The organism is Variovorax boronicumulans, assembly GCF_030812215.1.
In the GTDB taxonomy this organism is placed as follows: domain Bacteria; phylum Pseudomonadota; class Gammaproteobacteria; order Burkholderiales; family Burkholderiaceae_C; genus Variovorax; species Variovorax boronicumulans_C.
On sequence record NZ_JAUSSG010000013.1, the window covers coordinates 54744 to 111689 of the forward strand.

The 56946-nt window shown below is 68.8% G+C and carries 52 protein-coding genes (2 of these 52 running past the window's edge); 27 read left to right on the top strand and 25 right to left on the bottom strand.

Annotated elements, in window-relative coordinates; genetic code table 11:
• The 6 genes from J2W23_RS28085 to J2W23_RS28110 all read left to right on the top strand — a co-directional run.
• Positions 1-532 carry the 3' portion of an ATP-binding cassette domain-containing protein gene (locus J2W23_RS28085; protein ID WP_176661826.1) on the top strand. 410 nt of this gene lie to the left of the window's left edge, so only the last 532 of its 942 coding nucleotides appear in the window; the start codon falls outside the window, past its left edge; it ends in the stop codon at positions 530-532.
• A gap of 3 nt (positions 533-535) precedes the next feature.
• Complete coding sequence (locus J2W23_RS28090; protein WP_176661825.1) at positions 536-1369, top strand: ABC transporter permease; 834 nt, start codon at positions 536-538, stop codon at positions 1367-1369.
• An 82-nt stretch (positions 1370-1451) separates the two neighbouring features.
• Positions 1452-1907, top strand: a complete 456-nt coding sequence (locus J2W23_RS28095) for a MarR family winged helix-turn-helix transcriptional regulator (protein ID WP_176661824.1) — start codon at positions 1452-1454, stop codon at positions 1905-1907.
• Between the two features lie 86 nt (positions 1908-1993).
• A complete protein-coding gene (locus tag J2W23_RS28100) occupies positions 1994-2419 on the top strand; it encodes an organic hydroperoxide resistance protein (RefSeq protein ID WP_176661823.1) in 426 nt (141 codons plus the stop codon).
• Positions 2420-2687: 268 nt separating this feature from the next.
• Positions 2688-3803: a DUF2855 family protein gene (locus J2W23_RS28105; RefSeq protein ID WP_307651087.1), complete on the top strand. Its 1116-nt coding sequence runs from the start codon at positions 2688-2690 to the stop codon at positions 3801-3803.
• Positions 3804-3837: 34 nt separating this feature from the next.
• Entirely contained in the window at positions 3838-4872 is a 1035-nt protein-coding gene (locus J2W23_RS28110; RefSeq protein WP_307651088.1) for a serine/threonine protein kinase, read from the top strand.
• 5 nt (positions 4873-4877) lie between these two features.
• Here the strand turns inward: J2W23_RS28110 and J2W23_RS28115 are convergent, their stop codons facing one another.
• Positions 4878-5849, bottom strand: a complete 972-nt coding sequence (locus J2W23_RS28115) for a LysR family transcriptional regulator (RefSeq protein WP_307651089.1) — start codon at positions 5847-5849, stop codon at positions 4878-4880.
• Positions 5850-5940: 91 nt separating this feature from the next.
• Here J2W23_RS28115 and J2W23_RS28120 point away from each other — a divergent pair, with 91 nt between their 5' ends.
• Genes J2W23_RS28120 through J2W23_RS28130 form a run of 3 tightly spaced genes read left to right on the top strand, consistent with a single transcriptional unit; the run spans position 5941 to position 9839 of the window.
• Positions 5941-7662 (top strand): acyl-CoA dehydrogenase family protein, encoded by a 1722-nt coding sequence (locus tag J2W23_RS28120; RefSeq protein ID WP_307651090.1) that lies wholly within the window; start codon positions 5941-5943, stop codon positions 7660-7662.
• 25 nt (positions 7663-7687) lie between these two features.
• Complete coding sequence (locus J2W23_RS28125) at positions 7688-8674, top strand: Bug family tripartite tricarboxylate transporter substrate binding protein (RefSeq protein WP_307651091.1); 987 nt, start codon at positions 7688-7690, stop codon at positions 8672-8674.
• A 22-nt stretch (positions 8675-8696) separates the two neighbouring features.
• Positions 8697-9839, top strand: coding sequence for a CaiB/BaiF CoA transferase family protein (locus J2W23_RS28130; RefSeq protein ID WP_307651092.1), 1143 nt, complete (start codon positions 8697-8699; stop codon positions 9837-9839).
• Here the strand turns inward: J2W23_RS28130 and J2W23_RS28135 are convergent.
• On the bottom strand, positions 9825-11165 hold the full coding sequence (locus J2W23_RS28135) for a UDP-glucose dehydrogenase family protein (protein WP_307651093.1): 1341 nt from the start codon (positions 11163-11165) through the stop codon (positions 9825-9827). The two genes, J2W23_RS28130 and J2W23_RS28135, sit on opposite strands and share 15 nt — an antisense overlap.
• 96 nt (positions 11166-11261) lie before the next feature.
• On the opposite strand from J2W23_RS28135, the gene J2W23_RS28140 reads away from it, so the two are divergent.
• The 4 genes from J2W23_RS28140 to J2W23_RS28155 are packed head-to-tail and all read left to right on the top strand — an operon-like array spanning position 11262 to position 15187.
• Positions 11262-12293: a glycosyltransferase gene (locus tag J2W23_RS28140; protein ID WP_307651094.1), complete on the top strand. Its 1032-nt coding sequence runs from the start codon at positions 11262-11264 to the stop codon at positions 12291-12293.
• Complete coding sequence (locus J2W23_RS28145; protein ID WP_176661815.1) at positions 12290-13294, top strand: hypothetical protein; 1005 nt, start codon at positions 12290-12292, stop codon at positions 13292-13294. The genes J2W23_RS28140 and J2W23_RS28145 overlap by 4 nt, the downstream gene beginning before the upstream one ends.
• Positions 13284-14045: a hypothetical protein gene (locus J2W23_RS28150; RefSeq protein ID WP_307651095.1), complete on the top strand. Its 762-nt coding sequence runs from the start codon at positions 13284-13286 to the stop codon at positions 14043-14045. The genes J2W23_RS28145 and J2W23_RS28150 overlap by 11 nt, the downstream gene beginning before the upstream one ends.
• Before the next feature lie 8 nt (positions 14046-14053).
• The gene (locus tag J2W23_RS28155) at positions 14054-15187 is read left to right on the top strand and encodes a hypothetical protein (RefSeq protein ID WP_307651096.1); all 1134 of its coding nucleotides are present in this window, start codon (positions 14054-14056) and stop codon (positions 15185-15187) included.
• Here the strand turns inward: J2W23_RS28155 and J2W23_RS28160 are convergent.
• The 9 genes from J2W23_RS28160 to htpG all read right to left on the bottom strand — a co-directional run bounded on the left by J2W23_RS28160 (position 15177) and on the right by htpG (position 28328).
• Positions 15177-16844: a hypothetical protein gene (locus J2W23_RS28160; protein ID WP_307651097.1), complete on the bottom strand. Its 1668-nt coding sequence runs from the start codon at positions 16842-16844 to the stop codon at positions 15177-15179. The genes J2W23_RS28155 and J2W23_RS28160 overlap by 11 nt on opposite strands.
• Positions 16845-17014: 170 nt before the next feature.
• Positions 17015-17992: a Bug family tripartite tricarboxylate transporter substrate binding protein gene (locus J2W23_RS28165; RefSeq protein ID WP_307651098.1), complete on the bottom strand. Its 978-nt coding sequence runs from the start codon at positions 17990-17992 to the stop codon at positions 17015-17017.
• 7 nt (positions 17993-17999) lie between these two features.
• Positions 18000-19217, bottom strand: coding sequence for a VWA domain-containing protein (locus tag J2W23_RS28170; protein ID WP_307651099.1), 1218 nt, complete (start codon positions 19215-19217; stop codon positions 18000-18002).
• Positions 19218-19278: 61 nt separating this feature from the next.
• Positions 19279-21621, bottom strand: a complete 2343-nt coding sequence (locus J2W23_RS28175; RefSeq protein WP_307651100.1) for a DUF5682 family protein — start codon at positions 21619-21621, stop codon at positions 19279-19281.
• A 25-nt stretch (positions 21622-21646) separates the two neighbouring features.
• Complete coding sequence (locus J2W23_RS28180) at positions 21647-22726, bottom strand: ATP-binding protein (RefSeq protein ID WP_176661808.1); 1080 nt, start codon at positions 22724-22726, stop codon at positions 21647-21649.
• Positions 22723-24279 carry a DUF5691 domain-containing protein gene (locus tag J2W23_RS28185; protein ID WP_307651101.1) on the bottom strand — a complete coding sequence of 519 codons (1557 nt, stop codon included), beginning with the start codon at positions 24277-24279 and terminating at the stop codon, positions 22723-22725. The genes J2W23_RS28180 and J2W23_RS28185 overlap by 4 nt, the downstream gene beginning before the upstream one ends.
• On the bottom strand, positions 24276-25625 hold the full coding sequence (locus J2W23_RS28190) for an SWIM zinc finger family protein (protein WP_307651102.1): 1350 nt from the start codon (positions 25623-25625) through the stop codon (positions 24276-24278). The genes J2W23_RS28185 and J2W23_RS28190 overlap by 4 nt, the downstream gene beginning before the upstream one ends.
• 52 nt (positions 25626-25677) lie before the next feature.
• Positions 25678-26295, bottom strand: coding sequence for a hypothetical protein (locus J2W23_RS28195; protein WP_307651103.1), 618 nt, complete (start codon positions 26293-26295; stop codon positions 25678-25680).
• A complete protein-coding gene (gene htpG / locus J2W23_RS28200; protein ID WP_307651104.1) occupies positions 26292-28328 on the bottom strand; it encodes a molecular chaperone HtpG in 2037 nt (678 codons plus the stop codon). The genes J2W23_RS28195 and htpG overlap by 4 nt, the downstream gene beginning before the upstream one ends.
• A gap of 283 nt (positions 28329-28611) precedes the next feature.
• On the opposite strand from htpG, the gene J2W23_RS28205 reads away from it, so the two are divergent.
• From J2W23_RS28205 to J2W23_RS28230, 6 genes are all read left to right on the top strand, one after another.
• Entirely contained in the window at positions 28612-30891 is a 2280-nt protein-coding gene (locus J2W23_RS28205; protein WP_307651105.1) for an SdrD B-like domain-containing protein, read from the top strand.
• Positions 30892-30956: 65 nt separating this feature from the next.
• Positions 30957-31568, top strand: a complete 612-nt coding sequence (locus J2W23_RS28210) for a hypothetical protein (protein WP_176661802.1) — start codon at positions 30957-30959, stop codon at positions 31566-31568.
• Entirely contained in the window at positions 31568-32227 is a 660-nt protein-coding gene (locus tag J2W23_RS28215; RefSeq protein ID WP_307651106.1) for a hypothetical protein, read from the top strand. The genes J2W23_RS28210 and J2W23_RS28215 overlap by 1 nt, the downstream gene beginning before the upstream one ends.
• Before the next feature lie 7 nt (positions 32228-32234).
• Positions 32235-32720, top strand: a complete 486-nt coding sequence (locus J2W23_RS28220) for a hypothetical protein (RefSeq protein WP_307651107.1) — start codon at positions 32235-32237, stop codon at positions 32718-32720.
• Positions 32717-33556 (top strand): hypothetical protein, encoded by an 840-nt coding sequence (locus J2W23_RS28225; protein ID WP_307651108.1) that lies wholly within the window; start codon positions 32717-32719, stop codon positions 33554-33556. Before J2W23_RS28220 ends, J2W23_RS28225 begins: the two co-directional genes overlap by 4 nt.
• On the top strand, positions 33553-34236 hold the full coding sequence (locus J2W23_RS28230; protein WP_307651109.1) for a hypothetical protein: 684 nt from the start codon (positions 33553-33555) through the stop codon (positions 34234-34236). The genes J2W23_RS28225 and J2W23_RS28230 overlap by 4 nt, the downstream gene beginning before the upstream one ends.
• 125 nt (positions 34237-34361) lie before the next feature.
• Here J2W23_RS28230 and J2W23_RS28235 read toward each other — a convergent pair whose 3' ends face one another.
• Positions 34362-35399 (bottom strand): ABC transporter substrate-binding protein, encoded by a 1038-nt coding sequence (locus J2W23_RS28235; RefSeq protein ID WP_176661800.1) that lies wholly within the window; start codon positions 35397-35399, stop codon positions 34362-34364.
• A 68-nt stretch (positions 35400-35467) separates the two neighbouring features.
• On the bottom strand, positions 35468-36388 hold the full coding sequence (locus J2W23_RS28240; RefSeq protein ID WP_176661799.1) for a LysR family transcriptional regulator: 921 nt from the start codon (positions 36386-36388) through the stop codon (positions 35468-35470).
• A gap of 101 nt (positions 36389-36489) precedes the next feature.
• Here J2W23_RS28240 and J2W23_RS28245 point away from each other — a divergent pair, with 101 nt between their 5' ends.
• The gene (locus J2W23_RS28245; protein ID WP_307651110.1) at positions 36490-37500 is read left to right on the top strand and encodes a zinc-dependent alcohol dehydrogenase family protein; all 1011 of its coding nucleotides are present in this window, start codon (positions 36490-36492) and stop codon (positions 37498-37500) included.
• Between the two features lie 180 nt (positions 37501-37680).
• Positions 37681-38388, top strand: coding sequence for an aquaporin Z (gene aqpZ / locus J2W23_RS28250; protein WP_176661797.1), 708 nt, complete (start codon positions 37681-37683; stop codon positions 38386-38388).
• Between the two features lie 31 nt (positions 38389-38419).
• Here aqpZ and J2W23_RS28255 read toward each other — a convergent pair whose 3' ends face one another.
• The 5 genes from J2W23_RS28255 to J2W23_RS28275 all read right to left on the bottom strand — a co-directional run bounded on the left by J2W23_RS28255 (position 38420) and on the right by J2W23_RS28275 (position 43087).
• Positions 38420-38758 carry a hypothetical protein gene (locus tag J2W23_RS28255; RefSeq protein WP_176661796.1) on the bottom strand — a complete coding sequence of 113 codons (339 nt, stop codon included), beginning with the start codon at positions 38756-38758 and terminating at the stop codon, positions 38420-38422.
• Positions 38759-38899: 141 nt separating this feature from the next.
• On the bottom strand, positions 38900-40306 hold the full coding sequence (locus J2W23_RS28260; RefSeq protein WP_307651111.1) for a sensor histidine kinase: 1407 nt from the start codon (positions 40304-40306) through the stop codon (positions 38900-38902).
• A gap of 52 nt (positions 40307-40358) precedes the next feature.
• The gene (locus J2W23_RS28265; protein ID WP_176661794.1) at positions 40359-41015 is read right to left on the bottom strand and encodes a response regulator; all 657 of its coding nucleotides are present in this window, start codon (positions 41013-41015) and stop codon (positions 40359-40361) included.
• A gap of 121 nt (positions 41016-41136) precedes the next feature.
• Entirely contained in the window at positions 41137-42240 is a 1104-nt protein-coding gene (locus J2W23_RS28270) for a winged helix DNA-binding domain-containing protein (RefSeq protein ID WP_307651112.1), read from the bottom strand.
• A gap of 13 nt (positions 42241-42253) precedes the next feature.
• Positions 42254-43087, bottom strand: coding sequence for a pseudouridine synthase (locus J2W23_RS28275; protein ID WP_307651113.1), 834 nt, complete (start codon positions 43085-43087; stop codon positions 42254-42256).
• An 82-nt stretch (positions 43088-43169) separates the two neighbouring features.
• Here J2W23_RS28275 and J2W23_RS28280 point away from each other — a divergent pair, with 82 nt between their 5' ends.
• From J2W23_RS28280 to J2W23_RS28305, 6 genes are all read left to right on the top strand, one after another.
• Positions 43170-44240 (top strand): bifunctional nicotinamide-nucleotide adenylyltransferase/Nudix hydroxylase, encoded by a 1071-nt coding sequence (locus J2W23_RS28280; RefSeq protein WP_307651114.1) that lies wholly within the window; start codon positions 43170-43172, stop codon positions 44238-44240.
• A 65-nt stretch (positions 44241-44305) separates the two neighbouring features.
• Positions 44306-45760 carry a nicotinate phosphoribosyltransferase gene (locus J2W23_RS28285; protein WP_307651115.1) on the top strand — a complete coding sequence of 485 codons (1455 nt, stop codon included), beginning with the start codon at positions 44306-44308 and terminating at the stop codon, positions 45758-45760.
• A 213-nt stretch (positions 45761-45973) separates the two neighbouring features.
• Positions 45974-47128 carry an MGDG synthase family glycosyltransferase gene (locus J2W23_RS28290; protein WP_307651116.1) on the top strand — a complete coding sequence of 385 codons (1155 nt, stop codon included), beginning with the start codon at positions 45974-45976 and terminating at the stop codon, positions 47126-47128.
• Positions 47125-47619, top strand: a complete 495-nt coding sequence (locus J2W23_RS28295) for a hypothetical protein (RefSeq protein ID WP_307651117.1) — start codon at positions 47125-47127, stop codon at positions 47617-47619. The genes J2W23_RS28290 and J2W23_RS28295 overlap by 4 nt, the downstream gene beginning before the upstream one ends.
• On the top strand, positions 47616-48158 hold the full coding sequence (locus J2W23_RS28300) for a dual specificity protein phosphatase family protein (RefSeq protein WP_307651118.1): 543 nt from the start codon (positions 47616-47618) through the stop codon (positions 48156-48158). Before J2W23_RS28295 ends, J2W23_RS28300 begins: the two co-directional genes overlap by 4 nt.
• Before the next feature lie 90 nt (positions 48159-48248).
• Positions 48249-49379: a zinc-binding dehydrogenase gene (locus tag J2W23_RS28305; RefSeq protein WP_307651119.1), complete on the top strand. Its 1131-nt coding sequence runs from the start codon at positions 48249-48251 to the stop codon at positions 49377-49379.
• Positions 49380-49403: 24 nt separating this feature from the next.
• Here the strand turns inward: J2W23_RS28305 and kdpE are convergent, their stop codons facing one another.
• The 7 genes from kdpE to kdpA form a co-directional block, all read right to left on the bottom strand.
• Entirely contained in the window at positions 49404-50102 is a 699-nt protein-coding gene (kdpE, locus tag J2W23_RS28310; protein WP_307651120.1) for a two-component system response regulator KdpE, read from the bottom strand.
• A 4-nt stretch (positions 50103-50106) separates the two neighbouring features.
• Complete coding sequence (locus tag J2W23_RS28315) at positions 50107-52851, bottom strand: DUF4118 domain-containing protein (protein WP_307651121.1); 2745 nt, start codon at positions 52849-52851, stop codon at positions 50107-50109.
• Between the two features lie 15 nt (positions 52852-52866).
• Complete coding sequence (locus J2W23_RS28320; RefSeq protein ID WP_307651122.1) at positions 52867-53001, bottom strand: hypothetical protein; 135 nt, start codon at positions 52999-53001, stop codon at positions 52867-52869.
• Positions 52991-53293, bottom strand: a complete 303-nt coding sequence (locus tag J2W23_RS28325; protein WP_307651123.1) for a hypothetical protein — start codon at positions 53291-53293, stop codon at positions 52991-52993. The genes J2W23_RS28320 and J2W23_RS28325 overlap by 11 nt, the downstream gene beginning before the upstream one ends.
• A 154-nt stretch (positions 53294-53447) precedes the next feature.
• The gene (kdpC, locus tag J2W23_RS28330; RefSeq protein WP_307651124.1) at positions 53448-54044 is read right to left on the bottom strand and encodes a potassium-transporting ATPase subunit KdpC; all 597 of its coding nucleotides are present in this window, start codon (positions 54042-54044) and stop codon (positions 53448-53450) included.
• 12 nt (positions 54045-54056) lie between these two features.
• A complete protein-coding gene (kdpB, locus tag J2W23_RS28335) occupies positions 54057-56156 on the bottom strand; it encodes a potassium-transporting ATPase subunit KdpB (protein ID WP_307651125.1) in 2100 nt (699 codons plus the stop codon).
• Positions 56157-56169: 13 nt separating this feature from the next.
• Positions 56170-56946 carry the end of a potassium-transporting ATPase subunit KdpA gene (kdpA, locus tag J2W23_RS28340; protein ID WP_307651126.1) on the bottom strand. The gene runs 1032 nt beyond the window's last position, so only the last 777 of its 1809 coding nucleotides appear in the window; the start codon falls outside the window, past its right edge; it ends in the stop codon at positions 56170-56172.

Sequence of the window (56946 nt, forward strand, 5' to 3'; positions counted from 1 at the left end):
GAAACCGGGCGAACTCTCGGGCGGCATGCGCCGGCGGCTCTCGCTGGCACGCGCGCTGGTGAACGACCCGAAGCTGTTGCTGCTCGACGAGCCGACCACCGGGCTCGACCCACAGGCGCGCCACCTGATGTGGGAGCGGCTGCAGGTTCTGTTGCAACAGGGCAAGTCGATCCTGCTGACAACGCACTTCATGGACGAGGCCGAGCGGCTGTGCTCGCGCCTTCTGGTGCTCGACCACGGCCGCAAGATCGCCGAAGGAAAGCCGCGCGACCTGATCGCCGAGCACCTGGAGCCCGACGTGGTCGAGGTGTACGGCAACGGGGCGCTGTCTTTGGCCGAGTCGCCCGAACTCAAGGCAATGGCGGCGCGCGTCGAAGTGAGCGGCGAGACGGTGTTCTTCTACACGCAGGACGCGCGGCGGCTGCTCGATGCGCTGACGCGGCATGGCGGCCTGCGCACCTTCCATCGGCCCGCGAACCTCGAGGACCTTTTTCTCAAGCTCACCGGACGGCAGATCCGCGAGGACGGCTAGACCATGAACACGACGACTGCAACGACCAACCCCGCGCCGCCCGCACCCTCTCCGTGGCGCGCACCCGAGATCTCGCTGCGCTGGTGGCCCGTGTTCCTGCGCAACCTGCTGGTGTGGCGCAAGCTCGCGATCCCGAGCCTCATCGGCAACATCGCCGAGCCGCTGATCTGGCTCGTGGCCTTCGGGTACGGCATGGGCGCGCTGGTGGGGCAGGTGGCGGTGGACGGCGTGAAGGTGCCCTACATCCTGTTCCTCGCCAGCGGCTCGATCTGCATGAGCGCGATGAATGCGGCGAGCTTCGAGGCGCTGTATTCGGCCTTCTCGCGCATGCATGTGCAGAAGACCTGGGACGGCATCATGAATGCGCCGGTCGGGCTCGATGACATCGTGCTCGCCGAGATGCTGTGGGCCGCGTTCAAGTCGATCTTCACCGTGACCGCGATCCTGTTCGTGATGCTGGGTCTCGGCATCAGCCACAGCCCCAAGTTGATCGTCGCGTGGCTGGTGCTGATCGGCGCGGGCATCACCTTCTCGTCGATTGCGCTGATCTTCAATGCGCTCGCCAAGGGCTACGACTTCTTCACCTACTACTTCACGCTGTTCATGACGCCGATGATGTTCCTGAGCGGCGTGTTCTTTCCGCTCGAACAACTGCCTTCGGCGGTGAAGGCCGTAGCGGCATGGCTTCCACTGACCAACGCGGTCGCGCTGGTGCGGCCGCTCTTCATGGACCAGTGGCCGGCCGACTGGTGGCTGCATGCGGGCGTGCTGGCGGTGTATGCGGTCGTGGCGTTCTGGATCGCGCTGGCGTTGACGCGCAAGCGCTTCAAGGCCTGAAGACCTGCGGCCGAGGACATCCGGAAACGGGTGCTTTCAAATTACATTGCGCACAATTTAATTGTTCGCTAGAATTCGACCCATGCGCTCCACCACCGTCTCCGCCGACGAAATGCTCAAGCTGGACAACCAGCTGTGCTTCGCCGTGTATTCCGCCTCGCTGGCGATGACCCGGCTCTACAAGCCGGTGCTGGAAAAGCTGCAACTCACCTACCCCCAATACCTCGTCATGCTGGCCCTCTGGGAGCAAGACGGATTGATGGTCTCCGAACTCGGCGAACGCCTCTCGCTCGACTCCGGCACGCTCACCCCGCTGCTCAAGCGTCTCGAAGCCAACGGCTACGTGGCACGGGTGCGCGACGTGGCCGACGAGCGCCGCGTGCACATCACGCTCACCGCCGCCGGCCGCAAGTTGAAGGCGCGCGCCGCCAGCGTTCCCGGTTGCCTCATGGCTGCCACCGAATGCTCGGTGCCCGAACTCATTGCGCTCACCCAGCAAATCCAGACACTGCGCGACCGCATCAAGAAGGCGGCCTGACCGACAACGTTTTTCTCCCTGCTTCGATCGAAAAACGAGAGAAGCTTTTTTCACCCACCCCTCCCTTCATCATCAAAGGAATCACCATGACCACCAAGCTCGACAAAGTGCTCTACACCGCAGAAGCCCACACCGTCGGCGGCCGTGACGGCGCAGGCAAGTCCAGCGACGGCGCGATCGACGTCAAGCTCAGCTCGCCCGGTTCGGGCAAGCCCGGCACCAACCCCGAGCAGCTGTTCGCGGTCGGCTATGCAGCCTGCTTCATCGGTGCGATGAAGGCCGTCGGCCCGAAGATCAGCGTGAAGGTGCCCGACGACGTGGCCATCGACTCGAAGGTTTCCCTCGGCCCGACGAACGGCGGCGCTGCCTACGGCATCTCGGTGCAACTGGCGATCACGCTGCCTGGCCTCGATGCCGAACAGAAGCAGAAGCTGGTCGACACCGCTCACCAGGTTTGCCCGTACTCGAACGCAACGCGCGGCAACATCGACGTCGAACTGACGATTGTTTGAGCTCGCCCCCAGGCTGCGCGCACTTCGTGTCGCTTCGCCAACCCCCTACCGGGGGCAACACCTGAGGCCCGGCAAAGCCGGTTCCTCGGTGTTCCCTTGAAGGGATCCGACAGCTTCAAAGAAAGCGCCTCAGCCACAAGCCGGGGCGCTTTTTTCATGGCCGGCGTTGTCTCACGGGTGACGCGGAAAGGGACAACGCGATAGCGCCTTTCATCAAGCTTGGCTAATGTGGCCGCACGCCCTTCAACGCACCGTGGAGATCGACACCATGAGCACCACCAGCCTCCTCGTCCGCAAGGACAGCCTTCCCACCACGCGCCTGCACACCGCCACCGACCAGCCATTGGCCGACGGCCAGGTGCGGGTGCGCATCGACAGCTTTGCGCTCACCTCCAACAACATCACCTACGCCGCCTTCGGCGACGCGATGAGCTATTGGCAGTTCTTCCCTTCCGAGGAAGAAGGCTGGGGCAGCATCCCCGTGTGGGGTTTCGCGAGCGTGACGCAATCGCTGCACCCGGGTGTGGCGGTGGGCGAGCGGCTCTACGGCTACTGGCCGATGGCGTCGAGCGCGGTGTTGAGCCCCGACCGGCTCTCGCCCGGGCGCTTCACCGACGCGGCCCCGCACCGCGCCGAGTTGCCCGCGGTCTACAACCAGTATTTCCGCTGCAACGCCGATCCGCTCTACACCACCGACACCGAAGACCTGCAGGCGCTGCTGCGCCCGCTGTTCATCACCTCGTGGCTGATCGACGACTTCATGGCCGACAACGACTTCTTCGGCGCCACGACCATGCTGCTCTCGAGCGCATCGAGCAAGACGGCCTACGGCACCGCCTTCCAGCTGCATCAACGCAAGGGCATCGAGGTGATCGGCCTCACCTCGCCTGGCAACGTGGCCTTCTGCGAAAGCCTGGGCTGCTACCACCGCGTGGTGACCTACGACGCGCTGGACACGATCGCGGCCGACACGCCCAGCGTGTACATCGACTTCGCCGGCAACGGCGGGCTGCGCAACGCCATCCACGAGCGCTTCGCGAACCTCAAGTACAGCTGCTCGATCGGGGGCACGCATGTGGAGCAGCTCGCGTCCAAGGGCGCGGGCAAGAGCCTGTCGGGTCCGCGCGCCACGCTGTTCTTCGCGCCCGCGCAGATCAAGAAGCGCACCGCCGAATGGGGTGCGGAAGAATTCGGCCGGCGCATGGTGGCCGCCTGGCGCAACTTCCTCGCCACGGTGACCGACGTGAGTAACCCCTGGCTGCACGCCGAGCAGCACCGCGGCGGCGAGGCGGTGCAGGCCGCCTATGCGCAGGTGCTGGCCGGCAAGGGCGACCCGCGCACCGGCCATATCCTTTCGCTTTACAAACAACCCGGCGGGCTGTGACGGCGAAGGCGGCGGGGGTGGCGACAATCGCTGCATGACCCCTTCCCCCGCGGCGCCCGCCAACACCCATCCCTATGAGAGCCTCACGCCCGACGTGGTGCTCGACGCGCTCGCGACGCTAGGCCTGCACGGCGACGGCCGGCTCACCGGCCTGAACTCCTATGAAAACCGGGTCTACCAGGTGTTCCTGGAGGACCGCAGTGCGGTGGTGGTCAAGTTTTACCGCCCCGAGCGTTGGAGCGAAGCCGAGATCCTCGAAGAGCATGGCTTCTCGCTCGAGCTGGCCGCGGCCGAAGTGCCGGCCGTGCCGCCCCTGGTCTTCGGCGGCAAGACCCTGCACCACCACGCCGGCTTCGCTTTCAGCGTGAGTCCATACCGCGGCGGCCGCGCGCCCGAACTCGACAACTTCGAGGTGCTCGAATGGGTCGGCCGGTTCCTGGCGCGCATCCACACCGTGGGCAGCGCCAAGTCCTTCGAGGCCCGTCCCGCGCTCGACCTGCAGACCTTCGGCCTCGATTCGCGCGACTGGCTGCTGGAAAACGACAAGATCCCGCTCGACATGCAGCGCGACTGGGAAAAGACCTGCAACGAGGCACTGGACATGGTCCGCGCGACCGCCCTCGCGCTGCAGCCGCCGGCCTCCGACTTCCAGCCGCGCAAGCTCCGCCTGCACGGCGACGTGCACCCCGGCAACATCCTGTGGACGCCCACCGACCGCCCCGGCGGCGGCCCGCACTTCGTCGACCTGGACGACGCGCGCACCGGCTTTGCCGTTCAAGACCTGTGGATGCTGCTCTCGGGCGACCGCGCGCAGCGCACCTCGCAGCTGTCGGGCCTGCTCGACGGCTACGAGCAGTTCCGCGAATTCGATCGCCGCGAACTCGCGCTGATCGAGCCGCTGCGCACGCTGCGGCTCATCCACTACAGCGCGTGGCTCGCGCGCCGCTGGGAAGACCCGATCTTCCCGATCAACTTCCCGTGGTTCGGCTCGAGCGACTACTGGAAGGGGCAGATCCTCGTACTGGAAGACCAGTGCGAGCAGATGGCCGAAGACCCCCTCTACGCCTAGAAATGTCAGCCCCCCGGCTTTTCACTTCGCTTCGCTGCGTGTAATTCGCCACCCCCCATGGGGGAGGCCCGGCCACCTTGGGGCGGCCCGGCGGTGGCCGGCTGCGTGTTGGCGACGCCCTGCAGCAGCCGCTCGACCAGCACATTGGGCGGGCCTGCGCGCCACACGCCATAGGCCTCCGACTGCGCCACCGGCCGATCGAGCGGCCGGAACACAGCGCCGCGCAGGGCCGAGTTGCGCATTGCCTGCGGCACCAGCGCAACGCCCATGCCCTGCGACACCAGCGAAACGACGGCGAGCCAATGGCGCACTTCATGCCGCACCTCGGGCAGGAAGCCCGCGTCGGCGCAGATCGACAGGATGCGTTCGTGATAGTCCGGTGAGGCCTCGCGCGAAAACAGCACGAAAGGCTGGTTGCGCAAGTCGGCCGGGGCCAGCACCTTCTTGCGGGCGAGCGAATGTCCCGCGGGCAGGCAGCACACGAAAGGCTCCGACAGCAGCAGGCGGTGATGCAGCTCGGGCGGCATGCGGCTCGTGTGAACGAAGCCGAGGTCGAGCCGGTCGTGCAGCAGTTCGGCGATCTGCACGCCCGAGTTGAGTTCGTTCAGCGTGATACGCACCGCCGGGTGCTTTGCCTGGAATGCGCGCAGCGCGGGCGGCAATCCGCGATAGAGCATCGCGCCGACAAAGCCGATGCGAAGGCGCCCCGCCGAGCCGGTCGCCACATCGCGCGCCTCCGTCGCGGCCTCTTCCGCTTGCTGCAGCAAGCGACGCGCCGAGATGCGCAGCGCCTCGCCCGCATGCGTGAGCCGCACCTCCTTGCTGTTGCGCTCGAACAGCCGCGCGCCCACCGACTCTTCGAGCTGGCGGATCGCGACCGACAGCGGCGGCTGCGAAATCGACAGGCGCCGCGCTGCGCGCCCGAAGTGCAGCTCTTCGGCCAGCACCGAGAAGTAGCGCAGGTGTCGCAGTTCCATGAATAGGCAGATCGAATCGAACAAGACCAATTCGATATTAGACACGGATCGTCGCAGCTTCAACAATGCAGCGAACCCAGGAGACAAACGCATGCCTGAAAACGCCGCACATGCCGCGCTGCCCACTGCGCACGCCCATCCGATTCCCGACCGCCACGGCCAGAACCTGTTCACCGCCGACACCGAGCTGCACGACCTGCTCGCGCTCTACCTGCCCGAGGACCTGCGCACCCACATGCGGCCGCACTTCGAGCGCCTGGGCGGCCTCGCGGGCGGCCTGCTCGACGAACTGGCCGGCACCGCCGACCGCAATCCGCCCACACTGAAGCAACGCACCCGCACGGGCCTGGACGAGCAGAAGGTCCTCAAGCATCCGGCCTACGTGGAGATGGAACGCCTTGCGCTCAGCGAGTTCGGCCTGGCAGCGATCTCGCACCGCGACGAGACGCTGGGCTGGAGGGGCAAGATGCCGCCGCTGGTCAAGTACGTGCTGACCTATCTCTTCGTGCAGGCCGAGTTCGGGCTGTGCTGCCCGGTCTCGATGACCGATTCGCTCACGCGCACGCTCAAGAAGTTCGGCAATCCCGAACTGGTCGCGCGCTTCCTGCCGCGCCTGACCTCGCTCGACTTCGACGAGCTCGCGCAGGGCGCGATGTTCATGACCGAGCAGGCCGCGGGCTCCGACATCGCGGCCACCGCGACGATGGCACGCCGCGAGGCCGACGGCAGCTGGCGCATCACCGGCGACAAGTGGTTCTGCTCCAACCCCGATGCCGATTTTGCGATGGTGCTCGCGCGCGCCGAGGATGGCGAAGCGGGCATGAAGGGTGTGTCGCTGTTCCTGCTGCCGCGCCGGCTCGAGGACGGCAGCCTCAACCACTACCGGATCATTCGCCTGAAGGACAAGCTGGGCACGCGCTCGATGGCGAGCGGCGAGATCAGGCTCGAAGGCGCGGTCGCCTGGCTCGTCGGCGAAGAAGGCCGCGGCTTCGTACAGATGGCCGACATGGTGAACAACTCGCGCTTGTCGAACGGCGTGCGCGCTGCGGGCCTCATGCGCCGCGCGGTGGCCGAGGCCGAATACATCGCCTCCGAACGCCGCGCCTTCGGCCGCACGCTCGACCAGATGCCGCTGATGCAGCGCCAGCTCGACAAGCTGCGCCTGCCGGCCGAGCAGGCGCGCACGATGGTGTGCCAGACCGCGCTGGCCCTCGCGCGCTCCGATGCGGGCGAGCCCGATGCGTACGCGCTGCTGCGCATCCTCACGCCGCTCATCAAGTTCCGTGCGTGCCGCGACGCGCGCAAGGTGACAGGCGATGCGATGGAGGTGCGCGGCGGCTGCGGCTACATCGAGGAGTGGAGCGATCCGCGCCTCGTGCGCGATGCGCACCTGGGCTCGATCTGGGAAGGCACGAGCAACATCGTGGCGCTGGACGTCATTCGCGCGGTGAAGCGCGAAGGCTCGCTGCCGGTGCTGCGCGCGCATTGCGAGACGCTGCTCGACGATGCGACGCTCGCGCCTGCCTTCGCCAAAGCCTTGCACGACTCGCTGGCACGCGCCGCAGCGCTGGCCGAGACCGCGGCACGCGAAGGCGGCGATGTGCTCGCGCGCCAGGCCGCATCGGCGCTCTACCACTGCACGAGCAGCATCGCGATGGCCTGGGAGGCCAGCCGCAGCGGCTCTGCCGCGCGCCTACGCTGGGCGCAACTGGTGCTGCTGCACCGCGTGTTGCCGCGCGACCCGCTCGCCCCCGACGCGATGCCCGCGGACTGGAACAACACCGCGATGCGCACCGCCAAAGCCATCGCCTGATTCACAAAAAAACGGAGACATTCCCTTGCGACACTTCACCCATCTTCTCGCCGCGGTCACCGCGTGCGCCGCGTTGCTGAGTGCGGCACCCACCGCACAAGCCCAAGGCCCTTTCCCTTCCAAGCCCCTGACGCTGGTCGTTCCCTTCCCTCCGGGTGGCCCCACCGATGCGATGGCGCGCACGCTCGCCGCCGAGATGAAGGACCGCCTGGGCCAACCCATGATCGTGGAGAACCGCGCGGGCGCGGGCGGCAACATCGGCGCCGAGTACGTGGCGCGCACCGAGGCCGACGGCCACACGCTGCTGTTCGGCACCTCGGGCCCGCTCGCCATCAACGCGAGCCTCTACCGCAAGATCAACTACGACCCGGTCAAGAGCTACGCGCCGGTGATCCAGGTCGGCTACCTGCCCAACATCCTGGTGGTGAACCCGGCGCTGCCGGTGAAGACCGTGCCCGAGCTCGTCGCCTACGCCAAGGCCAACCCCGGCAAGCTCAGCTATGCCTCGTCGGGCAACGGCGCGTCGTCGCACCTGGCGGGCGTGCTGTTCAACTCGGTGGCCGGCACCGACCTGCAGCACATCCCCTACAAGGGCACGGGCCCGGCGCTCAACGACCTTTTGGGCAACCAGGTCAGCATGACCTTCACCGACATCCTCACCGCGCTGCCCTACGTGAAGGCCGGCAAGCTGCGCGCACTGGGCGTGGCAACGCTCGCGCGCTCGCAGGCGCTTCCTGACGTGCCGACGATCTCGGAGCAGGGCTACAAGGGCTACGACGTGAGCGTGTTCTTCGGCATCGTCGCGCCGGCCGGCACGCCCGCGGACCGCGTGACCAAGCTCAACCACGCGTTTGCCGAAGTGCTGAACTCGCCCAAGGTGAAGCAGATGTTCGCGGCGCAAGGGCTCGAAGCCTCGGCCGATACGTCACCGCAGAAGCTCGGCCAGTTCATCGTGAGCGAATCGGCCAAGTGGAAGGACGTCGTGAAGAAGTCCGGCGCGCAGCTCGACTGACGGCGACGCACGGAACACCGACATGACATCTCCTCCCCAAGGCGCCCTCGCGGGCATCCGCGTCCTCGACATCTCGCGCATCCTCGGCGGCCCGTACTGCGGCCAGATCCTCGGCGACCACGGCGCCGACGTGCTCAAGGTGGAGCCGCCGCAGGGCGACGACACGCGCACCTGGGGGCCACCCTTCAAGGAAGGCGTGGCCTCGTACTACCACGGCCTGAACCGCAACAAGCGCGTGCAGCACCTGGACTTCTCGACCGAAGAGGGCCGCGAGGCACTGCTCGCGCTGGTGGCCGAGGCCGACGTGCTGATCGAGAACTTCAAGACCGGCACGATGGAGCGCTGGGGCATCGGCTACGAGACGCTCTCGCAGCGCTTTCCGCGCCTCGTGTGGTGCCGCGTGTCGGGCTTCGGCGCCGATGGGCCGCTGGGCGCGCTGCCCGGCTACGACGCGGCGGTGCAGGCGATGACCGGCATCATGAGCATCAACGGCGAAGCCGACGGCGGCCCGCTGCGCGTGGGTCTGCCGGTGGTCGATATGGTGACGGGTCTCAACGCGGTGATCGGCGTGCTGCTCGCGCTGCAGGAGCGCAACCGCAGCGGCCGTGGGCAGTTCGTGGAAGCGGCCCTATACGACAGCGGGCTCTCGCTGCTGCATCCGCACGCGGCCAACTGGTTCATGGACGGCACGGCGCCGCGCCGCACGGGCAATGCGCATCCCAACATCTACCCCTACGACGCGCTGGCCACGGGCACCGATCCGGTGTTCGTCGCGGTGGGCAACGACCGCCAATTCGCGAGCCTGTGTCGCTGCATCGGCCTGCCCGACCTCGCGGATGATCCGCTCTACCGCACGGCCGGTGCACGCTCGGTGCACCGCGACGGACTCAAGCAGCGGCTCGAGGCGGTGATGGCGGCATTCGACGGACGTGCGCTGGTCGACCAACTGATGGCTGCCGGCGTGCCCGCCGCGCCGGTGTTGCCGGTGGCCGATGCGCTGCAGCATCCGCACACGCTGCACCGCGAGATGGTGGTCGAGATGCCCGGCGGCTACCGCGGCATCGGCGCGCCGGTGAAGCTGAGCCGCACGCCCGCGAGCTACCGGCATGCACCGCTGACGCCGGGCAGCACCTTCCTGCCCACGGACGATTCAGCGCAGCACTGAACGGCCGCGGCCGATGCCGTAGTACGCGATGCCGGCGGCTTCGACTTCGGCGGCGTCGTAGATGTTGCGGCCGTCGAAGATCGCGGGCGTCTTCAATGCGCTGGCGATGTGCGCGAGATCGGGGCGGCGAAACACGGGCCATTCGGTCACGAGTGCCAGCACGTCGGCGCCCTGCAACGCATCCTCGGGCGTATCGCACCAGCGCACGTCGCCGCGCTCGCCGACGATGGCGTGCGCATTCGGCATCGCTGCCGGGTCGTGCGCCTGCACGCGCGCGCCCGCCGCCCACAGGCGCTCCAGCAGCACGAGGCTCGGCGCATCGCGCATGTCGTCGGTGTCGGGCTTGAAGGCCAGGCCCCAGAGCGCGATGGTCTTGTTCGCGATGTTGCCTTCGAAGTGATGTGTCATCAGGTCGAAGAGGCGGCCCTTCTGCTCATGGTTCACAGCTTCCACCGCCGCGAGGATGCGCAGCGGCTGTCCCTCGCGGTCGGCCAGATGCCGAAGCGCCCGCACATCCTTCGCCAGGCACGAGCCACCATAGCCCGCGCCGGCCTGCAGGAAGTCGGGGCCGATGCGCCGGTCCGAGCCGATGCCGCGGCGCACCATCTCGATGTCGGCGCCCGCATGCTCGGCCACGCGCGCCATCTCGTTCATGAAGCTGATGCGGGCCGCGAGCATCGCGTTGGCGGCGTACTTGGTGAGTTCGGCCGAGCGCCGGTCCATCACCAGCAGTTGTTTCGCCGGATCGCGCACGAAGGGTTCGTAGAGCCGCATCAGCAGGTCGATGGCGGCGGGGTCGGTCGCACCAATCACTACGCGGTCGGGCTCGCGGCAATCTCGCACGGCCGAGCCTTCGCGAAGGAACTCGGGGTTCACGGCCACCGCGATGCGATGCGCCGCACCGCGTTGAGAAAGCGCCGCGTGCAACACGGCCTCGACCTGCTCCGCGGTGCCGACCGGCGCGGTGGACTTGCAGACGACCACCGCGTCGCGATCGCGATGCTGCCCGATGCTGCGGGCCACGGCCATCACATGCCGCAGGTCGACATCGCCTTCTGCATCGGCCGGCGTGTTGACCACGATGAAGAGCACGTCTCCATGCAGGCTCGCGGCGCGCTCGTCGGCGGTGAACCGCAATCGCCCCGCAGCAAGCCCCTTTGCGACCAGCGCCTCCAACCCCGGCTCGTGCAACGGCATGCGCCCCTGCTGCAACCCTTCGATGCGGCCTGTATCGGCGTCCGCACACAGCACGTCGTGCCCGGCTTCGGCCAGGCAGGCGGCGAATGCAAGGCCCACATAACCCGCGCCGAAGATGGCCGCCTTCATGCGCAGCCCCCTTCCTTAAGGCACTGGCAGCAGCGGCGGTTGTGAGATAAAAGCAGGGTGCAAGCCTTCAAAACAATGTCCGGACAGGAAAATTCGATGATGCCCGATCAAGTTGCCGCGCGTTGCGCGCTGGTCCTGGAGACCAACAACCTGCGCGGCGGAGCGGATGCCGAAGCCGCCGCAAGCACCAGTCTGCAGCGCCTCGTCGCCCTGCTGGCGAAGCAGCAGTTGCCGCTCACGGCCCTGGCCCAGGTGGTCATCACGCACGACGGCCTGAGCGCCGCATCGTGCGAGGCCGTCACCGCGCTGGCGGGCCGTCCCATCGATTTCGTGCGCATCGACGCCGCCACCGGCTACTACGACGCCAAGAACGTCGGCTTCGCGGCCACCGATGCGGCGCGCTGCGACCACGTGGTGTTCGCCGATGCCGACTGCCTGCCCGACGACGACTGGCTGCTGCAGATGCTCACGCCCTTCACACGTGGCGCCGATGCGCCCGCCGTGGTGGCCGGCCGCACGAGCTACGCGGCCAACATCGTGGGCACCGCGCTCACGACGATCGACTTCATGTACTTCCCCAACGCCGACCATGCGGGCGCCACGAGCAACTTCTACGCGAACAACGTGGCCTTCCGCCGCGACGTGTTCGAGCGGCACAGCTACCAGGCGCTCGACGGCGTGTACCGCGCGCACTGCCAGGTGCTGGGCATGCGCCTGAAGGCAGCCAATGTCCCCATCTACTACGCGGCTGCGGCCCACACCGAACACCGCCTGCCCGACACGCGCGCCGAGGCGCTCAAGCTGCGCTGGATGCGCGGGCAGGACACGTACTCGCTCACGCCGCACCTCTTGCGCAGCTACGTATCGGCGCGCTGGCAGTGGCTCGCGAAGAGCGGACCGATCGGGCCGCTGTGCGTGCTGTTCACGCGGCTGGGCTTCAGCGTGCGCGCACTCAACCATCAAGACCTGCCTCCGCTGCGGGGCCTCCGCTGGCTCGCGGGCGTGGCGCTGATCGTGGGCTTCTCGGCCATCGACATGCTGGGCGCCTTCGCGCGCGGCATCGGACTGCACACGACCGGCCGCACCAACGCGGGTGCCCAGGCGCTTTCCTACCATCGCCCGACATGAACAAGAAAAACATCCTCACCAGCCTTCTCGTGCTGGCCGGCGCATGCGCCACGGCGAGCGCCGCCGACTTCACCGGCCGCGGCGTCTTCAACTTCAAGTCCGACAGCGGCTGCCCCTTCTCCGCGCTCGCGGGCCCCGCGAACGAGTGCAACCGCCTCGCGCTGGACGATGCCGACACGCGCGCCGCACTCGACAGCGCCGCGCACACCATCCGCTTCGCCAACCCGCGCGTCTACGGCGAGAAGACCATCGTGGGCGATGTGCTGCTGCAAGGCTCCGGCCAGTCGCGCAGCAGCGGCCAGCGCGTGCCGCTGACCTTCCACGCGCTCGTGAGCCGATCGGGCAACGAGTGGTCGGTGAGCAGCCATGCGCACTCGCCCGTCGGCGGCGAGTTCAGCGACATCCGGATCGATCCGTACCAGGTCGTGGTGATCGAAGGCAGCGCCGAGCGCGTGGTGTTCACGCCGGCGCAGATCAGCGAGACGCTTTCCAAGCCCTCGATCGCCGCGCGGCTCGCCAACGAGATCGTGCAGGTGCAGGACAACCGCGCGGGCGGCGCCACCGATGCGGACATCACCGTCGGCCTGGGCTTGAGCCGTGCCTCCAAGTCGGTGGCGCGCGCGCGTTTCCGTGCGCCTTCGGCCAAGGGCAGCGAGCTTTCCGAGGCGATGCGGCAGGGCAACTGGTCGCTCGAGCTGCAGGCGCTGAGCGGGCAGATTCCGCGCCAGGTGGTGCAGCGCGACCTGTTCCTCTATGGGCTCGAATCGCAATCGCTGCTGCAGCCGTTGATGCAGCGCGGCTTCAAGAAGAACGAGAAGCTCGTGCTCGGCGCCGCGGGTGGCAAGGGCTATGTGCGCTACGACGGCCAACAGCGCGAGTTCGCCGGCGCCGATGCATCGGCACGCGCGTTCCTGCAGGACAGCTTCATCGGCCTCGTGCTCGGCTGGCAGCAGCAACAGCAACCACAGCGGCCCCCGGTGGCCAAGGCCGATGGACGCTGACGCCGCCTCGCCGCCCCTCTCATTCGACTGCCTCGCGCCGCCGCGCTTGCGCGGCTGGCCGGCGCTGCAGGCGCGGCTGGTGCATCACATCAAGCGCGCGGCCCTGCGCCAGATGCATGCAAGCCGCGCCGGTGAAGTGATGTTGTTGCGCCTGTATCTCGTCGGCGAGGAATCGTCCGAGCAGGCGCTGCAGCGCGAGCTGCGCGCGAGCGCGCCCGCGTGGCTCACGCGCCAGCTCGACCAACACCTGGCCGACGAGCAACTGCATGCGCGCCTCTTCGCCGATGCCATCGCCGAGCGCGGCGGCACCGCGCAGGCGGCCGCATCGCCCGAAGAGGCGCCGCAGCCCGACTGGCTGAGCCAGCGCAAGCTCGCACGCTGGCAGCGCCTCATCCGGCGCCATGCGCCGCACTTCGCGCACGGCGGCCTCGTGCCGGCCTATGCCATCGGCCTTGCCGCCGAGCAGATGGCCTCGCGCATCCTTCAGCGCCACTGCGCGCTGATCGGGCCCCTGCATGCGCTGCACCCGTTGCTCACGCGGGTGCTCGCCGACGAAGACCGCCACATCCGCCTGTGCAGCCACACGCTGCAGCGCTGCGTGGCGCCGCACGAAGAAGCCAGGCTCGCGCAACTGATGCACGAGGTGCGCGACACCGAACGCGGCTTCGGCATCACCGGCGCGCTGGGCATGTACGTCGCGGGCCTGGCCTTGCGCCTGCGCCCCGGCCGTGCGCGGCCGGTCGCCGCCTGAGTCCATCGATGCCGCCGCGCATCGTCTACCTCGCGACCGCGGACGCGCGCGGCCACCTGATGCGCGCGCAACTGCTCGCGCATTCGCTGCGCGCCACGGGCGCGAGCGTGCAGGTGCTCACCACCTCCGACGAAGGCGCGCGCTTTCTCGCAGGCTTCGGCATCGAGGCGCCGGTGCTCTCGCGCCACTACGCGGTGCAGTTCGACCGCGAGCAGAACATGCTGCGCCGCGAGACCGACCGCAACGTGGCGCACTACGTGTTCCGCCCGGGGCGCATGCTGCGCGACATCCTGCGGCTGCGCGCGTGGTTCCGCGATGCGGACCTGGTGGTGAACGATTCCTTCCACCCCGCGCTGCTGTTCATGGGCTGGATGCCGGGCTGGCGGCGCAAGGTGGTGCATGTGTACGGCGCGAGCCTGCGGCATGCACTCGAAACCAATTTCAGCGGGCGCATGCCGGCGTGGATGGCGAGCATCTTCGGCCGCATCGTGGCGTGGCAGATCGACCGCAGCCGCGCGCGCATCGCGCACGACTTCGCCTACGGCGAGCCGCAGGACGACGGACGCGGTGGCCACCGGCTCGCCACGCCGGTGGCGGTGATGGGCGCCGACACGGAAGCGCACGACGACCTCGCGCCGCAGGCCGCGGTCTACCTCAATCCGCATTTCAAGGAAGCCGCGCTGGCCGAAGGCCTGGAGCGCGGACTGGCCGAGGCGCGCGTGCCGGCGCACCTCGTCGGCGAAGGCTACGCACAACGCACGGGCTGGCATGCACAGGACGAGCACTGGATCGAGATGGCCGCGCGCAGCGCCTTCATCGTCTCGGCGCCCGGCATGGCGGCGCTGTCGATCGCGGCGGTGTACCGCAAGCCGATCCTGCTGCTCCTGACCGACCAGCCCGAGCAGGCGATCAACGCGCAGCGCGCAGCGCACCTGGGCCTGCACCATCGCATCGTGGTGTGGCAGGGCCGCACCGGGGATTTCGCGCGCGCCGTGACGATTGCCGCGAGCGAACTGCTCGCGCTCGCCGACAGCGGCGATGCCCACCAGGCGGCGCAAGAAGGGCGCGAGGCCGCCATCGCGCGCCTGCAGCACTGGACGGCGCTGCTCCACGGTCTCGCCGCCGCGCCGCCTACCCGGTAACCCCGCGCGCCGAGTCGCGCAGCGCGCGCAACACGCGGGCGAGCGCACGCACCGGCCGCATCTCGGACCACTGCGCCGACGACACCGCCGGCGGCATCGAGACCACGCCCCGCGCCGTGCGCAGCGACACCTGCATCTTCCTGAGCGTGAAGACCGGCTGCGCGGCGGTGCGGCGTCCTTTGCCCACGTCGGCTGCATCGGCCACAACGAACTGCAGCACCAGGCACTTCCTGCCGGCCGTGGGCTGCACCTCGAACACGAGGCTGCGCCGCCTGGCGCCGGTGGTGCAGGAACCGGGCAGCACCGTGCCGTCGAACATCGCGTGGACACTCGTGGTCCTGGCGTTGCTGCGGTAATCGATCCGCACTTCGAGGCGATGCGGCTGCTGGTGCGAGAGCGTTTCCGCCAGCGACGGCAGCGGGATCACCAGGCACGCCAACTCGCCGGCGCTCTTCGCACCCTCGGCATCGGGCGGCGACCAGCCGTGGCTCAGCCAGCCCGCGGCCGGGCTGCCTGGGTGGAACAGGTACGGGCGGCTCAGCTGCAGTTCGGCCACATCGTGCAGGCCACGGCTCTGGTCGTCGAAGCCCCAGCGGGTCATGAAGGCGCGGTCGATGGCGGCGGCAGGCCATGCGGCGACATGGCGTGGCGCCGCATCAGCCGTGACAGCGATGCCGCAGATGGCGCTCATGAAATCCATGGCGCCGAGCTCGGGGCCTACAGGTATCCACGGCGAGCACGCCACCGGCAGTTGCCCCGCCGCATTGCGATCGGCGCGGATCAGCGCATGCGCTGGCTTGCGAAAGTAGCGCGCCTCGGTGAGCACGCTCGACGACAGGCTGGCCGCGAAATGCACATTGGCCGCCGACAGCAGCGCATAGGTGTTCTCCCCGGTCCACGCCACATTGGGAATGGCCCGCGCGATGGGCGCGAGGTCGTGCAGCGCGGGCTCGTAGGGATGCGGCTTGATCACCAGCAGGTCGACGCTGCGCGCCAGTTCACGCAGCGGCGCGACCACGCTCGCCGGGTGCATCGTGCGCCCGCCGCTCACCAGCGACAGGTCGACCAGGCTCTGGCCGAAGAAGAGCCCGACGCGAAGCCGCGGATCGAACAGCGCCGGCGCGCCGTGCCGCGCGAAGTGCCCCTTGAGCGCGGCCGCGTGGTTCCAGAACACCTCTTCATCGATACGGCGCGCCTGCAGCGCCGCAGCGATGACCGGATCGTTCGTGCGCGCGCAGAAATGCAGGTGCTCGGTGAAGCGGCGCGGATCGATCTCGATGTCCAGGTAGCTCGCGCCGCTGCGGGCAACGCAGTGCTGCAGCGCCGGCGTGAGGCCCCAGCCGATCACCAGGCAACCGGGGTCGAAGGCCGGCATGCCCTCGCGGCCGTGCACCGGCAGCAGGTCGGCGATGCAGGCGCGGGCCCAGCCGGCGGGCGTCGCGGGCAGGTCGAGCCGGGCCATGAGGCGCGCCACGTCGATGCGGCCGCCGCCTTCCAGCGGCGCCATCTCGCGCACCGGCAGGCCCAGGCGGCCGAGCGTGGAGTCGAAGAAGCCCCGCAGGAATCGCCGGTTCGCGGCGTAGTACGGAAGACCGTTGGCGGCGGAGCGAAAGAAATCGTCCGCGAAGATGACGTGATTGAACCGGCGGGTTGTCATTGACTGGGTGCGAGCCGGCCCTGCCTCGTGCAGCCCGTCCGCGCGACCTTCCATGTGCGATGCGCCAATCTAGGCAGCCACTCTTAGTTCAGAGTGAGAACGGCGGCGCGTTCGCGCAAAGTTCGTGCAAAGGCCCCGTAAAGGGGACTGAAACATTGCCCACTTCGCGATCAGTCGAGCGACAGGTTGAGGCTCTTGATCAGCGGATGCCAGCGCGCCGTCTCGTCGCCGATGAGCGTCTCGAACTGGGCCGGCGTGCTGCCCACCGGCTCGACGCCGGACTCGGCGAGCTTGCGCAGCACCGCCGGGTTGTGGATCGCGCTGGCCACAGACTGCTGCAGCCGCGCCACCAGCTCGGGCGGCGTGCCCACGGGCACCACCAGCCCCATGAGCGCGGCCGCCTCGACCCGCGGCATGCCCAGTTCCGCGAAGGTGGGCACCGCGGGCAGTTGCGGCAGGCGGGTGGCATTGGCGACCGCGAGGGCACGCGCCTTGCCGCCCTGGATGAAGCGGTTGGCCGCGGCCAGGTCGCTCATCATCGCGGGCAGCTGGCCGCCCGCCAGGTCGGCCAGCGCGGGCGCGGCGCCGCGGTAGGGCACATGCACCATGCGAAGGCCCGCCTGCCGCTGGAGCAGTTCCATCGCCAGGTGCTGCGGCGTGCCGGTGCCGGCGGAAGCGAAGCTGACCTTGCCGGGAAAGGCCCGCGCATCCGCGATGAAGGCGCGCGCGTCCTTCACGCCGCTGGCGGGCCCGACCAGCAGCACCATCGGCAGCCGGCCCAGCAGCGTGACCGGCGCAAAGTCGCGCGCCGGGTTGTAGCTCAGGTTGCGGTAGAGCGCCGGGTTGAACACCAGCGTGCCGTTGTCGGCCGAGAGCACGGTGTAGCCATCGGCCGGTCCGCGGGCGGCCTCGATGGCGCCGAGCGCGGTGTTGCCGCCGGCGCGGTTCTCGATCTGCACCGACTGGCCGGTGTCGATGGCCAACTGGGTGCCGATGCTGCGCGCGACGATGTCGGCGATGGCGCCCGCGGGGTACGGCACGATCCAGCGGATCGGCCGGGCCGGGAAATCGCGTTGCGCGTGCGCAGCCCTGACCGACACCGCCGCGAGGGCCAGTGCCGCAAGCTTGCGTCGGGTCAGGCCAGGCATCGCTCCATCATGCCGCGCGGCTCGTCTTCAAGCCCTGCCCTGCGGCCCACGTCGCGACGTCTTCGCGCTTGATCGCAGCGGCCATGAGGCCCGGGAACGCATCGGGCGTGCACGCGAACGACGGCACGCCGAGCGCCGCCAGCTTGGAAGCCAGGTCGCGGTCGTAGGCGGGCGCGCCTTCGTCGCTGAGCGCCAGCAATGCGATGAACTGCACGCCGGCCTCGACCAGCTCGTTGGCGCGGCGCAGCAGGTTGTCTTCCACGCCGCCTTCGTACAGGTCGGAGATCAGGATCAGGATGGTGTTGCGCGGCTCGCGCACCAGGCTCTGGCAGTAGCCGACGGCGCCGTTGATGTCGGTGCCGCCGCCCAGCTGCACGCCGAACAGCAGGTCCACCGGGTCCTGCAGCTGCTCGGTCATGTCGACCACGGCGGTGTCGAACACCACCAGCTTGGTCGCCACCGCGGGCAGGCTCGCCATCACCGCGCCGAAGATGCTCGAGTAGACGACCGAGGCCGCCATCGAGCCGCTCTGGTCGATGCACAGGATCACCTCGCGCTGCGGCTGGCGCGCCTTGCGGCCATAGCCGACCAGCGTCTGCGGCACCACGGTGCGGTATTCGGGCTGCCAGTGGCGCAGGTTGGCGCGGATGGTGCGGTTCCAGTCGATCTCCGAATGGCGCGGGCGGCGGTTGCGCTGGCTGCGGTTGAGCGCACCGCTCACGGCGCTGCGCATCGGCTCCTCGAGCTTCTTCATCAGTTCGTCGACCACCTTGCGCACCACGGCGCGCGCGGTGTCCTTGGTGCCGGCCGGGATCACGCTGGAGAGCGCCACGAGGTTCGCGACCAGGTGCACGTCGGGCTGCGCGTTCTCCAGCATCTCGGGCTGCAGCAGCATCTGGCGCAGGTTCAGGCGCTCCATCGCGTCGCGCTGCATCACCTGCACCACCTGGCTCGGAAAGTAATTGCGGATGTCGCCGAGCCAGCGCGCCACGCTGGGCGCCGAATCGCCGCGGCCGCCGCGCTGCCCGCCCTGGCCGAGGCCGCGACGGCCGTCGGCTTCGTAGAGCGCGGCGAGCGCCTGGTCGATCTCGCGCACGCGGCCTTCGACGGCGCCGCAGCTCGCGTTGGCTTCGCTGCCGAGCACCAGGCGCCAGCGCTGCAGGCGATCGGTGGGCGGCAGTGCCTTGTCTTCGGTATCGGCAGGGTCCTGAAGATTCACGCTCATTGAAATACCTCCGTGCTTCGCACTGCGGAGCGAGCTTGCCTGGGGCGGCCCGGCGCGGCGCTCATGCGTTCACTCCCAGCAGTTCCCGCAGCAACGGCAGCGCGAGCACCGCGCGTGTTTCGTCCCAATCGGTGGCGGCCACGGCGGACGGCAAGGTGCCGCCGACCGCGCCGCGTTTCGCACGTTCGCCGAGCCCGCGCCGGTCTGAACCCGAAAAGTCCGCGAAGCTGCGCCGCACCAGCGGCAGCACCTGCACGAAGTGCTCTTCGCCGAGCCCAGAGAGCCAACGGTCGACCAGCGACCAGACGGCTTCGTCGTGCAGCAGCACCATCGCGTTGCGGTTGAGAAAGCCTTCGAGCCACGCAGCGGCCTCGGTCGGCGGTGCGCCGGCCGAGAGGTTGCGCGCGAGTTGCTGCGAGGCCCCGTCGCTGTCGATCTGCGCATCGTCCAGCAGCAGCCGGCAACTCACACCGCGCAGCAGCGGCGCGCCGGCTTCACCGAAGGCGATGGACTTCAACGCCGCGTGCCATGCGGCGGTGGTTTCTTCGCCGTCGCGCAGGCGCACCGCGTCGTGCGCGGCGATGAGCCGGGTGCGCAGCGCCTCGGCGGCTTCGGCATCGAGCGCGCCGCAGGCGATCGGCAGGCCGATGGCGCCGCGCACGATCAGGCTGTCGAGCACGTGCGAGAGCAATGCGCTGTCGGTTTGGCGCACGCTGCCGTAGCGGAACACGTTGGCCAGCGGCGGCACCGCGCCGATGAGCTGCACCGCATCGCCGGTGAGCGCGGCACGGTCTTCGAGCGCGCGGGTCACGGCCTGCACGGCGACCGGCAGGTCGGCGAGCAGCACGGTGTCGACCTGCTCGGCAAGGACGGTGAGCGAGGTTTCAGCCGCCAGGTCTTCCATCACACGCGCGCTCGCGGCATGCGCCACGGTCGCACCGAAGCGGCTCGCTTCGATGATGCGCAGCGCGAACTCGGGCTGCCATTGCAGTTGCCACACCTCGTGGAAAGTGCCGCGGCTCGCGCGCTGGCCGGCGGTGATCTCGCCCCACGGCAGATCGAGCAGCCGCAGGCGATGCAGCAAATGGCTGCGCGCCAGGTCGTTGGGCTGGCGCAGGTCGAGGTCGAGCGTCTTGGCCGTCGCCTCGGGTTTGAGGCGCAGGCTTTTCTGTGCCTGTTCGATGTCGCGCTGCAGCGGCACGGTCGGCACTTCGGCCGGCACCTGGCCCATGCGGTCGCCGACGGTGAGGCGTTCGCGGATCAGCGTGAGCGGCGCCTGCTCGCCCATGCAGATCACGCTGCGCACCGCCTCGTCGAGCTCGGGCAGGCCGGGCGCGGGGCGCTCGCGCAGCGCGGCGAGCGTTTCGGCGAGGCGCGTGGCTTCGATGAGATGAGCGGAGGAGCAATCGAGGTCGTGCTCGCGCAGCAGCCGCGCCACGCGCGCGAGCCAGCCGGTCGTGCGGCCTGCCACTTGCTCGCCTTGCTGCCACAGGTGCTCGTACCAGCCGGGCGAATCGATGCCCGCGCCATAGCCGCTCGCACTGGTGAGGTGGCGATAGGTCCACGGCACCCAGGTCGCGAGCACCTTGAGCTTGGGCAGGCCCTTGAGCAGCGCGGCATCGGCCTTGGCCGTCACCGTGCCCTGCAGCGCCGGCACGTGCCATGCGCCGCAGACGACGGCGATGCGCTGGTGGCCGGCCTTGACGGCCTCGCGAATCGATTGCCGCATGAAGGCCTCGCGCAACTGCTCGCGCTCCATCGCACGCTGGCCGCGGCGGTCTTCGGGCGTCTCGGCGCGCACGGCGGTCATGGCTTCGGCGATGGCGCCGAACAGGTCCTCGCCGTCACCACGCTCCTCGACCATGTGGTTCCACCAGCTCTCACCGTCGGCATAGCCGGCGGCGTGGGCGAGCCAGTCGAAGGGGTCGTCGGGCAGTGCGTGGGCCGCCTGTTCCTGTTCGGGCGCTTCGACCGTTTCGATGACCGGCACCTTGTCGGTCTCGTCGTCGTCGAGCGGCGTTTCGGCGGGCACTTCCGCCTCCGTGGCCTTGGCCTCGTCGGCCGCGCGTGCCGCCTGCTCGATGGCCATGCGATGCGCCTGCGGCAGGTCGATGAAGCGCGTGGGCAGCGCGTGCTTCACGCCCCATTGCAGCGCCTGCCATTCGGGCGAGAACTCGGCGAAGGGGTAGAACGCGGCCAGGCGCGTGTCGTCGTTCGCATGCACCAGCATCGCGACCGGCGGGCGCAGGTCGGCATGCGCCATGAACGAAAGCAGGCCCTCGGCCTCGGGCGGACCCTCGACCAGGATGCAGTCGGGCTGCAGCGACTCGAAGGCGCGCAGCAGGCTGCGCGCGCAGCCGGGGCCGTGGTGGCGGATGCCGAAGTAGTGCAGCGGTGATGCCATGTGCAATCGCGGTGGCGTGCGAGGCTCAGAGCTGTTCGCGGCAGGCGCGATAGAGATCCTTCCAGTCGGTGCGTTCCTTCACAACCGTCTCCAGGTACTCCTTCCACACCACCTGGTCCTGCACCGGGTCCTTGATGACGGCGCCGATCAGCCCCGAGGCCACGTCGGCCGAGCGCAGCACGCCGTCGCCGAAGTGGCCAGCCAGCGCCATGCCGCTGTTGATGACGGAGATGGCCTCGGCTGTCGAGAGCGTGGAGGTCGGCGACTTGATGCGCGTCTTGCCGTCCTCGGTCTGGCCGTTGCGTAGCTCGCGGAAGATCTGCACCACGCGGCGCACTTCCTGCAGCGCTGGCGGCTCGGCCGGGAGCGCGAGCGCGCGGCCGAGTTCGGACACGCGCTTGACGACGATCTGAACTTCTTCCGCTTCGCTCGCCGGCACCGGCAGCACCACCGTGTTAAAGCGGCGCTTGAGCGCGCTGGAGAGTTCGTTCACGCCCTTGTCGCGGTTGTTCGCGGTGGCGATCACCGAGAAGCCGCGCACCGCCTGCACCTCGCTGCCGAGTTCGGGGATGGGCAGCGTCTTCTCGGACAGCACGGTGATCAGCGTGTCCTGCACGTCGGCCGGGATGCGGGTGAGTTCTTCGACGCGCGCGATCTTGCCAAGGCGCATCGCGTGCACCAGCGGACTCGGCACCAGCGCCTTTTCCGAGGGGCCGTGGGCCAGCAGCTCGGCGTAGTTCCAGCCATAGCGCAGTTGCTCTTCGCTGGTGCCGGCGGTGCCCTGGATGAGCATCGTCGAGTCGCCGCTCACGGCGGCGGCCAGGTGCTCGGACACCCACGACTTGGCGGTGCCCGGCACGCCGTAGAGCAGCAGCGCGCGGTCGGTCGCGAGCGTGGAGACGGCGATCTCCATCAAGCGCGAATTGCCGATGTACTTGGGGCTGACCTCGAAGCCGTTGGCCAGCTTGCCGCCCATCAGGTAGGTGAGCACGGCCCAGGGCGAGAGTTTCCAGTTGGCCGGGCGCTGGCGGTCGTCGACCTTCTGGAGCGCATCGAGTTCTTCGGCGAATTGCTGTTCGGCATGCTGGCGCAGGACATTGCTCATGGACGGCCTTGGGATGAGGAAGAAGAAGTGGACGAAAGACGAAGCGTTGAAAACAGCTGGCGCGAGCGCACGATGCGCGCGGTGTCGCTCAATGCGCTGGCGGTGCCGGGGCTTTCCTCGGCCGCGCGCGGCAGGTCGGCCAGGAGGTGCAGCGCATCGGCATGCAGCAACGCGGCGGCATTGCCGAGCACCTGGCGCAGCACGTAGTCGTTGACGAGGTCGCCGCGCTCGACACGGGTGCGCAGCGCGGCCGCGAGCTGGAGCGAGAGTTCGGCCGACGGCGTTTCGCCGGGCGCGCAGGCCTGGTCGGCGAAAGCGATCACGTTCTGCACGCCGCGGCCCTCCAGGCCGAGTTCGATCACCCAGTGGCGCTCGCGCCGTTCGCGGGGCAGCAGCGCCAGCAACTGGCCGACCCAGGCACGCTGGCTGTATTGGGTGTGATGGTGGTCGAGCATGGCGTCGCACCAGTCGACATCGGCCACGACGAGGATGGCTTCGTTCCAGCCGCGAAAGAGCGCATCTTTCCAGTCGCTCTTCTCGCCCCAGGCGAGCAGCGCGGCGGGTGTCATGCCGGTGCGCGCGGTCCACCACGAGAGCGGCGTCTGCCGCACAAGCTGGTAGAGCCACCAGGCGCGCTCGCCGAGGTTGTCGTGGGTGGGGCGCACGGGGTCGATGGCGTCGTCCTTCCAGCGCGGGTCGGCGGCCTCGGGGGCGTTCATCTGCCAGGCGCCGCCCGCCTGCGAGAGCAGCGGTGCAAGAAAAGCCTCGATGCGCTGCACGTGCGCGCTGGCGGGCAGGCGCTGCAGCAGTTCGACCGCGGCCTGGCGCACATCGCGGGCGCGGTCCTTGAGCAGCGCGTCGACAAGAGCTTCGTCGTCGGGGCCGATGTTCTCGGCCAGCGCACCGAGCAGCACGGCGCGCTCCTTGGCGGGCAATTGCGGCAGCTCCGCGGCGAGGCGTTCGCGTGCGGCGGCGGGGTCGCTGCGGCGTTGCTCGGCCAGCACCACGCGGCGCTGCTCGAGGCTGCCTTCGTCCCAGCGCGTCTCCGCATCGGCCTGCTCGCTCGCGCCGACGGCGTAGCGCCAGTCGTCGTTGCGCGCGGCGAGCCAGAGGCCGCGCTCGCCGAGCGCGGGGATCACGGCCGGTCGCAGGTCGATCGCGCGGCGGCCGGCATCGAGCGCGGTGGGCAAGAGGTTGTGGGGCAGGCGCAGGCCCGCGGCAGTCAGCGCGGCGAGGCCTTCGTGCTGCAGGCGCAGCGGGCCGCTCGCCAGCGCGTCGGCGATGGCCGCCTGCAGCGCAGGATCGTTCAGCACAGGGCGCTCGTCCGCAGCGGCGATCGGCTCATCGGAAGACGGGAGGCCAGGCGCCACGAAGCCCGCCCGGCGGCCGATGGCCACGGCGCCTGCAACGCGCAGAAGCTGGCCCTGTGCTTCACCGGCCTGGATCGCCTGCAGCAATCCACCGAATTCACCCGCCATTCCTTCGGCGGCCGGCACGGGTTGGCGGGCGGTGCCGACCAGCGCGCTCTGCAGCAAGGTATTCCAGTGACTCATGTGCGCACTCCGGCCAGGGTCCAGACCGGCGCGCTGCCGATTGCGGCACCCGAGCCCCAGGCGGTGAGCGGCGCGAACTGCTCGCCGTCCCATTCGCCGAAGACGCGAAGCGGCGCACCGCCCGAGTGCGCGAGCAACTGCCAGGCTTCCTGCGTCGCCAGTTGCATCGGCAGGGCCTGCGGCGCGGCATCGAGCCGCAGCCACCATTGGTCGCCATGCCGCGCGGGAATGGCCTCGGCCCACACCATCGGCAGCAGCGGCTGCCAGGGGTTGGCGGCGATCTGTTGCGCCATGCGATGCCATTCGTCGGTCGCATCGGCGGCGGGCAGCGTCGATGCGGGCGCATCCGCCAGCAACTCGGCCACCAGCGCACGCTGCGATGCGTGGCCCGGATAGAAGCACAGCACCGCGGCACGTTCGCTGCCGCTGACCCATCCGGTGTCGAAACCGCGCCCGCCATGCGAGTAGTCGAGCAGCAGCGCGCGCCGCCCGCTCGCGCGGCCTTGCAGCCACACATGGCGCTCGACCAGCTTCGCGTCGCGCTCGTCGGTGCACTGGCCCAGCACAAGCCAGTGGTCGCTGATGCGTTCGCCATCCGCAAGCAGGCCTTCGCGGTCCTGCGGCCAGCCGAGCGCGATGCGCAGGTCGGCCAGCGTGGCGGGCGAGAGCGACTCGCGCCGCGGCACCGCATCGACGATCAGTTGAAGACGGCCCAACCGGTCGAGCAAGCGCGCCGGCCAGCCTTCGCCCGCCCCGATGAGTTCGGCCGCCTGCGTGATGCGCTGGCCGAGCCCCGGCGCCTGTGCATCGACCATGCGCGCGGCCATTGCGCCCCAGGCCTGCTGCTGCTCGCTCCCGAGCGCGGCGAGGCCACGCTGGGTCTGGTCGTCGAGCCAACGCGCGAGCTCCTGCACGCCGGCCTCGATGCGCTTCCAGCGCTGCGCGTCGCGCTTGGCGGCCGCGGCAGGGTCAGGCGCAGCGGCGGGTTCGGCGGCGCGCGCTTCTTTCTTCTCGGCCTTGTCGCGGCGCGAGGCGATCCACTCGGCCACCCACGGCGGCGGCGCGGCGGCGGTGAAGCTGGCGTCGCCCTGTGCGCGCAGCAGCATCAGCGCGAGGCCGTGCTTGCAGGGGAATTTGCGGCTCGGGCAGGAGCAGCGGAACACCGGGCCCGAGAGGTCGACCTGCGTCTGGTACGGCTTGCTGCCGCTGCCCTGGCATTCGCCCCAGACGGCGTCGTCGGAATACCCGAGCGTGGGCCACTTGGCCGGTGCGAGCAGGCCCTTGGCAGCCTTGGCCGATGCATCGTCGGGCGCGAGCGCCAGGACGGCTTCTGTTGTGAGAGTCATCGGGGCACCCTCGCGCCGGTCCGCGGCGCGGATGAATGGAAAGACGCGGCCATCAAGGCGCGACGGGATTGCCCGGCGTGCCGAGGCTGCCGGCCGGAGCGGCGGCAGCAGGGGCCGGTGTGCTGTAGGAAACGCGCACCGCAGGCAGTTGCTGCTGCTGTTGCGGTGCCGGGGCGGCAACCGGCCGGGTCACGCCGCCCTTGGTGACGGTGACCGGTGCAGCCGGCGGAACCAGCGCCACGGGCGTGGCACCGGTGACGCCGGAGGTGCCGGAAATCGGCACCGTGGCCCCGACCGCCGCCGTGGTGACCGGTGCGGCGCCGCCCACGGGCGCGTACCCGGCCTTCCCCGCGTTGGGATCGTGCAGCACCACGCTCTTGCCCACGCCGACGCCGGTGCCGATCGGCCCGATGCCGACGCCGACACCCACGCCCGCGGTGCCGGCCACCACGCCGGTGTTGTTGACCGAGACGCCCGCACCGAGCGGGCCCCAGCCGGTGTTGAGCCCGACGGAGAAATTGCCGTCCTTGGTGGCGCCCAGCCCGAGCGAGAGCCCGGGGACCAGCGGAATGCCGATGTGATAGTGCGAACAGCCGCTCACCAGGAGCATCGTCAGCAGCGCCGCCGGAACGACGGCTGCTGCACGAAGGGTGCGCGGCCGGGCCGTCACACCAGCAGCGCGTTGACGCGCCTCACGTAGGCGGCTGGGTCGGCGGGCAAGCCGCCTTCGGCGAGCAGCGCCTGGTCGAAGAGGATGTTGGCGAGGTCGTCGAAGTGCTCGGAGCTTTCCAGCTTCTTCACGAGCGCGTGCTCGGCGTTGACTTCGAGCACCGGCTTCAGGTCGGGCGCGGGCTGGCCGGCCTGCTTCAACATGCGCGCGAGCTGGGTGCTCATGCCGCCGTCCTGCACCACGAGGCAGGCGGGCGAGTCGACCAGGCGGGTGGTCACGCGCACGTCGTCGGCCTTGTCCTTGAGCGCTGCCTTCAGGCGCTCGAGCAGCGGCTTGAAGGATTCGGCGGCTTCCTCGGCGGCCTTCTTCTCGGCCTCGTCCTGCAGCTTGCCCAGGTCGACCGCGCCCTTGGCCACGCTCTGCAGCGGCGTGCCGTCGAACTCGGTGAGGTAGTTGAGCGCCCACTCGTCCACGCGGTCGGTCATGAGCAGCACCTCGATGCCCTTCTTCTTGAAGACCTCGAGCTGCGGGCTGTTCTTCGCACCGGCGAGGGTGTCGGCCGTGATGTAGTAGATCGCGTCCTGGCCTTCCTTCATGCGCGCCTTGTAGTCGGCGAAGCTCACGGTCACGGCATCGCTGGTGCTGGACGCGAAGCGCAGCAGCTTGGCGATGCGGTCGCGGTTGCCCATGTCCTCGCCCAGGCCCTCTTTGAGCACCGCGCCGAACTCGGCGTAGAACTTGGCGTACTTGCCCGATTCATCCGCCGCAGCGGCGGCGGCTTCGGCGGCGGTGGGCGCGTTCTTGTCGACCACATCCGTCACCGCTTCGGTCGGCTCGGGGGCCGGCACCGATTCGCCCGAACCCACGTCGATCTTGCCTTCGCCGCTCTCGGGCGAGGTCTTCTGCTTCTTGGCCAGGTCTTCCAGCATGGAGAGCACGCGCTTGGTGCTGCCCTCGCGGATGGCCTTCACGTCGCGGCTTTCCTGCAGCAGCTCGCGGCTCACGTTCAGCGGCAGGTCGGCCGAGTCGATCACGCCCTTCACGAAGCGCAGGTAGCTCGGCAGCAGCGCCTCGGCGTCGTCCATGATGAAGACCCGCTTGACGTAGAGCTTCACGCCCGCGCTCTTGTCGCGGTTCCAGAGGTCGAACGGGGCCTTGGCCGGGATGTAGAGCAGCTGCGTGTACTCGGTGCTGCCCTCCACGCGGTTGTGGCTCCAGGCGAGCGGCGCCTCGTAGTCGTGGCTGATGCTCTTGTAGAACTCTTCGTACTGCTCGGGCGTGATGTCCTTCTTGGGACGGCTCCAGAGGGCATTGGCCTTGTTGACCGTTTCCCACTCGCCGGTCTTCACCATGTCGCCGGGCTGGTCGTTCTCGCCTTCCTTCCACTCTTCCTTTTCCATGAGGATCGGGAGCGAGATATGGTCGGAATACTTGCCGACGATCTGCTTGAGCTTCCAGGCGTTGAGGTATTCGTCGGCGTCGTCGCGCAGGTGCAGCGTGATGCTCGTGCCGCGCTCGGCGCGGGTGATGTCGGCCACCTCGAAGTCGCCGGCGCCGCCGCTGACCCAGCGCACGCCCTGCTCGGCCGGCAAACCGGCACGGCGCGATTCGACCGAGATCTTGTCGGCCACGATGAAACCCGAATAGAAGCCCACGCCGAACTGGCCGATGAGTTGGGCGTCGGCCTTCTGGTCGCCGCTCAGCTTGCTCATGAAGTCCTTGGTGCCGCTCTTGGCGATCGTGCCGAGGTTGTCGATGGCTTCCTGGCGCGACAGGCCGATGCCCTTGTCGGTGATGGTGATGGTGCGTGCGGCCTTGTCGAACGAGAGGCGCACGTCCAGGTCGGGCTGGTCTTCGTACAGCTCGGGGTGGTCGAGCGCCTCGAAACGCAGCTTGTCGCACGCGTCGGACGCGTTCGAGATCAGCTCGCGCAGGAAGATTTCCTTGTTGGAGTAGAGCGCATGCGTGACGAGGTGCAGCAGTTGCGCGACTTCGGCCTGGAACGGGAGTTTGGTGTTGGAGGAGTCAGCCATGAGAGAGAAATGTCGAGATCAAAAAAATTCTAAGTCGGCGCGGCGACCGAAAGACGACGCAGCACGAACTTCTTCAGCTGGGGGTGCAGTGTTCCCAAAACAACACTTGCGCTGGCGACGGGGCGCAGCTTTTCACGGTCGGCTCGAAGCAATTTGGCACAAGCCTCCAAAGTGTGAACTTTTGCCTCATACAAGTTACCAGAATTAACATTTGTGCACTACTCTCCGCACCCTGTGATTGCAACCGGGGCCGCACTGCCCAAAGGAACGGAGATGTTGTTCGATGACGAGCGTGGCACTGTCGATTGCCGCCGGCCCGGCCGGAATGCCGTGGCGCCTTGTCGTCGCGCGGCTGGGTGCCGGCTGCGCAGCAATGCTCGCCTGTCTTGCGCAGGCGCAGACCGCCCCGGAGAAGGCGGCGGCCGTACCAGCCGCCGTGGCTGATGCCCGCATCCAGCCGATGGACCGCGCCCAGGCCGAGCAGGCACGCCTGAAGGCGCTCATCGAGGCCGCTCCCAAGGCCTACCAGGACAACTTCATGAGCGCATCGGAAGCCGGCACCGCATCCGCCGACGACGCCACCGGGGAGGCCGAGCAGCCGCAGGGCTTTCGCGCCTGGCTGGTCGAGAGCCGCATCGGCTTCGGCGATTCGAAGGCGTCGGGCTACGGCCGGCAGCGCGCGACCGAGTTCGGCCAGCGCCTCGAATACCGCCGCGAGACGCTCAACTACGGGGAGTTCGTGCTGCAGGCCGACGGCCGCCACCTGAGCGGCAACAGCCTGGCGAGCGGCAGCAGCATCGGATCGCTCGGCTATGCGCGGGATGCGACCAGCGGCCGCATCACGCTGCGCAACCTCGGCTTTCCGATCACCCCGGAGACCTTCGCCGACAGCGCGGTGGGCGATATCTACAGCGAACTGACCGAGGGCCTGGGCCGCAACTACCGCCTTTCGCTCGGCAGCACCACGGTGCGCGGCGCATCGACGCGCATCTTCAACAACAGCACCGACCTGCGCGCCGGCTTCGGCGAACGCGGCGCCCTGACCGGCGGCCCGTATCCCGGCTTCGAGAAGAACCAGGGCACGCTCGGCTGGCTCGGCCTCACGCAGCGCCTGGGCGACAAGTGGTTCGCCGCCGCGCAGCTGGACCAGGCGCGCGACATTCCGGCTTACTACATCGACCCGCTCACCGGCCAGGGCTTCGGCGCGAAGAGCGTCACGAGCTGGGCCACGTCGCTGGGCTACGGCCGCGAGGTGGCGCAGAGCGGCGACTTCAAGGCCCGCGCCACGCTGCTCGGCAGCCGCACCCGCTCGCAGGCGCCGGGCGTCGCCACCGGCGATTCGCAGGGTCTCTTCGTCGAGGCGAGCGCGCGCACCGGCCTCTATCGCCACGAGTTCGGCGCCTACACGGCAAAGCCGAACCTGTACTTCGGCGACTACGCCGTGGCCGCCGGCACGCGCGGCGCCTACTGGCGCGTGGACCGCAACACGAGCCGCATGAGCTGGGGCGTCGGCCTCGACCACGAGCGCGCGCAGCCCGACGCCAACTTCAATCTCTCGGGCTACAGCCGCACCGGTGCGAACGGCAATTTCCAGTACCTGTTCGATCGCAACACGTCGGCCGGCGGCAGCGTGAGCGTCTACCAGACGCGCTATGAAAAGGCCGATCGCGCATCGGCCAGCGGCAGCAGTGCCGACTCGCGCAGCCTCTATGGCAACGCCTTCTATCAGACGCGTTTCTTCGGCCTGCCGCGCAGCCGCCTGAGCCTCACGGTACGCCGCAACGAGCTGATCGTGCTCGGCGACCAGGCGGCCACCGGCCAGGAAGTGAAGTGGGAGCAGGACTGGGTCGGCGGACGCTACGAAAACATGCGCCCCGAGCTCACCACCACCCTGGGCTACGCGCACGACAAGAGCGGCGGCGTGGCGCGCAACTACCCCACGGCGGGCGTGCAGTTCCGCTACTGGCTCGCCAGCAGCTTCAACATCGCCGGCAACCTGCGCTACACCTCGCAAAGCGGCGGCCTCTACACGAGCCGCGGCCTCTCGGGCTCGCTCACGGCCGAGAAGGAACTCGCCAAGGGCTGGCGCATCGGCTTCGCGGCCAGCTTCAACCAGGCGCGCGCCGCCGTGGTGCCGACGTCGATCTCCGGCCCGCAGCTCTACCGCAGTAACGACAAGACCGCCTATATCTACCTGCGCTGGGAGGGCAGCGCGGGCGCCGCCTTCCAGACCGCCGGCATGCGCGGCAGCGGTACCGGCGCGGGCGGCGGCAGCGTCGCGGGGCGCGTGTTCTTCGATGCCAACCGCGATGGCATGCAGCAGTCCGGCGAAGGCGGCGTCGCCAACGTCGAGGTGCAGCTGGACGGCCGCTACCGCACCACGACCGACCGCGACGGCCGTTTCGAATTCCCGCTGGTGACGACCGGTCGCCATCAACTGACGCTCACCCTCGACAGCGTGCCGCTCCCCTGGGGTGCGGCCGGCGACAGCGGCGTGAGCGTCAATGTTCCCTTGCGTGGCCAGGCCACCGCCGAGATCCCCGTGGTCAAGGTGGGCGAGTGAGCGACGTGTTTCCCCGGTCTTTTTTTCGTGTCTCCCTTCATCATTTTTTCAACCAAGGCAATTTCATGATCCGCAGTTCCATCGCCCATCGCATGCTCGCCATTTCCGTGGCAGCCCTCTCCCTCTTCGCCGGCGGCGCCGCCGTGGCCGAAAGCCAATACGGCACGGGCACCGGCACCATCACCGCGCAGGCCAACGTCAAGCTGAGCGTGGTCGTGCCCAAGCTCATCCTGCTGCGCGTGGGCGCAACCAACACCACGCAAGACACGGTGAGCTGGACGTCGGCCCTGAGCATCCCCGGCGCGACGCCGACCACTCCCCTGGCCACGGCCGCCAACACCAACGTGGACTGGAGCGGCGCTGCCCCGACGGTGACCACCACCACCGCCGCCGGCGCGCTCACCGTGTACGCCTGGACCAACGCCGGCGCCGGCACCATCAACTGCGCAGTGGCCGCATGGAACGCCACGGGCGGCCCGACGAACGCCAACTTCACGGTGGCGACGACCGGTACGCTGCCGCACCCGGGCGCCAACCTCGGTGCCTGCGCCTCGACGTCGTTCCCCTCCAACCAGGTGGCCACGGGCACATGGACGTACGCTCTGGGTGGCACACCGGCCAGCTGGGCCGCGAACACGTACACCACCACCATCACCTACACCGCACAGGGCATCTGATGCATTTGCGAGCAGCGCACGTCGACGGAGCCGTCCGCAAGGCACGGCGCCGGTGGCGCGGCCTGCTCGGGGCTGCGGTGCTGGCGGCGGGTGCCGCCATGCCCGCCGGCGCGGTCATCACGACGGTGTCGGACTCCGGCGGCGTCTATGCCATTTCGCTGCGGGTCGGCTCCCTGAGCGGCGTCGATACCGTGGCCTTCAACGTGACCGGCACCAACGTGGGCCAGACGCCCACGGCTGTGACCGGCTCGCAGACCATCGACGTCTCGGTCACGCCGATCCGGCCTGCGACGTCGTCGGGCACGGCACGGCCGGTGACGCTCAAGGTCGATTCGGTGGCGGGTCTCTCCTGCCAGTCGGGCGGCTGCGGCAGCACCATCATTCCCTTCAGCCAGATCAGCTGGGTTGCCAGCAACAACGGCAACGCCGCCTCGGGCGACATCCAGAACGGCCGCTTCAACGACACCAGCAACCAGCAGATCGCGAGCTTCAACGCCAATGCGACCTTCTGCTCGTTCTGGATCATCTTCTGCCTGGGCTACACCTACCAGTCGAACGCGATGAACGCGACGCGGCTGCAGTTCAGCTACGACAACGACGTCGTCTACCCGGCCGGCAACTACAAGGGCACCGTGCGCTTCACGGCGTCCATGGAGTGACGCACGCATGCACGCCCTCCTGAGAACCGCCGCATGCGCCGGCCTCCTGCTGTGCCTGGCGCTTCCCGCCGGCGCGCTGGTCGCCCGGCTGGACGACTCCACCTCGCCCCGCGCCCAGGTCAACACCGACTTTCGCAACGCGCAATCCATCGACGGCACCAGCTTCAACCTGCCGTTCGGGCGCATCGAATACCGGCTCGCCACCGCACCCTACATCGGCCGGCGCGCGCGCATCTTCTACGTGATTCCCCCGGGCATTCCCGGCCTGCGCTCGCCTTCGGGCCTGCAGGTGCAATGGCGCGGCAACGGCGCCTTCGCAAGCGGCACCGCCCGCCCGGGCGAGCGCGTGCCGGTCTGGAGCGGCACCGTCGCCACGGCGTGGATGATCGAAACCTTCGACCTCACGCTGCGCATCGATCCGCGCGAACTCCGCCTGCCATCGGGCGCCTCCCTGAGCTTTGAATCGATCTTCGAAATCGAGACCCTGCCATGAACAAGTTTCTGCTTCACACCCGCACGCTGCCGCAATGGCTGCGCGCTTCCTCTTTCTTCTTGCTGCTGGCCTGCGTCGGCGCCGCGACGGCCGCGCCGTTCGAGATCGCCGTCTCCCCCTCGCGCTTCGAGGTGTCGGGCAAGAGCGGCGTGCGCCTGGGCCAGTCGCTGGACATCCACAACCTCGCGTCGGCTCCCACCGAGGTGTCGGTGCGCACCATCGACTGGAGCTATTCGGCCGACGGCAACATCACCTACCACGACGAGCTGCAGCCCGGCAGCTGCCGGCCCTGGGTGGCGCTGGAGCGGCGCAGCGTGACGGTGCCGGCGCGCGGCAAGAAATCGTTCCGCTTCCAGATCGACCCGCCGGCGGGCTCCCCGCGCGGCGAGTGCCGCTTCATGATCGCCATCGAGGGCACCGAGCCTGCCCAGCAGACCCTCATCCAGGGCGGCGGCGCCAGCCTGAGCCTGCCGGTGACGGGGCGCATCGCCGTGGCGGTGTACCTCATGCTCGATGGCGCCGAGCCCAAGCTCGAGATGAAGCAGATCGCCAGCAGCGTGGCCGGCGGCAAGCGCCGCACCGTCGTGACCGTGACCAACACCGGCGACGCGCACGGCCGCCTCGAAGGCAGCCTGGACGCCACCGACAGCAAGGGCCGCGCCTTCGAGCTGGTGCCCGAGGGCACGCCGATCCTGCCGGGCCAGACCCGCACGCTCGCGCTGATGCCCAAGGCCGAGAGCGGCCAGCCCGCGCCGGAGCCCGTCTATCCGGTGAAGACCAGCGGCGCGCTGGACTGGGACAAGGGCAGCTTCAAGGTGGAGGCGGAGCTCAAGTGACACTGCGCGCGGACATGCGGCGCACCCGCCCCGCCCGCGCCGCAGTTCGCGGCATGGCGACGATCGCCTGCACGGCGGGCATCGCCGCGACGATGCCCGTCGCGCAAGCCGACTCCAGCACGTCGGCCACCAGCGCCAACGTTCCGCGCAGCACACAGGCAAGCCTGGACTTCACGATCGGCATCCAGAAGTTCATCTTCTTTCGCATCGGCAACGGCGACCTCCCCACGCCCGGCGGCTCACCCAGCACCGTGACCTTCACGCTCACGCCCTCGATTCCCGGCGTTCCCACCACGCCCGCCGCCGGCAACAACATGGCGGTGAACTGGAGCGGCGCGGCGCCGAGCTTCACGGTCACGCCCAACGGCAACATGCTGCCCGTGGAGGTGCGCAGCAATGCCGGGCAGGTCACCCTGCGTGCCACCGCGACGGCGCCGCTCGCCAATGGCGCGAACACCATTCCGCTGTCGGAAATCACGATCGCCTCCAGTGACGCCAACCTGCCCGCGCCGGCGATCCCCAATAGCGGCACGGGCAGCCCTGTGAACGTTGTCGGCACCAGCTTCAGCAACCTGGTGACGCAGCGCAACGCGAACTGGACCTTCTCGTACCTGAACTCGGCCAGCCGCACCGCCGGGACCTACAGCGGCACGGTCACGTTCACGGCCAGCACGCCCTGATCCGCGAGGCACGCATCCCTTCGCGAAACACTGCGGAACCGGCTTCGCCGAGCCGCTGGTGCAGCCCCCCCCGCGAGGGGGAAGGAGAAGCGAGACGAAGTGCGCGAAGCCTGGGGGGAAGCCTTTTACCGCGGCTGCGATTCGACTTCGCGCGTCCAGCGATCGATCAGCCGCTTGCGCTCGGACGCCTGCCCGTACTTCTGGAAGTCGTACTTGATGAGCTTCACGTCGGCCATCGACGGAATGCGCGCATCGGGCTTGAAGGTCTTGTTGGCCGGCGACTGCAGGCTGCCCACCGTGCCGCCGATGGCCTGGCCCTTCGGGCTCATGAGCCAGTCGTAGTAGCGCTTCGCGTTCTCCTTGTTGCGCGCGCCCTTCACGAGCGCGATGCCGCCGATCTCGTAGCCCGTGCCTTCGCAGGGCGCGGCGGTCTTCACCGGAAATTTGTCGTACCGCCAGCGCTCGAAGCCGAAGATGAAGCTCACCCCGATGGCCACCTCGCCCTTGGCCACGTTGGGCGCCTGCGCCTGGCCACTGCGGGTGTAGCTGGTCACGTTCCTGTGCAGCTTCTTCAGGTAGTCGAAGGCCGCGTCCTCACCCATCTGCTGCACGAGGCCCGCGATGATGGTGTAGGCCGTGCCGCTCGATGCAGGGTGCGAAATCTCGATCTCGCCCTTGTATTCGGGCTTGACCAGATCGGCCCAGCACTTCGGTTCATGCAGCTTCTTCTTTCTGAGCACGTCGGTGTTGAAGCCGAAGCCGATCGCGCTCGTATAGAAACCGCCCACCATGTTCTGCGACAGCGCGTACTGCCGAACCGCCCAGTCGTGCAGGTCGTTGATGTAGGCGGGCCTGTAGGGCTCGAGCAGGCCCTGCTCGGCCGCCTGCAGGAACGGGTCGCCAGTGCCGCCCCACCAGATGTCGGTCTTGGGGTTCGCGGCCTCGGCGCGCAGCTGCGCGCCGATCTCGCCGGTGCCCTTGTGCGCCTGCTGCACCTTGATGCCGGTCTCGCGCGTGAAGGCTGCGGCGGCGGCTTCGCACCAGCCGGCGTCGGTGCTGCACAGCGCGTTGACCGTGCCCTGCGCGGCGGCGTTCTGCGACGACAGGAGAAGCGCCGCGAAGGCAGCGGCGGCCGCGATGTTCCAGGTGGCAAAGGGGCGCATGCGCTTCTCCTCGGAAGGGTTTGTGGTTCGAAGACGCAGGATAGCGCCCAGCTTGCAGATCGCAGCGATCACGGCACGACCAGCAGCGGCGGCAGGTGCTCGGCCAGCCAGTCGATCACCACGCGCGTCTTGAACGGCAGGTAGCGGCTGCGCGAGCGGATCACATTCAGCTCGAAGCCAAAAGGCCTCGGCTCCTCGAACACGCGCACCAGCGTGCCGGCGCCCAGCGCCTCCGCAGCGAGCCACGCAGGCAGGCGCGCCAGGCCCATGCCGCCGATGGCTGCTTCGAGCAGCACCTCGGCGCTGTCGCAGCGCAGGCGCGAAGGCAGCGTCACATCGACGAGCCGGCCATCGGCACCGTGAAAGTGCCATGTCGAAACCTGTCCGTCGCGTGCATAGAGCACGGCCTCGTGCGGCGTCTGCGGCGCGGTGAGCGCCTCGATGCCGCGCGGATGCCCGCGCTCGGCCAGGTACGCAGGCGCAGCGCACAGCACCATCCACTGCACGCCGACCGGGCGCGCGACGAGTTCCGACGTGTCGGCCAGCTCGCCGCTGCGGATCGCGAGATCGAGCCCCTCTTCGACCAGGTCCACGCGCCGGTCGCTGAACGCAAGTTCCAGCGACAGCGCCGGATGCCGACGCGCCAGTGCCAGCAGCAGCGGCCCGACCTTGAGCCGGCCGAGCATGGCCGGCATGCTGATGCGCACGAGCCCCGCGGCCGTGCTACGCGCCACGTCGGTCACGGCTTCGGCCGCGTCCAGCTCGGCCAGCGCGCGGCGGCAGCGCTCGTAGTAGCCATGGCCTTCCTCGGTGAGGCTCTGGCTGCGCGTGGTGCGAAGGAACAGGCGCGTGTCCAGCCGCGCCTCGAGCCGCGCAATGCTCTTGGCAACCGCCGAACGGGTGACATGCAATCGCTGCGCCGCAAGCGCGAAGCTGCCCGCTTCCACTGCCGCGACGAACTCCTCGATGCCCTGAAGGCGTTGGCTCATTGGATACTTTCAGGCGCCATATTGAAGAAAATTATCCACCACCGGATAGTTTTCATCGTCAATAGCATCAAGGCTTCGCTGTTTTTCGTGGAGCCTTTTCAATGCAAGAACCTCAGACGCTGCGCCGCTGGCAGCTTCCCCAATTCGGCCGCGCCCATCTCGAACAGGTCGAAGCACCGCTACCCACACCAGGACCAGGCCAGATCCTCGTGCGGGTGGGCGCCGTGTCGCTCAACTACCGCGACCTGCTGATGATTCGCGACGGCATGGGCATGAAGCTCGAACTGCCTTTCACGCCCGGCTCCGACATGGCGGGCACGGTGGTCGCCACCGGCACGGACGTCAAGCGCTTCGCAGTGGGCGACCGCATCGTCAACACCTTCTGGGGCGGATGGATCGACAGCCACTGGCACAGCGACGCCGTGCTCGCCGGCGGACCCGGGCCGGGCATGCTCGCCTCGCATGTGCTGATCGACGCAGCCTGGGCCGTCGCGGCGCCCGTCACGCTGAACCTGGCCGAAGCCAGCACGCTGCCCTGCGCGGGACTCACCGCATGGTTCGCCCTCGCCGAGACCGGCGCGCTGCGCGCGGGCGAGACCGTGCTGATCCACGGCACCGGCGGCGTCGCGCTGTTCGGCTTGCAGCTCGCGCGGCTGCATGGCGCGCAAGCCATCGTGGTGACGGGGAGCGAGGACAAGCGCGAACAGGCGCTCGCGCTCGGCGCATCGCACGTGCTGATGCGAAACGGCGACTGGCCTGCGGAAGTGCGCAGGCTCACGCACGGACGCGGCGCGGACCACGTGCTCGAACTGTCGAGCGGCCCGAACCTCGATCGCTCGCTGCAGGCCGCAAGGCAGGGCGGGCGCGTGTCGATCATCGGCATGCTCGGCGGCGAGACCTTGAGCGCATCGTTCTATGCGATGGTGCTCGGCCGGGTGATGGTGCAAGGCATCGGCGTCGGGCATCGGCGCGCGCTCGAAGACCTGGTGCGCGCCATCGACCTCAACGCGCTCAAGCCGGCGATCGCGGCGCAGTACGAATTCGATGCGCTGCCCGCTGCACTCGACCACCTGGAACGCGGCGCATTCGGAAAGATCGTCATCACACTTTGAAGTATTGAATCCTTCCGTTCACATGCAACGCAGTTGCGGCAGCGCAGAAAACTTGCGCGATCCGTGAAGAGATTCCGTTCGCTGCAACGCGGTACTCGACGCTCTTCATTTCTCGTTTCAGAATGCGCCCGCGCCCGGTTCTGGACCGTGCGCGCTTTCTCAACTTCAGGATGGAGCGTTATGGAACACAGTACCTACAAAAAATGGTCGGCCGAGTTCATTGGTACTTTCTGGCTCACGCTCGGAGGCTGCGGAAGCGCGGTCCTGGCCGCGGCCTTTCCGGGTGTGGGCATCGGCCTGCTCGGGGTCTCGCTGGCTTTCGGTCTCACGGTGGTGACGGGGGCCTATGCGCTGGGGCCGATCTCGGGTGGCCACTTCAATCCGGCGGTGTCGATCGGCCTCGCAGCCGCGGGCCGATTCAAGGCATCGCAGCTCGCGGGCTACATCGTGTCGCAGGTGCTCGGCGCGATTGCGGCGGCCGGCATTCTCTATCTCATCGCCACCGGCAAACCGGGCGCCGACATCGGCGGCTTCGCCACCAACGGCTATGGCGAGCATTCGCCCGGCAAGTACGGTCTGTATGCCGCCGCGCTGTGCGAAGTGGTGATGACGGCCGTGTTCCTGATCGTGATCCTGGGCTCGACGGCCAAGCGCGCAGCGGGCGGCTTCGCGGGCCTGGCCATCGGCCTGTGCCTCACGCTGATCCACCTGATCTCGATTCCGGTGACCAACACGTCGGTGAACCCGGCGCGCAGCACGGGCCCGGCCCTCTTCGGGCCGTCCTATGCGGTGTCGGAACTGTGGCTCTTCTGGGTCGCGCCCATCGTGGGCGCGATCATCGGTGCAGTGATCTACCGCACCTTGCTCAGCAACGGCAACGACGACTGAGCGTCGTCGTTCCCGTTGTCGACCGAAAAAATCAGCTGCCGTTGGCCGACTTCACCAGCGGCAGCGCGGTCGACTGGCCGATCGATTCGGTGCCGGCGGGGTGCGAAGCGGCGAAGGCACCGGCCTGCACTTCGGTGTCCGAGACTTTCGACAGCATCGCGGGCGCGCTGGTCGACTGGCCGACGGACTCGGTGCCGCTCGGACGCGCAGCAGCCATCGCACCCGCCTGGACCTCGGGATTTTCTGGCGAGTTCATCTGCAGCGGATGGAAGTCGGAGCCATCGGTCGTTTCGGCCGATGCATTGACGGTGCCCAGCGCTGCGAGCGCAGCGAAGGAACCAATGGCGAGAAGCTTGAAGGAAGTGCGCATGGTGGGTGCTCCTGAGGGCAGGTTGTCTCCGGTCTCGTGCCATCGCGCGAACTGCGCGTGGCAGGACCTGAACGCACTCTAGGCAGCCCGACTGAGATGGGAGTGAGCGAAGAGTTAGCGGCGGCTTAGGGCCTGTTCACCCTACGCAAGAGTCGATGGCGGCAGATGCACGCGTGCCATGAGCCCCGGGCCGTCGTCGCGGTTGCGCAATTCGATGCGCATGCCATTGCGCTCGGCAGCGGTTCGCGCAATCGCCAGCCCGAGCCCGCTGCCGCCGGCCGCTGCGCCCGGCACGCGAAAGAAGCGATCGAACACGCGCCCCATGGCGCTCTCCGGAATGCCCGCCCCGTTGTCCAGCACATCGACCACCGCGTGGCCCTGGACCTCATGCAGCCGCACATCGACCACGCCACCCTCGGGCGCATAGCGCAGCGCGTTGTCGATCAGGTTGTCGAACACGCTGCGCAACTCGGCCGCGGGCGCGGACACCACCGGCGTGATGCTGCCTTCGAAGCCCACGTCCACGCGCCGCGCATCGGCCAGCACCATCAGCTGGCTCACGCTTTCGCGCAGCAGCACCTCGATGTCGATGGCCTCGCGCGCCATGGCACGCTGCGGCGCGTCCTGCCGCGAGAGGCTCAGCAGCTGCTCGATGAGGTGCTGCGCGCGCGTGACACCCGCTTCGAGCTGGTTGAAGCGGTCGGTGGCTTCGCCGGCCGGCACATGCGCGCGCAGGTTCTCGATCTGCAGGCCGATGGCGGCCATGGGCGTGCGCAGCTCGTGCGCCGCGTCCTGCACGAAACGACGCTGCGTCGCGAACGCGTTGCGCATGCGCGCCAGCAGGCTGTTGAACGCGCTCACCAGCGGCGCGATCTCGTCCGGCACGCGCGCGAGCGACAGCTCGGTGGGGCTGCGCTCGTCCTGCGAAGCCACGTCGCGCGCCACCGCACGCAGCGAGCGCGAGGCCGCCGACACGATGAGCCAGAGGATCAGCAGCGTCAGCGGCAGCAGCACCGCGATCGGCAGGCCTTCGAGCAGCGCGCGCTTGAGCACGCGGCGCTTGCGATAGTCCTCGTTCTGCAGCACCTGCACGCGGGGCTGGTCGGCGCGGGTGCCGGGCAGGGCGGTGTAGGCGCGCCAGTTCGCGCGCGACCGCGTGCCCAGATCCACATCGCTGAAACCGGGCCGGGGCTGCAGCCCCACCGGCAGCAAGGGCCACGACGTGGCGCGCAGCGTGCCGTCGGCGTTCCAGATCTGCACGACGATGGCGCCGTGCTCGAAGATGTCGCCGGTACCGAGCGGCTGCGGCGTCTTCTGCGGATCGCCCCCCCCATAGGACTCGGCCACCAACCGCATCTGGTCGTCGAGCGCGTTGTGCACCAGGTGGCCGTAGGCGACGAAAGTGAACCAGCCCGTGAGCACCGCCGCCGCGAGATGCAGCGTGATGAGCCAGAGCAGCAACTGCGTGCGCACCGAACTCGGACGCCGCAATGCCTTGCGCGCGATCGGTTCGGCGGGCGGAGTCGTCGCCGCCGTGGTGGTGTTCATTGAGTGGCCTCCGCCTGCAGCTGCGGTATTCGCCTTGGGACGGCCCAGCGGCTCATGCCGCCACGCGCCACCCGAGCCCTCGCACGTTGCGGATCGACTCCGCGCCGAGCTTGCGGCGCATGCCGTGGATCAGCACGTCGATGGCGTTGCTCGTCACTTCCTCGCCCCAGCCGTAGATGCGGTTCTCCAGTTGCTCGCGGGACAGGATGGCGCCCGGCCGTTCGAGCAGCGCATGCAAGAGCGCGAACTCGCGCGCCGTGAGCGCCTCGCGCGCGCCGTTCACCAGCACTTCGCGCGTCGTGAGGTCGAGCTGCAACGCGCCGCTGCCGACCAGCGAATGCGCCGCGCCGTCGCGGCGCCGCACGATGGCCCGCATGCGTGCGAGCAGCTCGCGAAATTCGAAAGGCTTGAGCAGGTAGTCGTCCGCGCCGAGGTCCAGGCTGTTGATGCGGTCGTCCAGGCCGTCGCGTGCGGTGAGCACCAGCACCGGCGTCGCATCGCCGCGTTCGCGTGCGCGCCGCAGCACGTCGGTGCCGTCCTGCTTGGGCAGTCCCAGGTCAAGCAGCACGCAGGTGTAGCCGCCGTCGCCCAAGGCGCTCTGCGCGAGCTCGCCGTCGCGCACCCAGTCGGCGGACCAGCCCGCGCCCTCGAGCGCCTGTTTCAGGCTGCGCCCGATCATTTCGTCGTCTTCCACCAAAAGCACGCGCATTGCGGCGACTCCTTGGGCCGCAAGGTAGCACGTGATCGGGATGATCGGTAGTGCCCTGCGCCGCGGCGCAGCGTAGGGGCGAAGTCTTAGGCGGCGCTTAGGCGCCGTGCGGGCGCAAGGGTCACAGCACGCGGACGTCGTGCCGCTCCTGCTCGTCCTCGGCGGCGAAGGCCAGCAGGCTCATGGCCTCTTCCGCTACGCCCAGCCGGTCGGGCCTGGACCACCGCGTGAAGGGTTCCAGCACCACCGTGGCCGCGTTCTTCGCCCGCTCGATCTTCCAGGTACCCGCCACGAAGCCGTCGAGCAGCACCGTGCCGCGCACGATGCCGTTGACGGTGAACACGCGGGCGCGGTGCGACTCGCTCAGCACGCGGCTGCGGTCCGCGTGAGAGAGCAGCAGGTTGTCCCATTCCGCGACCAGGCGCGGCGGCGCGGGCGTGTCAGGGTCGGGACGCGGCGCGCGCGGCAGGTCGAACAATTCCTGGCCCTGTTCGCCGGTGAACGCCCGCAGTTGCGGTCGCAGGCGCTCGGCCACGGCCTTCCAGCCGGTGAGGCCCGACCACGCGCCAGCGTCGGCGAGCGTGGCGGGGCCGAAGGCGGCCAGGTAGCGCAGCAGCAGGTCGTCCTGCGTGGCGGCTGGAACATCGGCGGCGGATTCGCCGAGCCACTGTCCGATGGGCTGCAGCCGTGCGTTCTGGTGCGAGTTCCAGCTGCCCGCGGGCGGCAGGTGCACCAGCGGCACGTTGTTGCGGATGAGCGCGGCAAGCGAAGCGGGCGCCCGGTCTTTCCAACGCACCGCGAGCCCTTGCCCGAGTTCGGTGCCGGTGAGCGGGCCTTCGCCGAGCAGCGCCTGCCCGGCCGTCACCACGGCGGCACGGTCGATGCCTTCGAGCGCCCGCGAATGTTCGCCCGACAGTCCCCGCTGATGCACGGCCTCGAGCAACGGACGCCATGCCAGCGCGTCCGATGCGGTCATCAGGTGCAGGGTCGCGCGCAACGTCGACATGCGCACGACGCGGCGCTTCTTCAGCGCGTCGGTGAGTTGCTCGCGGCGAAAGCCTTCGAGCCGGCTCCACAGGCCGAAGTAAGGCGGGTTCGGCGCCTGCGCCTGAAGGCCGCCCAGTTTTTCGATGGCCTGCACGACCGTCGCCTTGCGCCGCTCCAGCAGCATCTGCCGCGCCAGCGTGGCCCGGTTCAGCGCGCGCTGGCTCAGCACCACGGCCATGGTCTGCGAACGCTCAGAACTTCTCGTGCGGCCCGAGGTAGCGCCACTGCCCCACGGGCAGGTTGCCGAGCATCACCTTGCCGATGCGCACGCGCTTGAGGCCCACCACCTTCAGGCCCACCAGCTCGCACATGCGGCGGATCTGGCGCTTCTTGCCTTCGGTGAGCACGAAGCGCAGCTGCTCGGGGTTCTGCCATTCGACCCGCGCCGGCTTGAGCGCCTGGCCGTCCAGGCTCAGGCCGTGCCGCAGCTTCGCGAGCATCGCCGGCGGAAAGACCGCCTGCACGTTCTGCGTGACGGGATCGTCGTCGTCCATGCGGATGAGCTGACCCGTGGGCGCGGGCTGGCCCAGGCCGTGGTAGGCCACGCGCACGAGGTACTCCTTCTCCATCACCGAGTCTTCGCCGATCAGCTGGCGCGCGATGCGGCCGTCCTGCGTCATCACCAGGAGGCCGATGGAATCGATGTCGAGCCGACCGCACGGCGCGAGGCCGCGCAACTGCTGGGGGCTGAAGAAGAAGCGCGCGTTGTCGTCCGCCCAGCGGTTCTGCGGCGTGAACAGCGTGACCGCCGGCTCATGGCCGTCTTCGGCCTGCCCGCTCACGTAGCCGATGGGCTTGTTGATGAGGATGGTGACCTGGTTCGCCTGCTGGCCCTTGGCGGCCTTGTCGATCTCGATGCGGTCCGACGGCGTGACCTTCACGCCCATCTCGGCCGGCTTGCCGTTCACCTTCACCCAGCCATTGGCGATCCACTCGTCGGCCTCGCGGCGCGAGCACATCTTGAGTTCGGCCATGCGCTTGTTCAGGCGCACGGGGGCGTTGGGGGAGGTGGAGGGCTCGGTCATCAGAGGCTTGATCAATGGGCGGCACCGATGCTATCCTGAACGCAAGCGCAAGTTGATTGCGCCAATTTTGGGGGATTCCCAAGTGAGCACACGCAAGTACCACTACGCCATCGTCATCGGGCGTTTCCAGCCCGTTCATTTCGGTCACCAGCGACTCATCGAAGAAGGCCTTCGCGCCGCCGACCGGGTCATCGTGGTGGTCGGCTCCGACCGCAAGCCCCGCAGCGTCAAGAACCCCTTCACCTTCGACGAACGCGAACGCATGGTGCGCGCCTGTCTGCGCGGCACCGAGCAGATGCGCGTGAGCGTCGTCGGCGTGGGCGACTCGCCCTACAACGACCAGATCTGGATCGCATCGATCCAGTCGGCCGTCGACCGGCTGATCCAGCAGGACGGCCACGCACCCGCCGAGGCCAAGGTCGCACTGGTGGGCCACTTGAAGGACGCCTCGAGCTACTACCTCAAGCTTTTTCCGCACTGGGAGTTCGTCGGCCAGCACAGCGTGGAGAGCCTCAACGCCACCGACGTGCGCAGCCTCTACTTCGACCCCGAGAACCGCGGCCAGCTCGCACCGGCCGACCTGCCCGATGGCACCGCGGCCTTTCTCGACAAGTTCACGCACACCGCCGACTACGCCGAGCTCTGCGAAGAGCGCGCCTTCCTCGTCGACTACCGCGACAAGTACCGCTACGCGGGCAGCGACTTTCCGCCGATCTACACCACGGTCGATGCGATCGTGGTCGAGGCCGGCCACATCCTGCTGGTGCAGCGCAAGTTTCATCCGGGCAGGGGCACGTGGGCGCTGCCGGGCGGCTTCGTCGGCCAGCACGAGCGGCTGCAGGAAGCCGCCATCCGCGAGCTGAAGGAAGAAACCCGGCTCAAGGTGCCCGTGCCCGTGCTCAACGGCAGCATGAAGGCCAGCCATGTGTTCGATGCGCCCGACCGCTCGCAGCGCGGCCGCACGATCACGCACGGCTTCTTCTTCGAGCTGGCGCACAACCAGTGGACGGGCCTGTCGGACGTGCGTGCCGACGACGATGCGGCCGAAGTGCGCTGGGTACCGATCGCCGAGTTCCTCGGCATGCAGGACCGCATCTACGAAGACCACTACTTCATCGCAAATCATTTTTTGGGTGGCCTGGGCAAGAACTGAACGACCAGGCTTTGTCAGCAAGAACGGGCTCCGGTTGACGGGGCCCACGTGAAAGGAGCTTTCACATGAACCGCAACCTCACATCATCCCTCCGCTCTCCTTTGGGCAACAACCTGCTGCTGCGCACCGACTCCTACAAGGTGTCGCACTGGATGCAATATCCGCCGGGCACGCAGACGGTCTACAGCTACATCGAGTCGCGCGGCGGCATCTTCAGCCACTCCCTCTTCTTCGGCCTGCAGGCCTATCTGCGCGAGTACCTGCAGACGCCGGTAACGCTCGCCGATGTCGACGAAGCCGCCGCGCTGATGGCCGTGCACGGCGAGCCCTTCAACCGCGAAGGATGGCTGCGGCTGATCGAGAAGCACGGCGGGCTGATGCCGGTGCGCATTCGCGCGGTGCCCGAGGGCAGTGTGCTGCCGGTGCACAACGTGCTGGCCACCATCGAGAACACGGACCCTGAATTTTTCTGGGTCACGAGCTTTCTCGAAACCGAATTGCTGCGCGCGATCTGGTACCCAACCACGGTGGCCACGCTCTCTGCGGCTGCGCGCACGACGCTGCTGCGCTACCTCGAAGCGACCTGCGACGACCCTCAGGGCCAGATCGCCTTCAGGCTTCACGACTTCGGTGCGCGCGGCGTGTCCAGCCTCGAATCGGCGGCGCTCGGCGGCATGGCGCATCTGGTCAACTTCATGGGCACCGACACCTTGGCCGCATTGGTGGCGGCGCGCCGCTACTACGACTGCGACGTGGCGGGCTTCTCGATTCCCGCGGCCGAGCACAGCACCATCACGGGCTGGGGCCGCGACCATGAATCCGATGCGTACAGCAACATGGTCGACCAGTTCGGCAAGCCCGGCGCGACCTTCGCGGTGGTGAGCGACAGTTACGACATCTTCAATGCCTGCGCGCGCATCTGGGGCGACGAGCTCAAGGCGAAGGTGGTGGCCTCGGGCGCGACGCTGGTGGTGCGGCCCGACTCGGGCGACCCGGCCGAGACCACGCTCAAGGTGGCGCAGATCCTGGCCGATCGCTTCGGCACCACGACCAATGCCAAGGGATTCCGCGTGTTGAACAACGTGCGGATCATCCAGGGCGATGGCGTGAACCTCGACTCGTTGCGGTTGTGTCTCTCGAACTTCTTCCACAACGGCTTCTCGACGGAGAACATCTCCTTCGGCATGGGCGGCGGGTTGCTGCAGCAGGTCAACCGCGACACCATGCAATGGGCGATGAAGTGCTCGGCGATGCAGGTGAACGGCGAGTGGCGCGATGTCTACAAGTCGCCGGTGGGCGATGTGAGCAAGGCGTCGAAGAAGGGGCGGCTCGCGCTGACTCGGAATGCACGCGGTGAAGTGCAGACGGTGCGCGAGGAAACGCTTTCGGATGGCCAGGTCGATCTGCTGCAGACGGTGTTCGAGAACGGGCGCATCGTTACGAGCACCACGTTCGATGCGATCCGCGAGCGGGCGGCTGTCGGGGTGAATCAGTTCGTCACTTCGCGGGCGCCGCTTTGATGCGGTGATCCTTGTTCAGGGCGTGTGCACAGGCCACCGGGTACTCCCCTCCGCGAATGTCCCCCGGGGCTTCGCCCCTCCTCCTTGATTTCGCTGCGGGGAGCACCCGATGCCCTGCGCACTTGGGCGCGCTGCTGGTGATCGCAGGCCTGAACAACCGGCCAAGGGCAGTGCCACACAGCATGTCCATAATCCGCGCAGACCGCCGAACCCATGACCAAACTCCTGATCCTCAGCGTGAGCGCCGGCAACGGCCATGTGCGTGCAGCACAGGCGCTTGCCGCCACCGCCCAGTCCCTCGCCCCGCCCTGCACGGCGGTCCACACCGACGCCATGGCCCACGTGGCCGGAGGCTTTCGCAAGGTCTACACCGACTGGTACATCCAGCTCGTGAACCGCGCACCCGAGCTGTGGTCGTACCTGCACCAGCGCACCGACACCACGCCGCACCATGCGCCCTCGCAGCGCCTGCGCCGCGGCATCGAGCGGCTGAGCACCGGCGCGCTGGTGCGCGAGATCCGGCGCGAGAAGCCCGATGCGGTGATCTGCACGCACTTCCTGCCGGCCGAGCTCTTGATGCGCGAGCGCAACCGTGGGCGCATCGAGTACCCCGTGTGGCTGCAGATCACCGACTACGACCTGCACAACATGTGGCTGGTGCCGGGCATGGCCGGCTACCTGGCCGCGACGGAAGAAGTCGCCTTTCGCCTGCGCGCACGCGGCATTCCCGCGGACCGCATCCACGTGACGGGCATTCCGGTGATGCCGGCGTTTTCCGAGCCCGACGTGCCGGCGCTCGCACGCAACACCTGCGCCGCAGAACTGGGGCTCGATCCATCGCGGCCCGTGTTGCTGATGGCCTCGGGCGGTGCCGGCGTGGGCGATCTGCCGAGCATGGTCGAGCGCGTGCTCGGCCTCGGCGGGCATGACGGAAAACAGGGCAACTTCCAGGTGATCGCGGTCGCGGGCCGCAACGTGGAGGCGCATGGCAAGCTGCAGGCGCTCGCGGTGCGTCATCCGGGCCGCGTGGTGCCCGTGGGCTTCACCAACGAAATGCACAAGCTGATGGCCGCGGCCGACCTCGTCGTCACCAAGCCCGGCGGCCTCACGGTGTCCGAGTGCCTCGCACTCGGCAAGCCGATGCTGCTGATCTCGCCGATTCCCGGACAGGAAGAACACAACGCCGGTTTCCTGATGGAAGAAGGCGCCGCCTGGCTCGCCTACGACGCCATCGGCCTGGACTACAAAGTCGCGCGCCTGATGGCCGACCCGGCAAAACTCGCGAACATGGCCGCGCGCAGCCGCGCACTCGGAAAGCCGCAAGCGGCGCGGGCCGTGCTGCAGCACGTGCTGGGTGCCCTGGCGTGAGCGGCGAGATCGAAAAGACCGGCGTGGGCCGCACGCTGGGCTACCTTTTATGGGTGGTCGTCATGGCCTTCTTCTTCGCGAATGCAGAGATCCAGATCGAAGGCGGCGCGGGCTGGGCCACTTCGCTGCCCACCTGGCGCATCGAGAACAGCATCTGGCTCGACATCTTCTGGGGCGGCCGCGCGATGACTGGCTACCACGCCTGGGTGTTCACCTTCATGGCGCTGGTGTTCTTCTCGCCGCTGGCGTTCAACGGCCGGTGGACCTGGCGCAACGTGGGGCTCGCGGTCGCGGGACTGATCGTGTTCTGGGTCTGCGAAGACTTCCTGTGGTTCATGATCAACCCGGCCTTCGGCTGGGCGCGCTTCAACCCGGTCGATGCGTTCTGGCACAAGCACTGGTTGTGGGGCGCACCGGTCGACTACTGGGGCGGGCTCGCGGTGGCAGCACTGATCCTCACGGTGCGCCATTGGCGCCGGCGCGCGCGATGACGGCAACGAAGCTCGACGACCCGCGCCCCGGCCACTGGGCCGATCCGCTCGAGGCACTGCATGTCGAGAACCTGCACCGCATCACGCCCACGCTCTACCGCAGCGCGCAGCCGCGGCGCGCGAACGTGGCGGCGCTGCAGTCGCTGGGCATCCGCACCATCGTGAGCCTGCGGTCGTTCAACGATGACAAGAAAGTGTTCGCGGGCAGCGGCATCCGGCTGGTGCGGGTGCCGATCAACACCTGGTCCATCGACGATGCGAAGGTGCTGCGCGCGCTGGTCGCGATCCGCGAGGCCGAGAAGCAGGGACCGGTGCTGATCCACTGCATGCACGGCGCCGACCGCACGGGCGTGGTGGCCGCCGTCTACCGCATGGCGGTGCAGGACTGGGACAAGGAGAGCGCGCGCCACGAGATGCTGCGCGGCGGCTACGGCTATCACACGCTGTGGCGCAACATCCCGCGCTACATCGAGCGGCTCGATCCGCTGAAGATGCGCCGCGCGCTGGCCCATGCCCCGGTGATTCCGGTGGTGTCCTGAAGGCGCCTGCAGATTTCGATACCCACTCCTATACTGGCCGCCCCGTGGCCGATGGCCATCTCCGAACGACCTTTCACAGGGGCTTCTTCCATGGCACTCCAACTGCGCTCCCTCATCCGCTCGAGTGGCGAACTCGAACTCTCGCTGCACGACGAACCGATGCCCGAACCCAAGGATGACGAGGTGATCGTGCGCGTCGAAGCGTCGCCGATGAACCCGTCGGACCTGGGCCTCCTTTTCGGCGCGGCCGACATGACCACCGCGAAGGCATCGGGCACCGCCGACCGCCCGGTCGTCACCGCCATCGTTCCCGAGCGCGCACGGCCTTCGATGGCAGGGCGCCTGGACCAGTCGATGCCGGTGGGCAACGAAGGCGCAGGCGTGGTGGTCAAGGCCGGCGCCTCGCCGGCCGCGCAGGCGTTGCTCGGCAAGACCGTGGCGGCCATCGGCGGCGCGATGTACTCGCAGTACCGCGCCTTCCGCGCCGCGGATTGCCTCGAACTGCCCGCGGGCACGACACCGGCCGAAGGCGCTTCATGCTTCGTCAACCCGCTCACGTCGCTGGGCATGGTCGAGACGATGCGGCGCGAGGGCCACAAGGCGCTGGTGCACACGGCGGCCGCCTCCAACCTCGGGCAGATGCTCAACAAGATCTGCCAGAAGGACGGCATCGACCTCGTCAACATCGTGCGCAAGCCCGAGCAGGAAGCGCTGCTGCGCGGCATCGGCGCGAAGTACGTGTGCAATGCAAGCTCGCCGACCTTTCTCGAAGACCTGACGCAGGCGCTGGTCGACACCGGCGCCACGCTCGCCTTCGACGCGACGGGCGGCGGCAAGCTCGCGGGCCAGATCCTCGGCTGCATGGAAGCGGCGCTGAACCGCACGGCCAAGGAATACAGCCGGTACGGATCGACCACGCACAAGCAGGTCTACATCTACGGCGGCCTGGACCGCAGCCCGACCGAGTTCGTGCGCAACTTCGGCATGGCGTGGAGCATGGGCGGATGGCTGCTGTTTCCGTTCCTGCAGAAGCTGGGGGCGGAAGGTACGCAGCGGTTGAAGGCGCGCGTGGTCGCTGAATTGAAGACGACGTTTGCGAGCAAGTACACGCGGGAGATTTCGCTGTTCGAAGCGCTGCAGCTCGATGCGATCGGGGTGTATGGGAAGCAGGCGACGGGGGAGAAGTTTCTGCTCAATCCCAACAAGGGCATTGCAGCCTGATCTCCCGAGTGGGTTGGTCCCCGTCTAGACCACCAACCGATACCCCACCGCCGTCTCGGTCAGCAGATGCCGAGGCTGCGCCGGATCGGCTTCCAGCTTCTGCCGCAGATGCCCCATGTAGATCCGCAGGTAGTGGCTCTGGTCCGTGTGCGACGGCCCCCACACCTCGCGCAGCAGTTGCCGCTGCGTAAGCACGCGGCCTGCATTCGCGACCAGCACGGAGAGCAGCCGGTACTCGGTCGGTGTCAGGTGCACCTCGGCGCCGGCACGGCGCACGATGCGGGCGGCGCGGTCGAGTTCGATCTCGCCGAACCGGAAGACGGCTTCGGCGGGCTCGTCATTGCCGCCGCCGGCCGCGCGCGGGCGGCGCAGGTTGGCGCGTACGCGGGCCAGCAGCTCGCCGGTGCCGAAGGGCTTGGTGAGGTAATCGTCGGCGCCGGCATCGAGTGCGGCGATCTTGTCGGCCTCGTCGGTGCGGGCGGACAGCACGATGATCAGCACCGCCGACCAGCCGCGCACATCGCGGATCAACGAGACGCCGTCGCCATCCGGTAACCCCAGGTCGAGCACGAGCAGATCCGGTTGCCGCGTGCCCGCGGCGGCGAGGCCGTCCCGCAGCGTGCCGGCCTCGTGCACCAGCCAGCCTTCGGCCTCGAGCGCGCCGCGCACGAAGCGGCGGATCTGCGGCTCGTCCTCGATCACGATGGCGGTGGGGGATGGCATGGCTTCAGAGTTGGGCTTCGGCCGGTTCGGGCGGCTCGCGGCGTGGCAGGGTGACGGTGAATTCTGCACCGCCGTCGCGCGCATTGGCAGCGGTGATTTCGCCGCCGTGCGCACTCACCACCGCCCGGCAGATCGCAAGACCCAGCCCGACGCCCGGCGTGGCCGACTCGGCCTCGCCGCGGGTGAACTTGTCGAACAGCTTCTGTTCCCGGCCCAGCAGCGCGGCGGGCAGGCCGGGGCCGTGGTCGCGCACGGTGAGCACCAGCGTGCCGGGCTCGGCGCGCGCGCCCACCACGATGGGTGGCGCGCCGTACTTGGTGGCGTTCTCCAGCAGGTTGACGAGCACGCGCTCGATCAGCACCGCATCGAACTCGACGAGCGGCAGGTCCGCATCGAGCGCGGTTTGCACGACGGTGTCGCCCAGCGAGGTGCTTGCCGCGCGGATCGACGACCCCACCACCTCTTCCACCGATTGCCAGTCGCGCCGCAGGTTCACCGCACCGCCCGCGATGCCGCTTTCGAGCCGCGCCATGTCGAGCAGGTTGTTGACCAGCGCATGCAGCTCGTGCGCCTGCGCGACGATGGCGCGCGCCGCTTTGCCGTGCTCCTCGGGCGGCAGCGTCTGCAGCGATTCGGCCAGCGCGATCAACGCGGTGAGCGGCGTGCGCACGTCGTGCGAGATGGCGCCGAGCAGCGCGTTGCGCAGCCGCTCCGATTCCATCTCGACCACGGCCTGCTGCGCCACCTCGACGTAATGCACGCGCTCCAGCGCGATCGCGATCTGCCGCGCCAGCGTGTCGAGCTGCTGCGCCTGCTCCGGGATCAGCAGCCAGCGCGGCTGCGACGGCGACAGTGCCAGCACGCCACGCACCCGCATCGGCGCCTGCAGCGGCACGTAGTGCCACGGCTGTGCAGCCAACGTGGCGGTCGCAAGGCCCGCGGGCTGGCCGTGGCGGAAGGCCCAGTCGGCCACCTGCGCGTCGAAGCCTTCCGGAGGCTCCTTCGGCAGCACGAGCTGGTCGGCCGCGTCGGTCACCAGCACCAGCGCATGGCCGCCGAAATGGCCCTGCACCGCGGCAGCGCCGAGCGTGACGACCTGCGTGCTCTCCAGCGCGGCCGAAAGCTCGCGCGTGAGCTCGAACAATGAGCGGGCGCGCCGCTCGCGGCTGGTCGATACGCCGGCCGCAAAGCGCAGCCCCGCGGTGAGCTGCCCCACCAGCAGACCGACGCCCAGCATGATCGCGAAGGTCAGCACGTACTGCACGTCGCTCACCGCGAACGACAGGCGCGGCGGCACGAAGAAATAGTCGAACGCCGCAACGTTGAGCAGCGCCGCCAGCGCCGAAGGCCCGCGGCCGAAGCGCATCGCGACGCCGACCACGCCGAGCAGGAACAGCATCACGATGTTCGAGAGCTCGAGCACGCCGGTCAGCGGCGTGCAGACCAGCGTGAGCGCCACGCTGGTGGCCGTCGCCCAGGCGTAGCCGGGCCAGTGGATGGGCGCCTTCTCATGATCGTCGTCGTCGGCGCGCGGGGTGTTCAGCGGCGTGCGCGACAGCCGGCGCGTGCTGTCGGCGCGGCCGACTTCCAGGATGTCGAGCGCGGGCGCGCGCTGCGCCAATGCGCGCGGCAACGGAACCGCTGCAGCTGGCCACCAGCGGCGCCACCCGCTCGCCGGCTCCGAACGCCCCATCACCAGCGTCGCGCAGTTGAGCCGGCGGGCCTGCTCGGACAGTTGCTCGGCCACGTCGGAACCGGTGAGCACCGCGGTGGCCGCGCCCAGTTCCTCGGCCAGCTTGAGCACCGCGAGGATGCGGTCGCGCTCCTCGGCGGCCAGGCGCTGCAGCCGGGGCGTCTCGACATAGACCGCATGCCAGCGCACGTTGAGCTGGCCCGCGAGCCGCGCCGCGGTGCGCACCGTCTGTGCCGCGCCTTCGTGCGGACCGACGCAGGCGAGGATCGCGCCCGAGGTGTTCCAGGCCTGCAGTGCGCCGCCTTGGCCGTTGCCGGCGGCGCCCGATTGCTCGACCCGCCAGCCGCGCACGTCGTCTTCCACATGCTCGGCCGTGCGGCGCAGCGCAATCTCGCGCAGCGCGATCAGGTTGCCCTTGCGAAAGAAGTTCTGCGCAGCGCGCTCGGCCTGCTGCGGCAGGTACACCTTGCCGGCGGCGAGCCGCGCGGTGAGTTCGTCGGGCGTGACGTCGACCAGCACCACCTCGTCGGCCTCGTCGAGCACGGTGTCGGGCACCGTCTCGTGCACCCGCACGCCGGTGATGGCGCCGACGGTGCCGTTCAGGCTCTCGAGGTGCTGCACGTTGAGCGCCGACCACACCTCGATGCCCGCGGCCAGCAGCTCCTGCACGTCCTGCCAGCGCTTGGCGTGGCGCGAACCCGGCGCGTTGGTGTGGGCCAGTTCGTCGACCAGCAGCACGGCGGGCTTACGCGCGAGGGCGGCATCGAGGTCGAACTCGGCGAGGGTGCGGCCGCGGTAGGCCAGCTCGCGCAGCGGAAGCGTGTCGAGCCCCGCGAGCAGCGCGGCGGTTTCGCTGCGGCCGTGCGTCTCGACCACGCCGATGAGCACGTCGCGCCCCGCGGTGCGCTCGCGCTGGGCGGCGCTCAGCATCGCCCAGGTCTTGCCGACGCCGGCGCTGGCGCCGAAGTAGATGCGCAGCTTGCCGCGCAACGCACGTGCCTCGTCGTTGCGCAGCTGCGCAATCAGGGCATCGGGGTCGGGGCGGGTGTCGGGCATGGACGGCTGCGCAGGTTATCGCATCGGGCCGCCCTTGCGGCGTTTGGCCTCGTGCCGCCGCACGGTGCGCGAGAGCACCCACCAGGCAAAGCCCAGCGGCACGAACAGCGCCGCAAGCGCCAGCAGCGCGTGAAAGAGGTCAGTGACCATCGCGCAGACCGCAGCGCACCAGGTGCTCGCGCCAGCTCACGAGCCGGCCGATCTCGCCCGAGGGCACGCACTCGATCAGGCGGTGCAGCACCTCGGCGTAGCTGGCGATGGGCAGACGGATCATCAGCCGCACGCAGGGTGCATCGCTTTCCTGCGAGCAGAGGGCGTGCAGCAGCGGCTCGCAGCGGACCACGCCCGCGTCGGGGCAGCCCGCGATGCTGCGGCGCACGCGCAGTGCGTCGGCGCAGCAGACGGTGACGTCGAGCACGTAGAACGGGCTCGTGGCGGTCATGGGAGCGTGCGTTCGGCCGGCCACCGCCGGGCCGCCCCAAGGCGGCCGGGCCTCCCCCTTGGGGGGTGGCGAAGCACACGAAGTGGCAAGCCGGGGGGCAGGTCGTTCTATGCCGGGGTGTTCACGATAAGCGGCGTAAGCCATGGTTTTCTCCTCAACGCGCAGCCGAAGAAGTTGATGCATCGAGCGCGAGATTCAGTGCGAGAACGTTGACGCGCGCTTCGCCGAGCAGCCCCCAGAGCGCGCCCTGGGTGTGCTTCTCGATCAGCGCGTTGATCTGTTCGACCGGCACCCCGCGCACGCGTGCGACGCGGGCCGCCTGGTAGTGCGCGGCGGCGGGGCTGATGTCCGGGTCGAGCCCGCTGGCCGAAGCCGTGACGAGGTCGACCGGCACCGGCGCAGTGTTGCCAGGGTCCGCGGTGCGGAGGGCCTCGACGCGCGCCTTGATGGCATCGGTCAGCGCCGGGTTGAGCGGGCCCTGGTTCGCGCCGCCCGAAGCGCTCGCGTTGTAGGGCTGCGGCGCGGTGGCCGACGGGCGACCCCAGAAATGCTTCGGGTCGCTGAAGTTCTGGCCGATGAGTCTCGAGCCGACGGTCGTGCCGTCCAGCACGATCAGGCTGCCGGCCGCCTCTTTCGGAAACACCGCCTTCGCGGCGCCGGTGACGGCCATCGGATAGATGAGCCCGGTGAGTGCGCTCAGCAGTGCGAAGAGCACGATGGCGGGGCGAAGAATGCTGCTGTTCTTGTTCATGAGAAATGCTCCTCAGACCAGGTGGACTGCGACGAGCAGCCAGTCGATCAACTTGATGCCGATGAAAGGGACGAGCAAGCCGCCCAGGCCATAGATGGCGAGGTTGCGGCGCAGCAGCGCGGCAGCGCCCACCGGCCGGTAGCGCACGCCCTTGAGCGCGAGCGGGATCAAGAACACGATGACGAGCGCGTTGAAGATCACCGCAGAAAGAATGGCCGACGACGGGCTCGCCAGGCGCATCACGTTGAGCGCGCCCAGCTGCGGGTACGTCGAGACGAAGATCGCGGGAATGATCGCGAAGTACTTCGCCACGTCGTTGGCGATCGAGAAGGTGGTGAGCGAGCCGCGCGTCATGAGCAGCGCCTTGCCGGTCTCCACCACCTCGAGCAGCTTGGTCGGGTTGGAGTCGAGGTCGACCATGTTGCCGGCCTCCTTCGCGGCCTGCGTGCCGCTGCCCATGGCCACCGCCACGTCGGCCTGCGCGAGCGCGGGCGCGTCGTTGGTGCCGTCGCCGGTCATCGCGACCAGGCGGCCTTCGAGCTGGTAGCGGCGGATGAGCGCGAGCTTGTCCTCGGGCGTGGCCTCGGCGAGGAAGTCATCCACGCCCGCTTCGGCGGCGATGGCCGCGGCGGTGAGCTTGTTGTCGCCGGTGATCATCACCGTCTTGATGCCCATGCGGCGCAGCTCGGCGAAGCGGTCCTTGATGCCGGTCTTGACGATGTCCTTCAACTCGACCACGCCGAGCACGCGGTTGCCTTCGGCCACGGCCAGCGGCGTGCTGCCGCGGCGGGCGGTTTCCTCGGCGGCGCGCAGCATCTCGGCGGGCACGCTGCCGCCCATCGATTCGACATGCCGGCGGATCGCATCGACCGCGCCCTTGCGCAGCAGCACGGCGTCGGTGTCCAGGCTGTTGGGGGCGGCCGGCAGGTCGACGCCGCTCATGCGGGTCTGTGCGGTGAAGGGCACGAAGCGTGCGCCTTCGACCGAAGTGGCTTCCAGCCCGTCGCGGCGCGCGAGCTCGACGATGCTGCGGCCTTCCGGCGTTTCGTCCGCCATCGAGGCGAGCATCGCAGCGCGCGCGAGCCGGCCCTTGGGCACGCCGGGCGCGGGCAGGAAGGCGCTGGCCTGGCGGTTGCCGTGCGTGATGGTGCCGGTCTTGTCGAGCAGCAGCACATCGACGTCGCCGGCCGCTTCGACCGCGCGGCCCGAAGTGGCGATCACGTTGGCCTGCATCATGCGGCTCATGCCGGCCACGCCGACGGCCGAGAGCAGGCCGCCGATGGTGGTCGGGATCAGGCACACGAGCAGCGCGACCAGTGCGGTGAGCGACACCACGGTGCCCGCGCCGGCGGCCTCCACGCTGAACACCGAGAACGGCAGCAGCGTGACGGTGACCATCAGGAACACGATGGTGAGCGCGACCAGAAGGATGGTGAGCGCGATCTCGTTGGGCGTCTTCTGGCGCTTGGCCGCTTCGACCATGCCGATCATGCGGTCCAGGAACGACTCGCCCGGGTTCACCGAGATGCGCACCACCAGCCAGTCGGACAGCACGCGGGTGCCGCCGGTCACGGCCGAGAAATCGCCGCCCGATTCGCGCACCACAGGGGCCGATTCGCCGGTGATGGCGCTTTCGTCGACCGAGGCCACGCCTTCGATGACTTCGCCGTCGAGCGGGATCACGTCGCCGGTCTCGACCAGCACGACGTCGCCCTTGCGCAGGTTGGGCGCCTGTTCGGGCAGCCACTGGCCGCCGTGGTGCGGCTCGGTCAGCTTCTTGGCCCAGGTGTCCTTGCGCAGGCCCCGCAGCGAAGCGGCCTGCGCCTTGCTGCGGCCTTCGGCCAGCGCTTCGGCGAAGTTCGCGAACAGCACGGTGAACCACAGCCAGATGGTCACGGCGAGCACGAAGGCGGGCTTCATGCCGGTGTCGCCCGGGAAGCTCAGCGCATGCACCCAGAGCAGGCTGGTGAGGATGCTCCCGATGTAGACGATGAACATCACCGGGTTGCGCCACTGGGTGCGCGGGTTCAGCTTGGCGAAGGCGCCCCGGAGGGCGGGCTTGACCAGCGCTGCATCGAACAGCGAGAGAGAGGTTTTGGTGTTGGCAGTCATGGTGCGCTCCTTCTTATTTCCAGAGCACGAGGTGTTCGACGATCGGGCCCAGGGCCAGCGCCGGCACGTAGTTGAGCAAGCCGACCAGCAGCACGGTGCCGATCAACAGAGAGACGAACAGCGGGCCGTGCGTGGGCAGCGTGCCGCTGGTGACGGGCAGGCGCTTCTTGGCGGCCAGCGAACCGGCAATGGCCAGCACCGGCACGATCATCGCGAAGCGGCCGAGCCACATGGCCAGCCCGAGCAGGCCGTTGTAGAAGGGCGTGTTGGCCGAGAGGCCGGCAAAGGCGCTGCCGTTGTTGTTGGCGGCGGAGGTCAGTGCGTAAAGGATTTCCGAGAACCCGTGCGCGCCCGGGTTCGCGATGCCGGCCTTGCCGGCACCCGCGATCACAGCCACCGCGGTGCCGGCCAGCACCAGGATGGGCGTGACCAGGATGGCGATGGAGATGAGCTTCATCTCGCGCACCTCGATCTTCTTGCCCAGGTACTCGGGCGTGCGGCCGATCATGAGACCCGCGATGAACACCGCGAGCATCGCGAAGATCAGCATGCCGTAGAGGCCGCTGCCGACGCCGCCGAACACCACTTCGCCGAGCTGCATGAGCACCATGGGCACCATGCCGCCGAGCGGGGTGAGCGAGTCGTGCATCGCGTTCACGGCGCCGCACGAGGCAGCCGTGGTCACGGCGGCGAAGAGGGCCGAGGCGTCGATGCCGAAGCGCACTTCCTTGCCTTCCATGTTGCCGCCGGCCTGCAAGGCGCTGGACATCTGGTCGACGCCGAGCGATGA

Bases quoted from the DNA above. Each gene is read 5' to 3' on its own strand.
- J2W23_RS28095 (WP_176661824.1), top strand. From the start codon at position 1,452: ATGCGCTCCACCACCGTCTCCGCCGACGAAATGCTCAAGCTGGACAAC.
- J2W23_RS28135 (WP_307651093.1), bottom strand. From the start codon at position 11,165: ATGAAGGCGGCCATCTTCGGCGCGGGTTATGTGGGCCTTGCATTCGCC.
- J2W23_RS28320 (WP_307651122.1), bottom strand. From the start codon at position 53,001: ATGGTCACTGACCTCTTTCACGCGCTGCTGGCGCTTGCGGCGCTGTTC.
- J2W23_RS28245 (WP_307651110.1), top strand. From the start codon at position 36,490: ATGCAAGAACCTCAGACGCTGCGCCGCTGGCAGCTTCCCCAATTCGGC.
- J2W23_RS28255 (WP_176661796.1), bottom strand. From the start codon at position 38,758: ATGCGCACTTCCTTCAAGCTTCTCGCCATTGGTTCCTTCGCTGCGCTC.
- kdpE (WP_307651120.1), bottom strand. From the start codon at position 50,102: ATGCCATCCCCCACCGCCATCGTGATCGAGGACGAGCCGCAGATCCGC.
- J2W23_RS28235 (WP_176661800.1), bottom strand. From the start codon at position 35,399: ATGCGCCCCTTTGCCACCTGGAACATCGCGGCCGCCGCTGCCTTCGCG.
- J2W23_RS28260 (WP_307651111.1), bottom strand. From the start codon at position 40,306: ATGAACACCACCACGGCGGCGACGACTCCGCCCGCCGAACCGATCGCG.
- J2W23_RS28150 (WP_307651095.1), top strand. From the start codon at position 13,284: ATGGACGCTGACGCCGCCTCGCCGCCCCTCTCATTCGACTGCCTCGCG.
- J2W23_RS28090 (WP_176661825.1), top strand. From the start codon at position 536: ATGAACACGACGACTGCAACGACCAACCCCGCGCCGCCCGCACCCTCT.
- J2W23_RS28290 (WP_307651116.1), top strand. From the start codon at position 45,974: ATGACCAAACTCCTGATCCTCAGCGTGAGCGCCGGCAACGGCCATGTG.
- J2W23_RS28145 (WP_176661815.1), top strand. From the start codon at position 12,290: ATGAACAAGAAAAACATCCTCACCAGCCTTCTCGTGCTGGCCGGCGCA.
- J2W23_RS28185 (WP_307651101.1), bottom strand. From the start codon at position 24,279: ATGAGTCACTGGAATACCTTGCTGCAGAGCGCGCTGGTCGGCACCGCC.
- J2W23_RS28140 (WP_307651094.1), top strand. From the start codon at position 11,262: ATGATGCCCGATCAAGTTGCCGCGCGTTGCGCGCTGGTCCTGGAGACC.
- J2W23_RS28120 (WP_307651090.1), top strand. From the start codon at position 5,941: ATGCCTGAAAACGCCGCACATGCCGCGCTGCCCACTGCGCACGCCCAT.
- J2W23_RS28220 (WP_307651107.1), top strand. From the start codon at position 32,235: ATGCACGCCCTCCTGAGAACCGCCGCATGCGCCGGCCTCCTGCTGTGC.
- J2W23_RS28275 (WP_307651113.1), bottom strand. From the start codon at position 43,087: ATGACCGAGCCCTCCACCTCCCCCAACGCCCCCGTGCGCCTGAACAAG.
- J2W23_RS28225 (WP_307651108.1), top strand. From the start codon at position 32,717: ATGAACAAGTTTCTGCTTCACACCCGCACGCTGCCGCAATGGCTGCGC.
- J2W23_RS28205 (WP_307651105.1), top strand. From the start codon at position 28,612: ATGACGAGCGTGGCACTGTCGATTGCCGCCGGCCCGGCCGGAATGCCG.
- J2W23_RS28170 (WP_307651099.1), bottom strand. From the start codon at position 19,217: ATGAGCGTGAATCTTCAGGACCCTGCCGATACCGAAGACAAGGCACTG.
- J2W23_RS28100 (WP_176661823.1), top strand. From the start codon at position 1,994: ATGACCACCAAGCTCGACAAAGTGCTCTACACCGCAGAAGCCCACACC.
- J2W23_RS28160 (WP_307651097.1), bottom strand. From the start codon at position 16,844: ATGACAACCCGCCGGTTCAATCACGTCATCTTCGCGGACGATTTCTTT.
- J2W23_RS28210 (WP_176661802.1), top strand. From the start codon at position 30,957: ATGATCCGCAGTTCCATCGCCCATCGCATGCTCGCCATTTCCGTGGCA.
- J2W23_RS28155 (WP_307651096.1), top strand. From the start codon at position 14,054: ATGCCGCCGCGCATCGTCTACCTCGCGACCGCGGACGCGCGCGGCCAC.
- J2W23_RS28325 (WP_307651123.1), bottom strand. From the start codon at position 53,293: ATGACCGCCACGAGCCCGTTCTACGTGCTCGACGTCACCGTCTGCTGC.
- J2W23_RS28110 (WP_307651088.1), top strand. From the start codon at position 3,838: ATGACCCCTTCCCCCGCGGCGCCCGCCAACACCCATCCCTATGAGAGC.
- J2W23_RS28130 (WP_307651092.1), top strand. From the start codon at position 8,697: ATGACATCTCCTCCCCAAGGCGCCCTCGCGGGCATCCGCGTCCTCGAC.
- J2W23_RS28240 (WP_176661799.1), bottom strand. From the start codon at position 36,388: ATGAGCCAACGCCTTCAGGGCATCGAGGAGTTCGTCGCGGCAGTGGAA.
- J2W23_RS28115 (WP_307651089.1), bottom strand. From the start codon at position 5,849: ATGGAACTGCGACACCTGCGCTACTTCTCGGTGCTGGCCGAAGAGCTG.
- J2W23_RS28105 (WP_307651087.1), top strand. From the start codon at position 2,688: ATGAGCACCACCAGCCTCCTCGTCCGCAAGGACAGCCTTCCCACCACG.
- kdpC (WP_307651124.1), bottom strand. From the start codon at position 54,044: ATGAACAAGAACAGCAGCATTCTTCGCCCCGCCATCGTGCTCTTCGCA.
- J2W23_RS28265 (WP_176661794.1), bottom strand. From the start codon at position 41,015: ATGCGCGTGCTTTTGGTGGAAGACGACGAAATGATCGGGCGCAGCCTG.
- J2W23_RS28300 (WP_307651118.1), top strand. From the start codon at position 47,616: ATGACGGCAACGAAGCTCGACGACCCGCGCCCCGGCCACTGGGCCGAT.
- htpG (WP_307651104.1), bottom strand. From the start codon at position 28,328: ATGGCTGACTCCTCCAACACCAAACTCCCGTTCCAGGCCGAAGTCGCG.
- J2W23_RS28175 (WP_307651100.1), bottom strand. From the start codon at position 21,621: ATGGCATCACCGCTGCACTACTTCGGCATCCGCCACCACGGCCCCGGC.
- J2W23_RS28165 (WP_307651098.1), bottom strand. From the start codon at position 17,992: ATGCCTGGCCTGACCCGACGCAAGCTTGCGGCACTGGCCCTCGCGGCG.
- kdpB (WP_307651125.1), bottom strand. From the start codon at position 56,156: ATGACTGCCAACACCAAAACCTCTCTCTCGCTGTTCGATGCAGCGCTG.
- aqpZ (WP_176661797.1), top strand. From the start codon at position 37,681: ATGGAACACAGTACCTACAAAAAATGGTCGGCCGAGTTCATTGGTACT.
- J2W23_RS28215 (WP_307651106.1), top strand. From the start codon at position 31,568: ATGCATTTGCGAGCAGCGCACGTCGACGGAGCCGTCCGCAAGGCACGG.
- J2W23_RS28305 (WP_307651119.1), top strand. From the start codon at position 48,249: ATGGCACTCCAACTGCGCTCCCTCATCCGCTCGAGTGGCGAACTCGAA.
- J2W23_RS28190 (WP_307651102.1), bottom strand. From the start codon at position 25,625: ATGACTCTCACAACAGAAGCCGTCCTGGCGCTCGCGCCCGACGATGCA.
- J2W23_RS28315 (WP_307651121.1), bottom strand. From the start codon at position 52,851: ATGCCCGACACCCGCCCCGACCCCGATGCCCTGATTGCGCAGCTGCGC.
- J2W23_RS28180 (WP_176661808.1), bottom strand. From the start codon at position 22,726: ATGAGCAATGTCCTGCGCCAGCATGCCGAACAGCAATTCGCCGAAGAA.
- J2W23_RS28270 (WP_307651112.1), bottom strand. From the start codon at position 42,240: ATGGCCGTGGTGCTGAGCCAGCGCGCGCTGAACCGGGCCACGCTGGCG.
- J2W23_RS28285 (WP_307651115.1), top strand. From the start codon at position 44,306: ATGAACCGCAACCTCACATCATCCCTCCGCTCTCCTTTGGGCAACAAC.